Annotated in this window: 51 protein-coding genes and 2 pseudogenes (2 of these 53 only partly in view); 32 read left to right on the forward strand and 21 right to left on the reverse strand. The window is 57.8% G+C overall.

Annotation, left to right across the window (positions count from 1 at the left end):
- The 4 genes and pseudogenes from B8P98_RS07275 to B8P98_RS07290 all read right to left on the reverse strand — a co-directional run.
- Positions 1–450, reverse strand: a pseudogene (locus B8P98_RS07275) (IS3 family transposase); its annotated part reaches 659 nt to the left of the window's first position; the annotation flags it as partial.
- A 180-nt stretch (positions 451–630) separates the two neighbouring features.
- Positions 631–1959, reverse strand: coding sequence for an IS4 family transposase (locus tag B8P98_RS07280; protein WP_080896980.1), 1329 nt, complete (start codon positions 1957–1959; stop codon positions 631–633).
- Positions 1960–2104: 145 nt separating this feature from the next.
- Positions 2105–3973: a sulfatase-like hydrolase/transferase gene (locus B8P98_RS07285; protein ID WP_025711504.1), complete on the reverse strand. Its 1869-nt coding sequence runs from the start codon at positions 3971–3973 to the stop codon at positions 2105–2107.
- Positions 3957–5135, reverse strand: a complete 1179-nt coding sequence (locus B8P98_RS07290) for an anaerobic sulfatase maturase (protein ID WP_025711503.1) — start codon at positions 5133–5135, stop codon at positions 3957–3959. The genes B8P98_RS07285 and B8P98_RS07290 overlap by 17 nt, the downstream gene beginning before the upstream one ends.
- 574 nt (positions 5136–5709) lie before the next feature.
- On the opposite strand from B8P98_RS07290, the pseudogene B8P98_RS31565 reads away from it, so the two are divergent.
- A pseudogene (locus B8P98_RS31565) lies at positions 5710–5793 on the forward strand (LysR substrate-binding domain-containing protein); the annotation flags it as partial.
- Positions 5794–5882: 89 nt separating this feature from the next.
- Here B8P98_RS31565 and B8P98_RS07295 read toward each other — a convergent pair.
- The gene (locus B8P98_RS07295) at positions 5883–6056 is read right to left on the reverse strand and encodes a YfgG family protein (protein WP_025711502.1); all 174 of its coding nucleotides are present in this window, start codon (positions 6054–6056) and stop codon (positions 5883–5885) included.
- Between the two features lie 370 nt (positions 6057–6426).
- Here B8P98_RS07295 and B8P98_RS07300 point away from each other — a divergent pair, with 370 nt between their 5' ends.
- A complete protein-coding gene (locus tag B8P98_RS07300; protein ID WP_025711501.1) occupies positions 6427–8655 on the forward strand; it encodes a sensor domain-containing phosphodiesterase in 2229 nt (742 codons plus the stop codon).
- A gap of 54 nt (positions 8656–8709) precedes the next feature.
- Here the strand turns inward: B8P98_RS07300 and ppx are convergent, their stop codons facing one another.
- The 4 genes from ppx to purM all read right to left on the reverse strand — a co-directional run bounded on the left by ppx (position 8710) and on the right by purM (position 14163).
- Positions 8710–10242 (reverse strand): exopolyphosphatase, encoded by a 1533-nt coding sequence (ppx, locus tag B8P98_RS07305; protein WP_025711500.1) that lies wholly within the window; start codon positions 10240–10242, stop codon positions 8710–8712.
- A gap of 3 nt (positions 10243–10245) precedes the next feature.
- Positions 10246–12306 (reverse strand): polyphosphate kinase 1, encoded by a 2061-nt coding sequence (gene ppk1, locus B8P98_RS07310; RefSeq protein ID WP_002913838.1) that lies wholly within the window; start codon positions 12304–12306, stop codon positions 10246–10248.
- A gap of 181 nt (positions 12307–12487) precedes the next feature.
- Entirely contained in the window at positions 12488–13129 is a 642-nt protein-coding gene (purN, locus tag B8P98_RS07315; RefSeq protein ID WP_087805102.1) for a phosphoribosylglycinamide formyltransferase, read from the reverse strand.
- On the reverse strand, positions 13126–14163 hold the full coding sequence (gene purM, locus B8P98_RS07320) for a phosphoribosylformylglycinamidine cyclo-ligase (RefSeq protein WP_025711497.1): 1038 nt from the start codon (positions 14161–14163) through the stop codon (positions 13126–13128). Before purM ends, purN begins: the two co-directional genes overlap by 4 nt.
- 263 nt (positions 14164–14426) lie before the next feature.
- On the opposite strand from purM, the gene bglK reads away from it, so the two are divergent.
- The 5 genes from bglK (at position 14427) to B8P98_RS07345 (ending at position 19779) form a co-directional block, all read left to right on the forward strand.
- Positions 14427–15320 carry a beta-glucoside kinase BglK gene (gene bglK / locus B8P98_RS07325; protein WP_025711496.1) on the forward strand — a complete coding sequence of 298 codons (894 nt, stop codon included), beginning with the start codon at positions 14427–14429 and terminating at the stop codon, positions 15318–15320.
- Positions 15321–15329: 9 nt separating this feature from the next.
- Positions 15330–16763, forward strand: coding sequence for a 6-phospho-beta-glucosidase (locus B8P98_RS07330; RefSeq protein WP_087805100.1), 1434 nt, complete (start codon positions 15330–15332; stop codon positions 16761–16763).
- Positions 16764–16979: 216 nt separating this feature from the next.
- Positions 16980–17606, forward strand: coding sequence for a uracil phosphoribosyltransferase (gene upp / locus B8P98_RS07335; RefSeq protein WP_025711494.1), 627 nt, complete (start codon positions 16980–16982; stop codon positions 17604–17606).
- Positions 17607–17692: 86 nt separating this feature from the next.
- Positions 17693–18979: a uracil permease gene (gene uraA, locus B8P98_RS07340; protein ID WP_080896860.1), complete on the forward strand. Its 1287-nt coding sequence runs from the start codon at positions 17693–17695 to the stop codon at positions 18977–18979.
- A 98-nt stretch (positions 18980–19077) separates the two neighbouring features.
- Positions 19078–19779 (forward strand): DnaA inactivator Hda, encoded by a 702-nt coding sequence (locus tag B8P98_RS07345; RefSeq protein ID WP_020947395.1) that lies wholly within the window; start codon positions 19078–19080, stop codon positions 19777–19779.
- Here the strand turns inward: B8P98_RS07345 and B8P98_RS07350 are convergent.
- The 3 genes from B8P98_RS07350 to bepA all read right to left on the reverse strand — a co-directional run bounded on the left by B8P98_RS07350 (position 19776) and on the right by bepA (position 22647).
- Positions 19776–20687, reverse strand: a complete 912-nt coding sequence (locus tag B8P98_RS07350) for an Rpn family recombination-promoting nuclease/putative transposase (RefSeq protein WP_087805098.1) — start codon at positions 20685–20687, stop codon at positions 19776–19778. The two genes, B8P98_RS07345 and B8P98_RS07350, sit on opposite strands and share 4 nt — an antisense overlap.
- Before the next feature lie 127 nt (positions 20688–20814).
- Positions 20815–21174 (reverse strand): arsenate reductase (glutaredoxin), encoded by a 360-nt coding sequence (gene arsC / locus B8P98_RS07355; RefSeq protein ID WP_087805096.1) that lies wholly within the window; start codon positions 21172–21174, stop codon positions 20815–20817.
- A 9-nt stretch (positions 21175–21183) separates the two neighbouring features.
- Positions 21184–22647, reverse strand: a complete 1464-nt coding sequence (gene bepA, locus B8P98_RS07360) for a beta-barrel assembly-enhancing protease (protein WP_025711490.1) — start codon at positions 22645–22647, stop codon at positions 21184–21186.
- 51 nt (positions 22648–22698) lie between these two features.
- On the opposite strand from bepA, the gene B8P98_RS30745 reads away from it, so the two are divergent.
- Both B8P98_RS30745 and B8P98_RS07365 read left to right on the forward strand, forming a co-directional pair.
- On the forward strand, positions 22699–22815 hold the full coding sequence (locus B8P98_RS30745) for a hypothetical protein (RefSeq protein ID WP_042929118.1): 117 nt from the start codon (positions 22699–22701) through the stop codon (positions 22813–22815).
- A gap of 54 nt (positions 22816–22869) precedes the next feature.
- The gene (locus tag B8P98_RS07365) at positions 22870–23934 is read left to right on the forward strand and encodes an AI-2E family transporter (protein ID WP_025711489.1); all 1065 of its coding nucleotides are present in this window, start codon (positions 22870–22872) and stop codon (positions 23932–23934) included.
- A 61-nt stretch (positions 23935–23995) separates the two neighbouring features.
- On the opposite strand, the gene bcp is transcribed toward B8P98_RS07365, so the two are convergent.
- Both bcp and B8P98_RS07375 read right to left on the reverse strand, forming a co-directional pair.
- Positions 23996–24466 (reverse strand): thioredoxin-dependent thiol peroxidase, encoded by a 471-nt coding sequence (bcp, locus tag B8P98_RS07370; RefSeq protein ID WP_025711488.1) that lies wholly within the window; start codon positions 24464–24466, stop codon positions 23996–23998.
- A 3-nt stretch (positions 24467–24469) separates the two neighbouring features.
- Entirely contained in the window at positions 24470–25036 is a 567-nt protein-coding gene (locus B8P98_RS07375) for a glycine cleavage system transcriptional repressor (RefSeq protein ID WP_002913804.1), read from the reverse strand.
- Between the two features lie 153 nt (positions 25037–25189).
- Between B8P98_RS07375 and dapA the strand changes: the two genes are divergently transcribed.
- The 6 genes from dapA (at position 25190) to ypfH (ending at position 31842) form a co-directional block, all read left to right on the forward strand.
- Positions 25190–26068, forward strand: coding sequence for a 4-hydroxy-tetrahydrodipicolinate synthase (dapA, locus tag B8P98_RS07380; RefSeq protein ID WP_025711485.1), 879 nt, complete (start codon positions 25190–25192; stop codon positions 26066–26068).
- A 16-nt stretch (positions 26069–26084) separates the two neighbouring features.
- A complete protein-coding gene (gene bamC / locus B8P98_RS07385) occupies positions 26085–27119 on the forward strand; it encodes an outer membrane protein assembly factor BamC (protein ID WP_008803834.1) in 1035 nt (344 codons plus the stop codon).
- Positions 27120–27348: 229 nt separating this feature from the next.
- Positions 27349–28062: a phosphoribosylaminoimidazolesuccinocarboxamide synthase gene (gene purC / locus B8P98_RS07390; protein WP_087805094.1), complete on the forward strand. Its 714-nt coding sequence runs from the start codon at positions 27349–27351 to the stop codon at positions 28060–28062.
- Positions 28063–28181: 119 nt separating this feature from the next.
- A complete protein-coding gene (gene ypfJ, locus B8P98_RS07395; RefSeq protein ID WP_025711483.1) occupies positions 28182–29057 on the forward strand; it encodes a KPN_02809 family neutral zinc metallopeptidase in 876 nt (291 codons plus the stop codon).
- 9 nt (positions 29058–29066) lie between these two features.
- Positions 29067–31070, forward strand: coding sequence for a tRNA(Met) cytidine acetyltransferase TmcA (locus B8P98_RS07400; protein WP_095032853.1), 2004 nt, complete (start codon positions 29067–29069; stop codon positions 31068–31070).
- Between the two features lie 76 nt (positions 31071–31146).
- Positions 31147–31842, forward strand: a complete 696-nt coding sequence (gene ypfH, locus B8P98_RS07405) for an esterase (protein ID WP_025711481.1) — start codon at positions 31147–31149, stop codon at positions 31840–31842.
- Positions 31843–31890: 48 nt separating this feature from the next.
- On the opposite strand, the gene B8P98_RS07410 is transcribed toward ypfH, so the two are convergent.
- From B8P98_RS07410 to B8P98_RS07420, 3 genes are read right to left on the reverse strand one after another with little or no spacing between them, the layout of a single operon-like run.
- Positions 31891–32094 carry a YpfN family protein gene (locus B8P98_RS07410; RefSeq protein WP_025711480.1) on the reverse strand — a complete coding sequence of 68 codons (204 nt, stop codon included), beginning with the start codon at positions 32092–32094 and terminating at the stop codon, positions 31891–31893.
- Between the two features lie 26 nt (positions 32095–32120).
- A complete protein-coding gene (dapE, locus tag B8P98_RS07415; protein ID WP_025711479.1) occupies positions 32121–33248 on the reverse strand; it encodes a succinyl-diaminopimelate desuccinylase in 1128 nt (375 codons plus the stop codon).
- A gap of 3 nt (positions 33249–33251) precedes the next feature.
- Positions 33252–33605 (reverse strand): ArsC family reductase, encoded by a 354-nt coding sequence (locus B8P98_RS07420; protein WP_025711478.1) that lies wholly within the window; start codon positions 33603–33605, stop codon positions 33252–33254.
- A 367-nt stretch (positions 33606–33972) separates the two neighbouring features.
- Here B8P98_RS07420 and ypfM point away from each other — a divergent pair, with 367 nt between their 5' ends.
- Positions 33973–34032 carry a protein YpfM gene (ypfM, locus tag B8P98_RS30395; protein WP_015572204.1) on the forward strand — a complete coding sequence of 20 codons (60 nt, stop codon included), beginning with the start codon at positions 33973–33975 and terminating at the stop codon, positions 34030–34032.
- Between the two features lie 127 nt (positions 34033–34159).
- On the opposite strand, the gene acrD is transcribed toward ypfM, so the two are convergent.
- Complete coding sequence (gene acrD / locus B8P98_RS07425) at positions 34160–37273, reverse strand: multidrug efflux RND transporter permease AcrD (protein WP_025711477.1); 3114 nt, start codon at positions 37271–37273, stop codon at positions 34160–34162.
- Positions 37274–37644: 371 nt separating this feature from the next.
- On the opposite strand from acrD, the gene aegA reads away from it, so the two are divergent.
- The 3 genes from aegA (at position 37645) to B8P98_RS07445 (ending at position 41392) form a co-directional block, all read left to right on the forward strand.
- Positions 37645–39627, forward strand: a complete 1983-nt coding sequence (gene aegA, locus B8P98_RS07435) for a formate-dependent uric acid utilization protein AegA (protein ID WP_095032854.1) — start codon at positions 37645–37647, stop codon at positions 39625–39627.
- A 58-nt stretch (positions 39628–39685) separates the two neighbouring features.
- Positions 39686–40282, forward strand: coding sequence for a GDP-mannose pyrophosphatase NudK (gene nudK / locus B8P98_RS07440; RefSeq protein ID WP_025711475.1), 597 nt, complete (start codon positions 39686–39688; stop codon positions 40280–40282).
- 63 nt (positions 40283–40345) lie between these two features.
- Positions 40346–41392 (forward strand): DUF1176 domain-containing protein, encoded by a 1047-nt coding sequence (locus tag B8P98_RS07445; protein ID WP_095032855.1) that lies wholly within the window; start codon positions 40346–40348, stop codon positions 41390–41392.
- Here B8P98_RS07445 and tkt read toward each other — a convergent pair.
- Together tkt and tal are read right to left on the reverse strand one after the other, a co-directional pair.
- Positions 41382–43376: a transketolase gene (gene tkt / locus B8P98_RS07450; RefSeq protein WP_095032856.1), complete on the reverse strand. Its 1995-nt coding sequence runs from the start codon at positions 43374–43376 to the stop codon at positions 41382–41384. The genes B8P98_RS07445 and tkt overlap by 11 nt on opposite strands.
- A 16-nt stretch (positions 43377–43392) precedes the next feature.
- Entirely contained in the window at positions 43393–44349 is a 957-nt protein-coding gene (gene tal, locus B8P98_RS07455; protein WP_080896868.1) for a transaldolase, read from the reverse strand.
- A 294-nt stretch (positions 44350–44643) separates the two neighbouring features.
- Between tal and maeB the strand changes: the two genes are divergently transcribed.
- The 13 genes from maeB to eutA all read left to right on the forward strand — a co-directional run bounded on the left by maeB (position 44644) and on the right by eutA (position 57481).
- Complete coding sequence (gene maeB / locus B8P98_RS07460; protein ID WP_025711471.1) at positions 44644–46923, forward strand: NADP-dependent oxaloacetate-decarboxylating malate dehydrogenase; 2280 nt, start codon at positions 44644–44646, stop codon at positions 46921–46923.
- Between the two features lie 217 nt (positions 46924–47140).
- On the forward strand, positions 47141–47476 hold the full coding sequence (gene eutS / locus B8P98_RS07465) for an ethanolamine utilization microcompartment protein EutS (RefSeq protein WP_002913729.1): 336 nt from the start codon (positions 47141–47143) through the stop codon (positions 47474–47476).
- 12 nt (positions 47477–47488) lie between these two features.
- Positions 47489–47968, forward strand: a complete 480-nt coding sequence (gene eutP / locus B8P98_RS07470; RefSeq protein ID WP_025711469.1) for an ethanolamine utilization acetate kinase EutP — start codon at positions 47489–47491, stop codon at positions 47966–47968.
- A complete protein-coding gene (gene eutQ / locus B8P98_RS07475; protein ID WP_080896869.1) occupies positions 47946–48635 on the forward strand; it encodes an ethanolamine utilization acetate kinase EutQ in 690 nt (229 codons plus the stop codon). The genes eutP and eutQ overlap by 23 nt, the downstream gene beginning before the upstream one ends.
- Positions 48632–49441 carry an ethanolamine utilization cob(I)yrinic acid a,c-diamide adenosyltransferase EutT gene (gene eutT, locus B8P98_RS07480; RefSeq protein WP_087805088.1) on the forward strand — a complete coding sequence of 270 codons (810 nt, stop codon included), beginning with the start codon at positions 48632–48634 and terminating at the stop codon, positions 49439–49441. The genes eutQ and eutT overlap by 4 nt, the downstream gene beginning before the upstream one ends.
- Entirely contained in the window at positions 49431–50447 is a 1017-nt protein-coding gene (gene pta / locus B8P98_RS07485) for a phosphate acetyltransferase (protein ID WP_087805086.1), read from the forward strand. Before eutT ends, pta begins: the two co-directional genes overlap by 11 nt.
- 38 nt (positions 50448–50485) lie before the next feature.
- The gene (eutM, locus tag B8P98_RS07490; RefSeq protein WP_000387720.1) at positions 50486–50776 is read left to right on the forward strand and encodes an ethanolamine utilization microcompartment protein EutM; all 291 of its coding nucleotides are present in this window, start codon (positions 50486–50488) and stop codon (positions 50774–50776) included.
- 126 nt (positions 50777–50902) lie between these two features.
- Entirely contained in the window at positions 50903–51190 is a 288-nt protein-coding gene (gene eutN / locus B8P98_RS07495; protein ID WP_025711464.1) for an ethanolamine utilization microcompartment protein EutN, read from the forward strand.
- Between the two features lie 11 nt (positions 51191–51201).
- Entirely contained in the window at positions 51202–52605 is a 1404-nt protein-coding gene (locus B8P98_RS07500) for an aldehyde dehydrogenase family protein (RefSeq protein WP_025711463.1), read from the forward strand.
- A gap of 9 nt (positions 52606–52614) precedes the next feature.
- Positions 52615–53454, forward strand: coding sequence for an ethanolamine utilization protein EutJ (gene eutJ, locus B8P98_RS07505; RefSeq protein ID WP_025711462.1), 840 nt, complete (start codon positions 52615–52617; stop codon positions 53452–53454).
- Positions 53444–54631, forward strand: coding sequence for an ethanolamine utilization ethanol dehydrogenase EutG (gene eutG / locus B8P98_RS07510; RefSeq protein ID WP_080896871.1), 1188 nt, complete (start codon positions 53444–53446; stop codon positions 54629–54631). Before eutJ ends, eutG begins: the two co-directional genes overlap by 11 nt.
- A 199-nt stretch (positions 54632–54830) precedes the next feature.
- Positions 54831–56069 (forward strand): ethanolamine utilization protein EutH, encoded by a 1239-nt coding sequence (gene eutH, locus B8P98_RS07515; protein ID WP_095032857.1) that lies wholly within the window; start codon positions 54831–54833, stop codon positions 56067–56069.
- Positions 56066–57481 (forward strand): ethanolamine ammonia-lyase reactivating factor EutA, encoded by a 1416-nt coding sequence (gene eutA / locus B8P98_RS07520; RefSeq protein WP_095032858.1) that lies wholly within the window; start codon positions 56066–56068, stop codon positions 57479–57481. Before eutH ends, eutA begins: the two co-directional genes overlap by 4 nt.
- A 129-nt stretch (positions 57482–57610) precedes the next feature.
- Here eutA and B8P98_RS07525 read toward each other — a convergent pair whose 3' ends face one another.
- Positions 57611–57671, reverse strand: partial view of a Mor transcription activator family protein gene (locus tag B8P98_RS07525; RefSeq protein ID WP_001281697.1) — the 3' portion only. It continues 329 nt past the right edge of the window; 61 of the gene's 390 nt are visible here — the last part of the coding sequence; its start codon lies off the right edge, out of view — the gene reads right to left on this strand; the stop codon is at positions 57611–57613.

A 57671-nucleotide genomic window follows, 5' to 3' on the forward strand; every position in this document is an offset into this window, starting at 1 on the left:
TTGTGATTCCGCGGGTATCCCTGCCGTAGCAGAACCTGGTAAAGCTTCGGAAAACTGTATCGTGGGTATTGCTCAGCCGCTGCCTGCAGGGCGGCAATAATGGGTTCATCACGCGTGGTATCCGGGTGGTAATGGTAAGCCGTTCTGCTTAGATTGAGACTCCGGCAGGCCTGACGAATATTGAGTCCGAACGTCGTTACGAGATGAGTGAACAGCTCACGCTTAAAGGCTGGTTTTAAAGCTTTTTTCGATAACGTCTTTCAGTGCCCGGTTCTCCAGGCTTAGGTCGGCAAATATCTGTTTGAGATGACGATTCTCGTCCTCAAGATCCTTGATTTTTTTAATTTCAGAAGCTTCCATGCCACCGTATCTGGACTTCCAGTTGTACAAGGTGGCTTCAGATATACCGGCCTCTTGGCAGACATGTTTAACGATTCTTCCGACTTCAACCGCTTATCAGGCATTGACGATAGCGATCTCCTTCGTTGGCAGATTGATTATGCCGGATGATCTCTAAATATGAATGGCACGATTATGCGGGATACTTACAAGTTAGTAATAGAATGTGAATAATTCCCGGCGTTAGCTGAATGAAACGAAACCCTCTGTCTCTACAGTAATGCCAGTCAGTTAAGCAACTGACTGGCCCTTTCTCAGGGCGGTGGTGTATTTCTGAGGCCTCTCTTTCACCACCCTTGGGAAGACCCTTTCCCTCCTTATCGGTAACTTGACTAACTGCCCCATACTTTCAAGATCACGCATCAACTCCGGGATACGACCCGGTGAAGCGCCCTGCAACGTCATTAGCATCCGCATCACCATCCCGCAGGACTCTGAGAAGCTCAGCTGATTTGGCCAGTATCCTTTCAGTTGCCCTGCCATTTTAATCATCTGATATCTCACCAGATTATAAGCCAGCAACACGCCCCACAACTCCTGCTCCACAAGCTCCGGCTTTTTACTTCTCAGTGTCAACCTGCTCAGTTGCATCGTCTGCTTTATCTCCCGGTAACCCAGCTCAATTTCCCAGCGATAGCTATACAGATCCGCCATTTCCCCGCCGGGGTAGCGCATGGCGTCCGTCATCGACGTCAGCAGATGGCAGACTTTTCCTTTGCGCGTGATGGTCAGCAGGCGGGCTGTCATCTCATTTCCCAGACCCGGCCACTTTTTTCGTGCCTGCGGGCTGGTTTTCAGCTTCACCAGGTGGTCGCCTTTACCCAGTTTTCTGACCTCTTCGTACTGCGCGCCTTTTTTCAGAGGGATCAGCCAGTGCCGGTGTTCTCCCGCCTGGTTCCATGCGTTCAGCAGACCCAGTGAGTAATAGCCTTTATCCATTAGCGTCAGGGTGTTATCGCCGGTTTGCTCTATAAGTTTCTCCGCGAGCGCATTTTCGCTGTCTTTCATCGTGCCGAAGGCTGCTGCCGTCAGCAGATGGCTGGTCAGCTCCATCTGGCAGACCATTTTAACCTGTGGGTAGAGTGCCGGGTTTCCGCCATGCGTCTGGCGGGGGAAGGCGATATCGTTCTCTGGTGTGTCCGGTGTGCGCCAGAACACACCATCAATGGCCAGCAGGGTCAGGCCGCACCAGTGTGGATGCGGCGTGGCGTTATGCCAGAGCTGTGCTGTCTGCGAGAATACGCGGCGGACGGCTTCGCTTCCCAGACGCTGACGGGCCTGGATCACCGCGCTGGGGGCGACGAAGGGACGACTGCCCGGCAGCATGATGTCCAGACGGTTGACGATCTGATGAAGGGGTTCTTTACGTTCAAGCGCCATGCCGACAATGCACCAGACCATCATTTCCAGCGGCAGGCGACGCTTGCGCAGGGTGACGGTACCGGCTTCGGCCAGACAGCGGGAAATGAGTTCCGGGTCCAGATAGTCGCCCAGAGAAGTCAGTGGGTTACGCAGAGAATCGTAACGGGATACCAGATCAAGAGCCTGTCCAATGTGCATAAAAAAATCCGGAAACGGGTGAGCATTTCCGGATTCTTACACAGCCACTGGATCGATCAACTGATCCTTAACTGATCGGCATTACTGTCTCTACAGAGGGTTTTTTTATCGACTACATCACCTGATTTCTGCTGAGCGGCGTGCGCTAATCGCGCATATATTGATGCATCTGGGCCGCCGTCAGATCCCACTGGCCGCCTTCAAAGGGGGGCATATAGCTGCCATCATCTTCGCCAATCTCTGCGGCAATGAGTTGATTGAGTTTATCGTTCATTCTCATTAACAGATCCCGGTACTTCTCTGGCTCTCTGGCGAGGTTATGATTTTCTTCGGGGTCGTTAACCAGATCGAAAAGTTCAACATCATTATTCTCCAGCAGCTCAGCCAGGGTAGCAGGAATATGATGCTGCTTTAGCGAAAAGTAGCGGGCAAATTTATAGTGTCCATCGTTGATCATCCTGATCCCTGAGCGATGGGAAAAATCAGGATGGAGTGACGCGATCGCTTTTTTAAATTGATCGTGCGGCAGCTTTTCTCCAGCCAGCTTTCTGAATTTTGCCGTGTATTGTGCATCCATATACAGGATCATGCCGTAACAATAAAGCGAACCCGGACGCAGCGCATTTAAGCCCGCTTGCTCAGGATGCGCCAGTAAGGGGCTCATATCCCGGCCTTTTCTGCCCTCCAGCACTTTCTCTCGCAGCGAGCGATCGCGTCCAGTCAGGCCAATCAGTGTCGGTACTAAATCCAGATGATTAGTTAAACTATTGCAGCGGATATTTCCCGGATACGCCGGATGGCGGATGATCATTGGCACATGGATCTGCTCTTTATACACCGAGGAACCTTTACCATGCATCTGATGAGAGCCTCCGAGTTCCCCATGGTCGGCGGTAAAGACGATGATGGTATTTTGCGTCAGTTGAAGATTATCAAGTTCATTGAGGATCGCCTCAAGATGCTGGTCGTTATCGCGAATACAGTTGAAATAATAATCCAGTAATTTGCGCCAGCGCCGGTCTTCATCCGGGAACTGTCCCTCCATCACCGCCCTGGCATTCTGGTACTCTTTATGGGCGGCAGGTCTGCCTGGCTCGTCCAGGGGTTGATGGCGATTCGCAGGCAGCGGATAGTCTGGCCAGCTTTGCTGATAGATTTGGTTGTGTGGGGGTTGGGTTGGCAGCAGGGTGTGGTTTTCTTTATCCATTGGGCCTTTCCACTGCACCTGCTCGCCATGCTCATCGGTGTCGATAAACATCACATCGTGGGGGTTAACCAGGTTTACTGCCGCGAACCAGGGCTTATTTTCATCATTCAGCGGGCGGCCAGTGTTACGTAGCCAACTAATGGTCTGCCCCGTGGTGACTGAGTCAAAGAAATAGCCGCCCTTACTTTTACCAATCACATCGCCAATGCCGTGATAATCAGAGAAACCATACTTTTCCATAATTTGATGCAGTCGCGGCGTCGGGATATCGCCCAGGTCCATTTCTTCTACCGATTGACCGGCGACTGGCTGATCGATCTCCCGGGTAAGATGCCATTTCCCTTTATACGCGGTGTAATAACCCAGCTCACGCATCATGTGGCCCACCGTGCGTAATTCAGGATCCAGATCGTAATTCATCCACGGGAAGCCAAGATTATCGAACATCCTGGTGTGCGGCATATGCAGGCCGGTGTACATGACAGAGCGCGATGGTGTACAAACGTTAGCGGTATTCTGATGGTGGGTAAAGGTTATGCCGGTTTTCATCAAGCGCTCCCGGCCTGGCACCGGAAAGGGATACCGATCGAAATAACGTTCCTGATCGCAGGTTATCAATAAAATATTGTAGCCTTCGGGCATTGTGTCTGGGATCTCGCCGGTGAAAGGAATATCCCATTCCGCTTTCGGGGCGGTATTATTTTGCCTGGCGCTTCCCGTTTCTGGTAACAGGCTAACGACAGCAGCAATCCCCAAACCTTTGAGGAGATCGCGGCGATTTCCATCTATTTTATTTGGTTCTTTCATCTTCAGACTCCGTTAATTTTAATATATTTTGCCGAATCTCCGGGATAAGACTCATAATGAGGTTGGGCGGTTGGCAATTTAATAAAAGCCTTCTCATGACATTCATATAGGGCGTGATATGGCGGAAAAAAGTTAAATAACCGTGACACAGAAAGTTCTGCGCCTCGTCGTCATGCGTCAAAATACGGTGTTTAGGGCATCCCCCGTGACAGGCAAAGCGCCAGTGACAGCCCTGACAGCGGGCAGAGAGTTGGGCTTTTCGCTTCCCGAACTGTTGCTGAAATGGCGAGTTCGCCATCGCCGCCATCGCATCCTGCTTCAGATTACCCAGCTTATATTCCGCAGAAACAAAGTGATCGCAGCTGTACACATCGCCGTTTTGCTCCACCAGTAAACTCTGCCCGCATACAGGTTGCATCGTACAGAGCGTGGCGGGCTGGCCGGCCCACACGCCGAGCAGATTATCGAAATACTGGATAAATACCTTGCCGACATCATTTTCCAGCCAGTCGTCGAAAACACTGCTCAGAAATTTGCCCCAACCCGCAGGGGTAACTGACCAGGGAGCAGAGGGGGCTACGAGAGGAATAAACTGTAGATGATGGAGATGTAGTTCACGACTCAGGCAGCGATAGAGGCTTTTTCCCTGGCTTTCCGACGAACGACTGACCACTACCATGGCATTAATCGGGACGTTATGCCGCTGCAGGCAATCTATGGCCTGCACGACTCTTGTCCAGGAGGGTTTTCCGCAGCGTGTCGTACGCCAGGTGTCGTGGAGAGACGCAGGGCCGTCAATGGATAATCCGACCAGAAATCCGTGGCGGCGCAAAAAGCGAGCCCATTTATCGTTCAGCAAGATGCCGTTTGTTTGCAGGCTATTAGCGATAGTTTTGTTACCGCGATAACGCTGCTGGAGGTTAACCACTTTTTCAAAAAAATCCAGACCGCATAGAGTGGGTTCGCCGCCCTGCCAGCAGAACTCCACGTTTTCTGCTGGGGTTGATAAAATGGTGTTGTGAATGTACGCCTCCAGCGTGCGGTCGTCCATGGCGGTATCCCCGGGACGGGGGACCTCGTTTTCCAGATAGAAACAATACCGACAGGCCAGATTACATCTGTTGCCACCGGGTTTTGCTACGGTATTAAAATTAGCGCCCATTCTTTGCTATGCTCGTACGTTTTCGACGAAGAAAGAGTAAAGCTAATAGTGTTTCCGGAGGTGTGGTTATTGTTACCGATGGCAACTGGCTTTATTTTTGGGTTCATTATGCAAGCGAAAAATACAGTAGGTATCGTTATTTTTCGCGATGCGAGGGTAAATGCTTATATTTCAGCGAATCGATCGCCGTTATTAATGATTATTATGAATATTATCATGGTGAGTAATTTGCATGGTGAATGAATTTATGCCATATCGCTAAACGCGCAGGCGGAGATATCACGGTGCACTGTGAATGTGTCATTTCTTGTTCTGGCAACCCGTTTTTTATTATCGATTGGTCAGTGGCCGTTGTTGACTATTTTTCAACACGTTCGGCCTGCACGTTACTCGCTCCATGCACCCGTGCCAGTCACCGGCAGCCTGCAGGTGCTTCAGCTGGAGCCGTTTTTACAGACCGGCGGTGAACGTGAGGGGGACGACCGGCAATATGCTGGATAGCATCCGGGCGGTGGAGGTGAACCAGCTCTGGCTCGGGTTGGTTACCCTGCCTGTGCCGCGGCGGTTTCGATAGCTGGCGATCGTCATGCGTCAGGACAAAATCGTGACAAAAGGTATCGTGGCATTACTACGCCTGCTGCAGGCCGTTCGCGTATGAATCGCGGGTGGCAAAACAGACCTCAACAGAGATGTTGCATTGAAAATGGGCTCAGTCTGCGGAGGACGCTTTCCGTCTCAGATGAAGGGCTACTCGCGGGCAGTGGGCTCGACGGTAAGCGTTGACTCCTGCGAGGCTTTTTTATCCTGATGATGGTACCAGGCGCCGATGGAGGAGTAGACAAAACGTCCAAAGAAGAAGAGAAAGCTGATAAGCAGTACGATACGGGTCATGCGACGGTTAAATCGATGTCGTTTGCGCATACTGGGTGCCTGACTCACAAAAGGTTCCTTGAAGTATACCCGAAGATGGGCGATGGGGGTATTAAGGCACAGGAACGAGGTGGGGTCAATTGATGCAGATGTAAAAGTGCCGCAGTGAAAACATTAATTAATGTTATATAAGATAATCATCGTATTTACATGCTCACTTTATTAGCCGTGAAACGAGGTAAAAATAAGTTTTATTAATGTTGGTGTCGATATTTGTTGATTTATATCAACTGACTCATTCTCTTGACCACTAAAATCAGCGGACATTACCGTATCGTTATTACTTTTACGGTCAGCATGGGGTGGTTGGATGCCTGCCTGAATATGCCTCGCGGGAGCAGAGGCTCTCTGTAGAGCACCTATGAATTTATTAAAATACTATCAACAATATCGTGACAAATGGTGGGCCTTGCCGCTTATCCTGCCAACGCTGTTATTACCTCTTGCCAGATGGGCGAATACATTTACCATGCTGAATGGTCATATGGTATTCCTGTATTATCTTCCCCTGGCGCTGGTTCTCAGCCTGATGATGTTTTTTGGCTGGGCGGCAATTCCGGGCATTATTATCGGCCTGTTGTTAACTCTGGCCAACGGCATGGCGCCCGAGCAGGCGATAGGCATGTTATTCCATTTTCTCATTCCCTGCGTGCTCTGCTGGGGCGGATACCGTATTTTTGTACCGCGACGCCAGCAGGTTTCGCATGGTAACGTCAAACTGATGCCGCATCGTCTGTTCTGGCAAATGCTACTCCCCTCGGTCATTTTTCTGATTCTGTCCCAGATCGCCGAATATCTGGGCCTTCATCCGCGCACGACGGAGATGACCGGCATTACGCCGTTTAGTTTACGGTCGTTAATTACCTTTCAGGCGCTGATGGTGGGATGTCTGACGGGGGTACCGTTGTGTTATTTGCTGCTGCGGATCATTCGTAATCCTTTTCATGTTCGCGGCTTTATTTCGCAAATTCGGTTACAAATTGATCCAAAAATAAAAAAGCTGGAAATCTTTTGCTGGGTGGCAATATTAATTTTGTTGCTCGGGTTATTATTGATGCCATTAAATAATACCAGCACAATATTTAGCACGAATTATACATTGTCATTGCTTATGCCTGTGATGCTCTGGGGGGCGATGCGTTTTGGCTATCGCTTTATCTCGCTGATCTGGACGCCAGTGCTGATCACCGTAATTCATTTTCATTACCGCTATTTACCGGTGTATCCGAGCTATAACACACAGCTGGCAATCACCTCCTCAAGCTATCTGGTATTTTCGTTTATTGTTGCCTATACGGCGATGCTGGCGACACAGCAGCGGTTGATCTACGCTCGCGTCCGGCAGATGGCATTCCTTGACCCGGTCGTACACATGCCTAATCTGCGGGCGTTGAGCCGGGCGCTCAACAGTACGAGCTGGTCGACGTTGTGTTTTCTACGTATTCCTGAACTGGAGCTGCTGGGGCGCCATTACGGCGTATTGTTACGCATTCAGTATAAGCAAATGCTGGCGAACCACCTGAGCGCGCTGCTGCAGCCTAATGAGGCGGTTTATCACCTTGCCGGCCATGATTTAGTTTTTCGCCTCAACAGTGAGGGGCACCAGGCACGCATTCACTTAATTGACCGTTCCCTGCGGCAGTTTCGTTTTCACTGGGATGGGGTTCCCCTGCAGCCGCGGATTGGCATGAGCTACTGCAACGTTCGTTCGCCGGTCAAGCATCTGTATCTGCTGCTTGGTGAGCTGAACACCATTGCCGACATGTCGCTGGCCAGCGGTCATCCGGAAAATATGCAGCGCCGTGGCGCCGGTCATGTTCAGCAGGATCTGAAAGATAAAGTCGTGATGATGAACCGCATCCTCAAGGCGCTGGAACAAGACCATTTTGTCCTGATGGCGCAGCCTATTCAGGGCATTCGTGGCGATCGCTACCACGAAGTTTTGCTGCGAATGCAAGGAGAGTCGGGTGAACTGATCGGGCCAAACGCGTTCCTGCCGGTGGCGCACGAATTTGGCCTTTCCTCACGAGTGGATCAGTGGGTCATCAAGCACACGCTGGACTTTATGGATACCAACCGGCAGGCGCTGCCTGGCCTGCGGCTTGCGGTCAATCTCTCTCCTGTTTCTCTGAGCCGCAGCCAGTTTCCCCGGGAGGTGGAAGATCTGCTGCAGACTTACAACATAGAGCCCTGGCAGATTATTTTCGAGCTAACCGAGAACTATGCGCTCAGTAACCCGGAACTGGTCTGTCAGACATTAGAGCATCTGCGGGCGTTGGGCTGCCGGGTGGCGATTGATGATTTCGGTACTGGCTACGCCAGCTATGCTCGCCTGAAAACCATGAACGTCGACATCCTGAAGATTGACGGCAGCTTTATTCGCAATCTGCTTGCCAGCAGTCTCGATTACCAGGTGGTGGACTCTATTTGTCGTCTGGCGCGCATGAAGAACATGCAGGTGGTGGCCGAATATGTGGAGTCGCCGGAGATACGCCAGGCGGTAATCGAGTTGGGGATCGATTATATGCAGGGTTATGATATCGGCGTACCGGTTCCCCTGGCGCAACTGGCGGAGGGGATGACCGCCTGAAGTAATAAAAAGCCGGGCGCGATGGCCCGGCTCTGATGATATCCACCGATTTGGTCAGGCGTCTGGCTCTTCTTCAGCGATCTTCAGCAGCCACTCAGGCACGCCTTCCCAGTACTGCTGCTCTTTTTCCAGATCCAGCAGCACCAGCGCGTTCTGGCTAAACCAGTCGTGCGGAAACGTCAGCGTCCAGTGGTGAGCTTCCGTTTGCAGCCGCAGGGTTGGCGGTGTCGTGGTGGCCTGACGCTGGTTATTCAGCAGCACGCCCAGGCGCAGCAGCTGGATCAGCGGCAGAAACTGCTTTTTCCTGAACAACGTAAAGCGCGGCAGGTCGTCGAGTTTTATCGCTTTGCGATGATAGCGCACCAGGGTGGCCATCAGCATCTGCTGCTCCTGGTTGAAACCCGGCAGGTCGCTGTTCTGCAAAATATAGGCCGAGTGGCGATGCATGCCGCTGTGGTTGATATTCAGTCCCACCTCATGGAGCATCACCGCCCACTTCAGCAGCGCCGCGAGGTGCGGATTGGCCAGCTTGGGATTCTGCTCCTGCCACTGCTCGAGCATATGGGTGGTGGTTTCCAGCACCCGGCGCGCCTGTTCGCGATCGATATTGTACTGATTCGCCAGGCTCTGTGCTGTACGGCTGCGAATATCCTGATGGCGGAAGCGGCCTTCCATTTCGTACAGCACGCCTTCGCGCAGCGCCCCATCGGACAGACGAAGCTCTTTAATGGCCAGCGCGTCAAACACGCCGCACAGAATCGCCAGCCCGGGGGCAAAGACCGCTTTGCGATCTTCAGAGAGACCGGGCAGACTGAGCGCGTCGAAGTTTTTATGCTTTAACAGCTCACTGACCAGCATTTCGAGGCGCTCTGGCGTTATAAATCCGTCCTTCTCACCCATGGCCACCAGTACTTCCTGCGCGGCTTTGATGGTGCCGGAGGCGCCCAGCGCCACGGTCCAGCCCTGAATACGGAACTGCCAGGCCAGCGTCTCCAGCTTCTGGACCGCCGCCAGGCGAGCACGCTGGAAATTCTCTTTGTTGATGGTTCCGCCGGGGAAGTAGGCCTGCGAGAAGCTCACGCAGCCCATGCGGCGGCTTTCTACCAGCCGGGGCTCGAAATCTTCACCGATAACCAGCTCGGTTGAACCACCGCCGATGTCAATCACCAGTTTGCGTCCGCGTTCCGGCTGCGTATGCTCAACGCCCATAAAAATCAGGCGCGCTTCTTCATTACCGGAGATGATCTCGATCGGGTAGGGGATCACTTTTTCAGCGCGTTTAAGAAACTCTGCCGCGTTGGTCGCCTGACGCAGCGTATGCGTTCCGACGATGCAAACGCTGGAGGGGGAGAACCCCTGCAGACGTTCGGCAAACAGCGACAGGCAGTTCAGCCCGCGGGTCATGGCTTCTTCGCTCAACACCGAGTTTTCATCGAGGCCATCGGCCAGATGTACGCGTTGTTTCAGGCGTCCAATGATCTGCATGGCGCCATCGACGACACGGGCGATCACCATATGAAAACTGTTCGAACCAAGGTCGACCGCAGCGAATTCCTGCGGCCGAGGGGTTTTTTCGTTTAGTGGCATAGGTTAGTCGGGTTGTTCGAGTGATTTGAGATAATCGTAAATCGCCATTTGTGCGCGTACTTTACGGCGATTGCCGCGCGGCACATAGCGATTACTCAGTTCTTTATCAAGATAGCGCGCTTTTACCGTATCGTTGAACAAGATATCAAAAATATCCAGTACCCGCTGCTTCAGACGTGGATCAAGCAGGGGAGCGGCAACTTCAATACGATAATCAATATTACGCGTCATCCAGTCGGCAGAGGAGAGCCAGACCTGTTTATCGCCACCATTTTCAAAACAGTAGACCCGGTCGTGCTCCAGGAAACGGTCGACAATGCTGATGACGCGAATATTTTCACTGATACCTTCCAGTCCAGGGATCAGCGAGCACATGCCGCGGATCAACAGATTGACCGGCACGCCGGAGCTGGAGGCGGCGTACAGTCTGTCCACCAGCCCTTTATCCACCAGGTTGTTCAGCTTCAGCGTAATCCCGGACGGTTGCCCGTTCTGCGCATTGGCGATCTCGCGGTCGATCATCTCATACAGCAGACGGCGCGAGTTCTGCGGCGACACCAGCAGGTAATCGAAGCTTACCGGGCGGTAGGGGTTTTCGATAAAGTTAAACACGCGGCGGACTTCATTGGTAATGCGCGCATCGGCGGTTAACAGTGAATAGTCGGTGTAGATCCGCGCGGTCTTTTCGTTGAAGTTTCCGGTGCCGATGTGGGCGTAGCGCACCACTTCATCGCCTTCCTTACGTGAGATAAGGAACAGCTTGGCGTGGATCTTCAGCCCCGGCGCGGAGAAGATCACGTGGACCCCCGCTTCCGTCAGGCGTTTCGCCCAGTGAATGTTGGCTTCTTCATCGAAGCGCGCCTGCAGCTCCACCACCACGGTCACTTTTTTACCGTTGTGGGCGGCGTGGATCATCGCGTCGATGATGCGCGAATCCTTGGCCACCCGGTAGATGTTGATTTTGATCGCCAGTACGCTGGGGTCGAACGAGGCCTGGCGCAGCAGCTCCAGCACGTGCTCAAAAGTGTGATAGGGGTAGTAGAGCAGCACATCGCGTTCGCGAATGGCGTCGAAGCCGTTGCGGAATTTATCAAACCACAGATGACGCAAACGCGGCATGGGTTTATTCACCAGATTGGCCTTACCGACATTCGGGAAACCGATAAAGTCTTTAAAGTTGTGGTAGCGACCACCCGGCAGCATTGAGTCATAGTTGGAAATGGAGAGCTTATCACGCAGCATTTCGACCATCGCGTCCGGCATATCGCGCTGGTAGACGAAGCGAACCGGCTCGGCGGTCAGGCGCTGCTTGAGGCTGGAAGACATCAGCTCCATCAGGCTCGACTCCATTTCATGCACCAGATCGTACTCGGCGTCACGGGTCATCTTCATCGAGTAGGCGTTCAGCGCATCGTAATCGAAGAAGCCTTTAAAAATATCATCCAGGCAATAGCGCAGGATGTTATCCAGTAAAATCATCGGTTTGCGACGGCGCGGCGCTTCCGGCGGCAGATTCACGAAGCGCGGCACTTTATCTGACGGGATTTCCAGCAGGGCATAGTTGATGTTTTCCCCGCGGATAATCTCCACCGCCAGATAGGTGTAATCATCTTTCAGAAACTGCACGAGGTCGGTTTCACGGTTAATCAGGATCGGCGAGATGTGCTGGCGTAAATACTGCTTGAAGTAGTTGCGCAGCCAGGCCTGCTGATTGACGGACAGCTGACGTTCGTTGATGAGGAAAATCTGGTTACGCGCCATCTCCAGCAGCAGTTCGTTGTACAGACTATCAAATTCCTGGTCGGCCTTCAGAACCCGGGCCTGAATTTTGCCTAACAGGTGGCGAGAATGGGCGGTACTGCCTTGTTCTTCACTGATAATAATCCGCCGCTTAAGCTCGGCGAAGCGTACTTTGTAAAATTCATCAAGGTTGTTGGAGTAGATCCCTAAGAAGCGCATGCGCTCAATCAGCGGGTTACTCTTGTCCGCCGCTTCCTGCAGCACGCGCTCGTTAAAAGACAACCAGCTGAGTTCTTTTTCGATGTATAGCTTTTCCTGGCCCATTACCGCTCACACTCCGTTTTACTCACAGGACGTAGACTATTATGACGAATTTTTCTGCATAGCGATTTACTGTGTCACAACAATATGACAGTAAGAAGAAATATTTCTGTGAGATGATTGATTAATAAACAATTTTAATGAAAAAAAAAAGCCCCGCGGTGTGGAAACGCAGGGCTGGGGTTTATTCTTCGGCGGCATAACCCTGGGGGGGAAGCTGTCGCTCATCCAGCCAGGCGTGGTTGCCTTCCATACGCAGACGCCCATCGACGAACCAGCTAATGACCAGCGGATAAATGGCATGTTCCTGGGTCTGAACCCGCGCCGTGACCTCATCTTCGCTATCGCCGGCGAAGACCGGCACTTTGGCCTGCAGGATAACTGGCCCACCGTCGAGCTCATCGGTGACGAAATGCACCGAGGTGCCGTGCTCCTCGTCACCGTTCTCCAGCACCTGGCGATGGGTGTGCAGGCCAGGGTACTTCGGCAGTAACGAAGGATGAATATTGAGCAGGCGTCCCTGATAGTGGCTGACGAATGCCGGGCTGAGGATACGCATATAGCCCGCCAGTACCACCAGATCCGGGGCGTAGGCGTCGATTTCATGCATCAGCTGACGATCGAACGCTTCCCGGTCGGCAAACTGACTTTGCGCCAGTGCATGGGCTGGAATGCCGGCCGCGCGCGCGCGCTCAAGGCCGAACGCATCGGCCTTGTTACTGAATACCGCACGCAGGGTGCCGTTTATCTGTTTCCGGCCGCAGGCGTCGATGATCGCCTGCAAATTGCTGCCGCTACCGGAAATCAGCACCACGATGTTTTTCATGCAATGACCACACGCTGTTCGGAATCGGAGGCTTTGATATACCCGATTTTCCACGCGCTTTCACCTTTCTCGTTCAGCAGAGCAATCGCTTTGTCCGCTTCCGCTGCCGGCAGGGCAATAACCATCCCCACGCCGCAGTTAAAGGTGCGGTACATCTCATGCTGGCTGACGTTACCCGCGGTTTGCAGCCAGTTGAAGACGGATGGCCACTGCCAGGAGGACTCATCAATCACCGCCTGGGTGTTGTCCGGCAGCACACGCGGGATGTTTTCCCAGAAGCCGCCGCCGGTCAGGTGGGCGATAGCGTGGACGTCGACGCTGGCGATCAGATCGAGCACCGATTTCACATAGATGCGGGTCGGCGCCAGCAGATGGTCGGCCAGCGGTTTGCCGTCAAGGTCGGTGGTCTGCGGGTCGACGCCGCTGACTTCGATAATTTTACGTACCAGCGAGTAGCCGTTGGAATGCGGGCCGCTGGAGGCCAGCGCCACCAGCACGTCGCCGTCGGCCACTTTGCTGCCGTCGATGATTTCTGATTTTTCCACCACCCCGACGCAGAAACCCGCTACGTCGTAATCGTCACCGTGATACATCCCTGGCATCTCAGCGGTTTCACCCCCTACCAGCGCGCAACCGGACTGCAGGCAGCCTTCGGCGATGCCGTTAATGACGCTGGCCGCGGTATCGACGTCCAGTTTACCGGTCGCGTAATAATCCAGGAAAAACAGCGGCTCAGCACCCTGAACCACCAGGTCGTTCACACACATAGCGACCAGATCGATGCCGATAGTGTCGTGACGCTTCAGATCCATTGCCAGACGCAGCTTGGTACCGACGCCGTCGGTGCCGGAGACCAGTACCGGCTCGCGGTATTTCTGCGGCAGTGCGCACAGCGCGCCGAATCCGCCCAGTCCCCCCATCACTTCCGGGCGACGGGTTTTCTTCACCACGCCCTTAATACGGTCGACGAGAGCGTTGCCTGCATCAATATCCACGCCGGCATCTTTATAGCTGAGAGAGGTTTTATCGGTCACTGCGAAGTCTCCACGCGTTTGCGGTAAGCAAGAAAAATCGGCGCAATTCTAACAGGGAAAGCAAACGTTTGCGAGCCTGCTTTACAGTTGGCGTAAAACCGCTGATGAATGGTTAAATTTGATACTGCTCACGAAAATGAAACCGGGTACAGTCTTGTGCTTGCCTCAGCGTAAAGGAATCCTCATCATACGACTGAAACCGGTTTCTGTGGTGATTCGCCGCGCGTTAGATCGGTTATTTATGCACGCCAGGGGAGGGATGAATGGAGATTGCGGCATTTGATATTGGTGGCACCGCGTTAAAGATGGGCGTGATGGCTCAGGACGGCAGGCTGCTGGAAACCGCGAAGCAGTCAATCAATGACAGCGATGGTGAGCACATCTTACAGACGATGCTGTCGTGGCTGGCGGCTCATCCCTCTTGCGGCGGTATCGCCGTTAGCGCGCCAGGCTATGTCGACCCGCATAGCGGCTTTATCACCATGGGCGGCGCTATTCGTCGATTTGATAACTTCGCCATGAAAGCGTGGCTCGAGGCCCGAACAGGGCTGCCGGTCGCGGTGGAAAATGACGCTAACTGTGTGCTGCTGGCCGAGCGCTGGCAGGGCAAAGCGGCAGAGATGGCCAATTTTCTGGTACTCACCATTGGCACCGGCATTGGTGGGGCGATTTATTGCCAACACCAGCTGATCCACGGGGCGCGTTTTCGTGCCGGCGAATTCGGCTATATGCTCACCGACCGTCCCGGCGGACGCGATCCTCGTCGCTATTCGATGAATGAGAACTGCACCCTGCGGGTGCTGCGCCATCGCTATGCGGAACATATTGGCGCGCCGCTGGACAGTGTGACTGGCGAAATGATTTTCGACCGTTATGACGCCGGCGACCCGGCCTGCCAGCGACTGGTCGCCGAGTTCTTCAATGGCCTCGGTCAGGGCCTCTATAACCTCGTCAATATCTTCGATCCGCAGACCATATTTATCGGCGGCGGCATTGTGGAACGTCCAGGGTTTCTGGCGCTGCTAAAGGAGCATCTGGCCTGGTTCGGCATTGCCGACTATCTCGATACCGTCAGTCACGGCAACGATGCCGGCCTGATTGGCGCGGTTTACCATTTCAATCAGCACTATCGTTCGCCTGGCGACGATCGACATTAGGGAGAGACTATGTCCGGATTTAAAGAAGGTTTTCTGTGGGGCGGCGCGGTTGCGGCGCATCAGTTAGAGGGCGGCTGGCAGGAAGGTGGCAAGGGGATCAGCGTCGCGGACGTGATGACCGCTGGCGCTCACGGCGTGCCGCGGGAAATCACTGACGGGGTGGTGGCGGGGAAAAACTACCCGAACCATGAGGCGATCGATTTTTATCATCGTTACCCGGAGGACCTGGCGCTGTTTGCCGAGATGGGCTTCAAATGTTTCCGCACCTCGATTGCCTGGACGCGTATTTTCCCGCAGGGCGATGAGCTGGAGCCGAACGAGGCTGGCCTGCAGTTTTACGATGATCTGTTCGATGAGTGTCTGAAACACGGTATTGAGCCAGTCATTACGTTGTCGCATTTTGAAATGCCTTATCACCTGGTCACCGAGTACGGCGGCTGGCGCAACCGCAAGCTGATCGACTTTTTCGTGCGTTTCGCCAGGGTCGTCTTCACCCGCTATCAGCATAAAGTGAAGTACTGGATGACCTTTAACGAGATCAACAACCAGGCCAACTTCCATGAGGACTTTGCCCCCTTCACCAACTCCGGCCTGAAGTATTTACCGGGTGAAGACCGGGAGCCGGTGATGTACCAGGCTGCCCATTATGAGCTGGTAGCCAGCGCCCTGGCGGTAAAAGCGGCGCGTGAGATCAATCCGGCGCTGCAGATTGGCTGCATGATCGCTATGTGTCCGATCTACCCGCTGACCTGCGCGCCGGACGATATGATGATGGCGATGAACGCCATGCACCGTCGTTACTGGTTCACCGACGTCCACGTGCGTGGCCGCTACCCGCAGCATCTGCTCAACTATTTTGCCCGCCGCGGCTTTACCCTCGATATCACCGAGGCCGATCGCCAGGCGCTAACCGAGGGCTGTGTCGACTACATTGGTTTTAGCTACTATATGTCGTTCGCCACCAAAGCCACCGAAGATAACCCCTTGCTCGACTATGATGAAACCACCAGCCTGGTCTCCAACCCGTATGTGAAAAAGTCGGACTGGGGATGGCAGATTGATCCGGTTGGCCTGCGCTATTCGCTGAACTGGTTCTGGGATCACTACCAGTTGCCGCTGTTTATTGTCGAAAATGGTTTTGGCGCGATCGATGTCCGTGAAGCGGACGGCAGCGTCAATGACCAGTATCGTATCGATTATCTCTCCGCCCATATCGCGGAGATGAAAAAGGCGGTGGTCGAGGATGGTGTCGACCTGATGGGTTACACTCCGTGGGGCTGCATCGATCTGGTTTCCGCCGGGACGGGGGAAATGAAAAAACGCTACGGCTTCATTTATGTCGATAAAGATAATGAAGGGAACGGCACGCTGGCCCGTAGCCGGAAAAAGTCGTTTGCCTGGTATCAGCAGGTGATTGCCAGCAACGGGGAGAACCTGTCGTAGTCGGGTGGCGCTAACGCTTAACCGACCTACAATACACGTAGGCCCGCGTAAGCGTATGGACTGCACCCGCAGCTAAGCCGGAGCCTCGCCTCCGGTTTTTTTGTCTCTAAATCACTTTGCTTGATATACGTCAAGCAAGATGGGTATGGCCTAATCCGAAAAAAGCGGTATAATCCCGCGATTTTTTTTGTGGCTGCCCCTCAGAGGAGAAAGAGAATGAAGATTGTGGAAGTCAAACACCCACTCGTCAAACACAAGCTGGGCCTGATGCGCGAGCACGACATCAGCACCAAACGCTTCCGTGAACTCGCCTCAGAAGTGGGCAGCTTACTGACTTATGAAGCCACCGCCGATCTGGAGACTGAGAAAGTCACTATTGAAGGCTGGAACGGTCCGGTGGAAGTCGAGCAGATCAAGGGCAAGAAAATTACCGTTGTGCCTATCCTGCGCGCCGGCCTCGGCATGATGGAAGGGGTGCTGGAGCACGTGCCGAGCGCGCGTATTAGCGTGGTCGGTATCTATCGCAACGAAGAAACCCTCGAGCCGGTGCCTTACTTCCAGAAGCTGGTGTCCAACATTGATGAGCGTATGGCGCTGGTGGTTGACCCGATGCTGGCCACCGGTGGGTCGATGATCGCCACAATCGATCTGCTGAAAAACGCCGGCTGCTCCAGCATCAAGGTGCTGGTACTGGTGGCGGCACCGGAAGGGATTGCCGCGCTGGAGAAAGCGCACCCGGACGTTGAACTGTACACCGCCTCTGTCGATAAGGGGCTGAATGAACATGGATACATCATTCCCGGCCTCGGCGATGCCGGCGACAAGATTTTTGGAACGAAATAATCGAATAACGATAAATAAGCCGACTTTGAGAGTCGGCTTTTTTTTGAATAAAACACACATAACTAACCATCTCAGAGGAAAACATTATGACGCGCCGTGCTATCGGGGTTAGTGAAAGACCGCCGCTTTTACAGACTATCCCGCTTAGTTTGCAGCACCTGTTCGCCATGTTTGGCGCAACGGTGCTGGTGCCAATCCTGTTCCACATTAACCCGGCCACCGTCCTGCTGTTCAACGGCATCGGTACGCTGTTGTACCTCTTTATCTGTAAAGGAAAAATTCCCGCCTATCTCGGATCGAGTTTCGCCTTTATCTCCCCGGTGCTGCTGCTGTTGCCGCTGGGCTACGAAGTGGCGCTGGGCGGCTTTATTATGTGCGGCGTCCTGTTCTGCATCGTCTCCTTTATTGTCAAAAAAGCGGGTACCGGCTGGCTGGATGTGATGTTCCCGCCGGCGGCGATGGGCGCCATCGTGGCGGTTATCGGCCTCGAACTGGCGGGCGTGGCGGCTAATATGGCTGGGCTGCTGCCAGCCGACGGCCAGTCACCGGACAGTAAAACCATTATTATCTCGATGGTGACGCTGGCGGTGACGGTGTTCGGCTCCGTGCTGTTCCGCGGCTTCCTGGCAATTATCCCGATCCTGATCGGCGTGCTGGTGGGCTATGCGCTGTCGTTTGTGATGGGCGTGGTCGATACCACCCCGATCGCCGAGGCGCACTGGTTCGCGCTGCCGACTTTCTACACCCCGCGCTTTGAGTGGTTTGCTATCTTCACCATTCTGCCTGCCGCGCTGGTGGTGATTGCCGAGCACGTGGGGCATCTGGTGGTGACCGCCAATATCGTTAAGCGCGATCTGATCCGCGACCCGGGCCTGCATCGTTCGATGTTTGCCAACGGCCTGTCGACGATCGTTTCCGGCTTCTTCGGTTCGACGCCCAACACCACCTACGGGGAAAATATCGGTGTGATGGCGATTACCCGGGTCTACAGCACCTGGGTAATCGGCGGCGCGGCGATCATTGCGATTCTGCTCTCCTGCGTCGGCAAACTGGCGGCGGCTATCCAGATCATCCCGGTGCCGGTGATGGGCGGCGTGTCCCTGCTGCTGTACGGGGTGATTGGCGCCTCGGGGATCCGCGTACTGATTGAATCGAAGGTGGATTACAGTAAAGCGCAGAATCTGATCCTCACCTCCGTGATCCTGATCATCGGCGTTAGCGGCGCTAAAGTGCACATTGGCGCCGCCGAGCTGAAAGGGATGGCGCTGGCGACCATCGTGGGCATCGCACTCAGCCTGATTTTCAAGCTTATCAGTGTCCTGCGTCCGGAAGAGGTGGTCCTCGACGCGGCGGATAGCGAAGAGGTTAAATAACGATCTCCTGACCGGGCGGCGATCCCGCCCGGTTCTCTCCGGACCTAAATCTGTGGTAAACTCTTCGCGTTTTTCTGTAAGCCTATGTTGAGGTCCATCTGAACGCACCGGCACAGCTCTCTTTGCCACTGTATCTTCCTGACGACGAAACCTTCGCGAGTTTCTGGCCGGGTGATAATCCTTCCCTACTTGCTGCCCTCCAGAACGTACTACGCCAGGAACACAGCGGGTACATTTATATCTGGTCACGTGAAGGGGCAGGTCGCAGCCACCTGTTACACGCCGCCTGCGCGGAGCTTTCCCAGCGCGGGGATGCGGTGGGCTATGTGCCGCTGGATAAACGGACGTGGTTTGTGCCGGAGGTGCTGGAGGGGATGGAACAGCTGGCGCTGGTCTGCATCGATAACATCGAGTGCGTCGCCGGCGATGAGCCCTGGGAGATGGCTATCTTTAATCTCTACAACCGGATCCTGGAATCAGGCAAAACCCGGCTGCTGATCACCGGCGATCGGCCGCCGCGGCAACTGAATCTTGGTCTGCCGGATCTCGCCTCACGGCTGGACTGGGGGCAAATCTACAAGCTGCAGCCGCTGTCCGATGAAGACAAACTGCAGGCGCTGCAGCTGCGCGCCAGACTTCGCGGCTTCGAAATGCCGGAAGACGTGTGCCGCTTCTTGCTAAAGCGACTGGATCGCGAGATGCGCTCGCTGTTTATGACCCTCGACCAGCTGGATCATGCGTCAATTACCGCTCAGCGTAAGCTGACCATCCCCTTCGTGAAAGAGATCCTTAAGCTTTAGTCCGTCAGCGGGGGCAGCTCCAGCTCCGTCAGCCCGGTTAACCGGGCGACCAGGTCGCGCGGAAGGCCGCTGTGTAGCATGGCGGCGGCGATACGTTGCGCCTCTTCTTTTCGGCCTTCCTGACGGCCTTGCGCCAGCCCCCGCTCCAGCCCTTGTTGTTCCAGATATTCCGCAATCGTCATCAACGTCTCCTTGTGCTGCGGCGTACGTAACGCCAGTTCGCGAATGAACTTGATTGGCTCGCGCGTATTGCCTGCCTGTACCAGATAGTGCATCAGGGCTTGTACCTGCGATTGCGTCGCCAGTCCAGTCAATAATAATTCGCTGAGCTTGTCGAGGAGCTGCGCCAGATCGCGTTGTCGAATATGTTTTTGCAGTAACTCCAGCGTCGCCATGCGCTGGTGGGTGGCAATATCGTCATCCGGAATAACGGTAATGTCCGCCAGCGGAAACGCTTCGTGATAAAGGCGGCTGGCCAGTTCCGGGGCGGCGAATTCATCGAGCCAGCGAAGAGAGAATGGATAAGGGCTTACCAGGCCATGGTAGAAGAGGACAGGGATCACCAGCGGCAGGCGATCGTGGCCGGCATCGAGATGGCGCTGCATGGCGGCAATGGCGTAGCGCATTAGACGAAAGGCCATATGCCGGTCGGGCGTGCTCTGGTGTTCGATCAGCGCATAAATATAGCCATCTCCCGCCGTGGTTTTCAGGGAATACAAAATGTCGGCATAAAAAGGACGCAGATCGTCTTCGACAAAATGTCCTGACTCGAGATGCAGCGTACGCAGATCGCACACCTCAAGCAGCGTCTTGGGCAGATACAGTTGCAGGAAATCACGGGCGGTTTCGGGATGGGAGAGGTAGGTCTTAAATACGGCGTCATGGGGCGTGGGGGTCGGTTTTTTCATGTTCATCCGTCCAGTGGATTGCGTGATGGATGAACACTAACACCGCCCGGCGGGCGCGCGGGATTGGCGTGGAAGATCTGGAATCAGCCACGTAAAAAAAGCGCCGCGAAAGTGCGGCGCGGGTGGGTTAGCTCACGATCTCGAGGACCTGCTCCGGCGGCCGGCCAATACGCGCCTGGCCGCGGCTGACGACGATCGGGCGTTCGATGAGCTTCGGATTATCGACCATGGCCTGAATCAGCGCTGCGTCGCTAAGCGCCTGGTCGGCAAGATTGAGCGATTTGTACAGATCCTCCTTCTGACGCATGAGCTCGCGAGGGCTCTCCATACCCAGCAGCTGCAGCAGCTGACGTAGCGTATCGGCATTCGGCGGGGTGTCAAGATAGAGCACCACCTCGGGATCGATGCCGTGACTCTGCAGCAGGCTTAGCGTTTCGCGGCTCTTGGAGCAGCGTGGGTTATGGTAAATTTTTACCACGTCGGTCATGGGGTCTCCTTACATTTTTTGATAGGGACGGAAGCGAGCCTGCAGATCGCGTAGCTGATCGATACGGGCATCGTAACGCGCCTGCTGCAGGCTACCGAGTTTCACCTGCGAGCTGGCGCTGCTGAGCAGGGAAATCGCCTGCTCCAGCTGGCCGACCAGCGCCATGCTTTCTGCCCGCGCCGCCAGCTCCTGGTCACGATTGCCCAGCGCGCCTTCCGCCTGGGCAAGCAGATCCCAGCCGTTGCCATCCTCTTTATAGGTAAAGGTATACCGATTCAGGATGGTCGCCGCTTCCCCGGGCTGTCCGCCCTGCAGTAAGGCGTTGGCCAGGTTCAGCTGCAGCACCGGATTCGTGCGTAGCTCGCGAGCATTTTTAAGGCGATTGATGGCGTCGCTGGTTTTCTTCTGCCCGAGGTCGATATCGGTGGCCAGGTCGAGATACCAGGCGTTTTGCGGGTCGGCGCTGAGCAGCGGCTGCAGCGCTTTGCGTGCCTGGTCAAAGTTATTGCTTTCCATCGCCAGCAGGGCGCGGCCATACTGCGCAGCATGCTGCTGACGGATATTGCCTTTATCCCAGGCGCTCAGCAGATCGGTGCCCAGTTTATTGTCACCGTTGGTGTACATCCCGAGGGTGCGCGCTTTCGCCAGATAGAAGTCTGCGGAGGATTGCACTACCACCGGGCGCATCTGGTTGGCGCGGTTACGGGCATCGGCAAGCCGGCTTTCCGGCAGGGGGTGAGTGAGCAGCATTTCCGGCGGCCGCGTCGAATAGCGCGACTCATCAAGCAGTTTGCCCATAAACATCGGCATGGCCTGCGGGTCAAATCCGGAACGCTGCAGAACCTGAATACCAATCCGGTCGGCTTCTTCTTCATTTTGTCGGGTGAAGCTGATCATGCCCTGCTGAGTACCGGCCAGCGTGCCGGTCAGCGCCGCCATCCCGGCCTGCGGGCTGGCCATCGCCAGCAGAATTGAACCCAGCGCGCCGACCCAGGTCAGCGGCGCATTGCGTTTCTGATCTTCCATTGCGCGGGCGAGATGCCGCTGGGTCACGTGGGAGATTTCGTGCGCCATGACAGAGGCCAGTTCGCTCTCATTATCAGAGTAGCGGAACAGGGCAGAGTGGAGGACCACGTTGCCGCCGAAGAAGGCGAAGGCGTTGATCTGGTCGTTATTAATCAAATAGAAATGGAACGGGGTGCGTACCGAGTTGGCGTGTGCCACCAGACGCATACCCAGTCCGTTGATATATTGCACCAGCAGAGGGTCGTTGATCAGCGGCGCGCTGCCGCGCAGCTGGCGGACGTAGTAGTCTCCCATCTGCATTTCCTGACCAATTGACAACGTGCTTCCTGCGGAGGTCCCCATGTCCGGCAGGGTATCTGCGGAGTCAGCAAAAGCAGGGCCTATCGAACCCAGCGTCAGCGACGCGATCACGGTCGCCACCAGCGTTTTCTTCAACTGCCTGAACATAACCTCTGTCCTGTAATGTGGGTGTGCCAGTTTGACCGATTGTGCGGCGTAATGTTCCCTGGCCGCATCCCAGCGAGTTTAGCTGGCGTTGGGCGCATTGAAAATATGTTCTTAATGGCGGAGAAAGGTTTGTCTGCGGCGCATCAAAAAGCGAAGTCTTTTTTGTGACATTTCGATACAATTCCCCGGATTGTCGCCGCGTTGCCCTTCAGGGAAGGTTTTATGCTTGAGATGTTAATGCAGTGGTACCGCCGTCGCTTCAGCGACCCTGAGGCGATAGCGCTGCTGGTTATTCTGCTTGCCGGTTTCGGCATCATGTTCTTTTTTAGCGGCCTGCTGGCTCCGTTACTGGTCTCTATCGTGCTGGCCTATCTGCTGGAGTGGCCGACCGTACGTCTGGAGCGCATCGGCCTGTCGCGCACCTGGGCGACTTCGCTGGTGCTCATCCTTTTTGTCGGCATTTTGCTGCTGCTGGCCTTTGTGGTGCTGCCGGTGGCCTGGCAGCAGGGGATCTATCTCATCCGCGATATGCCGGGCATGCTCAACAAGCTTTCTGATTTCGCCGCCACGCTGCCGCGGCGCTATCCGGCGTTAATGGATGCCGGCATTATCGATGCGATGGCGGAAAATATGCGCACCCGGATGCTGACGGTGGGCGACTCGGTAGTGAAGTACTCTCTGGCCTCGCTGGTGGGGCTGCTCACCCTGGCGGTCTATCTGGTGCTGGTGCCGCTGATGGTCTTTTTCCTGCTGAAGGATAAAGAGCAGATGCTCAACGCGGTGCGTCGCGTGCTGCCGCGTAATCGCGGGCTCGCCGGGCAGGTGTGGAAGGAGATGAATCAGCAGATCACCAACTACATTCGCGGCAAGGTGCTGGAGATGATTGTCGTCAGCGTCGCCACCTGGATAGGCTTTATCCTCTTTGGCCTCAACTACTCGCTGCTGCTGGCGGTGCTGGTGGGCTTCTCGGTTTTGATCCCCTATATCGGCGCGTTTGTGGTGACCATTCCGGTGGTGGGGGTGGCGCTGTTCCAGTTTGGCGCTGGCACCGAGTTCTGGAGCCTGTTCGCGGTCTATCTGATTATCCAGGGGCTGGATGGTAACCTGCTGGTCCCGGTACTGTTCTCGGAAGCGGTCAATTTACACCCGCTGGTGATTATCCTGTCAGTGGTGATCTTTGGCGGGCTGTGGGGATTCTGGGGCGTCTTCTTTGCTATTCCGCTGGCCACGCTGATTAAAGCGGTGGTGCATGCCTGGCCGGACGGTCTGGTGGTCGACGACGACTGAGGTATTCAGGAACAAAAAAGACGCCGGGCGAGGACTTCCTCTCCCGGCGTTTTGCTTTGCATCAGGCGTTTTCTTTCAGCCAGTTCAGCACTACGTCGTGGTGATTGCTGGTTTTGAAGTCATCAAAAACGTGTTCGATTTTGCCATCGGCATCAACGAGGAAACTAATCCGGTGAATACCGTCGTAGGTTTTCCCCATAAAAGTTTTTTCGCCCCAGACGCCAAACTGCTCGCAAACCTGATGATCTTCATCAGACAGCAGCGTGAAGTTCAGCAGTTCTTTTTCCGCAAAACGGGAGAGCTTTTCCGGTTTATCGGTGCTGATGCCCAACACTTCGACTCCGGCTTTTTTCAACTCGTCCATATTATCGCGCAAGCCGCACGCCTGGACGGTGCAGCCCGGGGTCATGGCTTTTGGGTAAAAATAAACCAGGACACGCTGTCCCTGGAAGTCGGTTAAATTTACTTCCTCGCCGTCCTGGTCCGGTAAGCTAAATTTCGGTGCGATATCACCGGCTTTCAGTGGGGTCATGGGTTAAACTCCATCCTGTTCATCATGCTGTGAATAATTAACGATGTTAATACTGCCTTGTGCATTCAGTTCTGTACATAGGGCTTTGAACGCTTGTTCGATATTTGCGGCATTTTGCGTCGCAGGACTGTGGGCAGTTATCTGGATAAAAAGCTGCGCGGAATCACCATCTCCCGGCTGCGTGCGGGACACCAGTTCCGCGATATTCATATTCCATGTATCGCACAGGGCAGTAAAACGCTCGATGATATGCGGTGAGTCCGGCACCTCAACCTGGACCCAGACGGTGTTTGGCATGGCCTGCGGCGGGCGGGCGGTGGTGCGCTTCATCACGATCAACAACTCCAGTTCCGCGCCTTTCAGCGGCAGGGTTGATTCGATCAGGTTAATTGCATTCCACGACCCGGAAAGCAGCATGATAAACGTAAACTCATCACCGAGCATGGCCAGCCGGCTGTCTTCGATATTACAACCGCAGCTGCTGACGTGGCGAGTGATCGTATTCACGATGCCGGGACGGTCAGCCCCCAGGGCGGTAATAACCAGATAGTGTTGTAATGAGGCTGTCAAACCTGTTCTTCCTTTAAAAAGGTGAGGTAACATTAGGAAAGCATAAAAAAAACCGCCATACAACATCCCTGATGGCGTCGGGTCTCTTGCTTTTATTACAGCTCCAAACGTAACATTGAGAATCTTGTCGCACTTCTGCTCTGAGGATGGCCCATGTTCACGGGAAGTATTGTAGCGCTTGTCACGCCGATGGATGAAAACGGTAATGTCTGCCGGACAAGCCTGAAAAAACTGATTGATTACCATGTCGCCAACGGAACCTCGGCGATCGTTTCGGTAGGGACTACCGGTGAATCCGCAACGCTGAGCCATGAAGAGCATGGCGACGTGGTGATGATGACGCTGGAACTGGCTGACGGACGTATCCCGGTGATTGCCGGAACGGGAGCCAATGCAACCGCAGAGGCGATTAGCCTGACCAGGCGTTTTAATGACAGTGGGGTTGTCGGCTGCCTGACGGTCACTCCTTATTATAACCGCCCGACCCAGGAAGGCCTGTTCCAGCACTTTAAAGCTATCTCCGAACATACTGACCTGCCGCAAATTCTGTATAATGTGCCGTCCCGTACCGGGTGCGATATGCTGCCGGAAACCGTTGGTCGTCTGGCGCAAATTAAAAATATTGTTGGTATTAAGGAAGCAACAGGGAACTTAAGTCGCGTTCACCAGATCAAAGAGCTGGTTTCAGACGACTTTATTCTGCTGAGCGGTGACGATGCGACCGGTATGGACTTCATGCAGCTCGGCGGCGTGGGCGTGATTTCCGTCACCGCCAACGTGGCGGCGCGCGAAATGGCCGACATGTGCCGTCTGGCGCTGGCGGGTCAATTTGCCGAAGCGCGTGCGATTAACCAGCGTCTGATGCCACTGCATACAAAATTATTTGTCGAACCCAATCCTATCCCGGTGAAATGGGGATGTAAGGCGTTGGGTCTTGTGGCGACCGATACGCTGCGCTTGCCGATGACGCCTATCACCGACCATGGTCGTGAAGCCGTCACCGCCGCGCTGAAGCATGCCGGTTTGCTGTAAAGTTTAGGGAGATTTGATGGCTTACTCAGTACAGAAGTCGCGCCTGGCGAAGGTTGCGGGTGTTTCGCTGGTTCTACTCCTCGCGGCCTGTAGTTCCGACTCGCGCTATAAGCGTCAGGTGAGCGGTGATGAGGCCTATTTACAGGCGTCACCGTTGAGCGAACTTCACGCGCCGGCGGGGATGATCCTGCCGATTCAGGTGGGCGATTACAACATTCCGGTGGCCAACAGCACCGGCGCGGTGGGCAAGGCGCTGGACATTCGTCCGCCGGCACAGCCGCTGGCGTTGGTTAGCGGTGCCCGAACCCAGTTTAATGGCGATACCGCGACGCTGATGGTTGAGAACGGTCGTAGCGGTTCGCTGTGGGCGCAGGTCACCAGTATCCTTCAGTCGAAGAACTACGTTATCGCGAAACGCGATGATGCGAGCCAGACGCTGAACACCGACTGGGTTGAGTGGAACCGCCTTGATGAAGATCAGCAGTATCGCGGTCGTTATCAAATCTCCGTCAAACCGCAAGGGTATCAGCAAGCGGTGGTGGTTAAGCTGGTGAATCTGGAGCAGGCGGGTAAACCGGTTGCCGATCCGGCGTCACTGCAGCGTTATAGCACCGCCATGCTGAACGTCATTTCGGAAGGCCTTGATGCGAGCGCCACCAGCGCTCAGAACGCGGCTCAGCGCAGCGCGGGTGCTACCTTTGACGTGCAGAGCGCTGCCGATGATACCGGTCTGCCGATGCTCGTCGTTCGCGCGCCGTTTAACATGGTGTGGCAACGTCTGCCGGGCGCCCTCGAGAAAGTGGGGATGAAAGTGACCGACAGCACGCGCTCGCAGGGCAGCATGGCGCTGACCTATAAGCCGCTGTCTGATAGCAGCTGGCAGGAGCTGGGCGCTCGCGACCCGCAGCTGGCCTCCGGTGACTATAAGCTTCAGGTCGGCGACCTCGATAACCGCAGTAGCCTGCAGTTCATCGACCCGAAAGGACACACGCTGACGCAGTCGCAAAATGACGCCCTGGTAGCCGTATTCCAGGCCGCATTTAATAAGTAATCGAAAGGGCTGGAGCAATCCGGCCCTTTTTAATGTATAGTGACGCAAACGTGTGCGTATACAGATTATCCTTCAAATCGCCTCTTTGTTGGCTGCTTTCGTTCCCCCAGTCCCTTACTTTTGTAAGCTCCCGGGGATTCGCTTAGTTGCCGCCTCGATGCACTTTGAATGCTTTTGTGTATAGGCCGCGACGTATTTTTTTGGCTTAATATCACTGGAGTGGTGAAAGATGAAGAAGCTAGCTGAGTTGTATCGTGGTAAAGCGAAGACCGTTTACAGCACCGAGAACCCGGACCTGCTGGTACTGGAATTCCGTAACGATACGTCAGCAGGTGATGGCGCGCGCATCGAGCAGTTTGATCGTAAAGGTATGGTGAATAACAAGTTCAACCACTTCATTATGAGCAAACTGGCAGAAGCGGGCATCCCTACCCAGATGGAAGCGCTGCTCTCCGATACCGAATGTCTGGTGAAAAAACTGGATATGGTGCCGGTAGAGTGCGTGGTGCGTAACCGTGCGGCAGGCTCGCTGGTAAAACGTTTAGGTATTGAAGAAGGGATCGAGCTGAATCCGCCGCTGTTCGACCTGTTCCTGAAAAACGATGCCATGCACGATCCGATGGTCAACGACTCCTACTGCGAAACCTTCGGCTGGGTCAGCAAAGACAATCTGGCGCGGATGCGCGAGCTGACCTACAAAGCGAACGACGTGCTGAAAAAACTGTTCGATGACGCCGGTCTCATCCTGGTGGACTTTAAGCTGGAGTTTGGTCTGTTCAAAGGCGAAGTGGTGCTGGGCGACGAGTTTTCGCCGGATGGCAGCCGCCTGTGGGACAAAAACACCCTCGATAAAATGGACAAAGACCGCTTCCGCCAGAGCCTTGGCGGCCTGATCGAAGCCTACGAAGAAGTGGCTCACCGCCTGGGCGTTAAGCTCGACTAACCCGCCCGCCGCCAGAAGATGGCCTCATCTTCTGGCGTCTCTTGCTGTTTACTGTGGTAATCCTGCGCTGAACCGCCTACGATCTCTGCTATTGATACATAACAGGGAATGAGGTGCTTATGCGCTGGCAAGGGCGTCGCGAAAGCGACAATGTTGAAGATCGACGTGGTCAATCAGGCTCTCCGTTTGGCGGCGGCGGGGGCGGTGGCTTCCGTCTGCCGAGCGGGAAGGGCGGTATTGTACTGCTGATTATTGTGCTGGTGGCGGGCTACTACGGCGTGGATTTGACCGGCATGCTGACCGGGGAGCCGATGCCGCAGCAGCAGACCTCCACCCAGCGCTCCATCAGTCCGAAAGACGATGAAGCGGCGAAGTTTACTTCCGTCATTCTGGCTACCACCGAAGATACCTGGGGACCGATCTTTGAAAAGATGGGCCGCCAGTACCCCCAGCCGAAGCTGGTGCTCTACCGCGGCGCGACCCGTACCGGCTGCGGCACCGGCCAGTCGGTGATGGGGCCGTTCTACTGTCCTGCCGACAGCACGGTCTATATCGACCTGTCCTTCTACGATGAGATGAAAAATAAACTGGGCGCCGGTGGCGACTTTGCCCAGGGGTACGTTATTGCCCATGAGGTGGGCCATCACGTGCAAAAATTGCTGGGCATTGAGCCGAAAGTTCGCCAGCAACAGCAGCATGCCACTCAGGCCGAAGCCAACCGCCTGTCGGTTAAGATGGAGCTGCAGGCAGACTGCTTCGCCGGCGTCTGGGGTCATAATATGCAGCAGCAGGATATTCTGGAAACCGGCGATTTACAGGAGGCGCTGAACGCCGCCGAAGCCATCGGTGACGACCGTCTGCAGCAGCAGAGCCAGGGACGGGTGGTGCCGGACAGCTTTACCCACGGCACCTCGAAACAACGTTATACCTGGTTCAAACGCGGTTTCGATAGCGGCGACCCGGCGCAGTGCAATACCTTCGGCAGCGCGCTGTAATCGCCGCTCATGATGGACGCGCTGCTTAACCTCTCCGCGCAGATGGCGCGGGAGGGGATCCGTCGCCTGCTGGTGCTTAGCGGCGATGAAGACTGGACGCTGCAGCAGGCGCAGGCGCTGCGGGAGCGGCTCGGCGGCGATGGCCTGTGGGTAGGTCCCGACCCGGTTTCAGCGCCCTGCGTGGCGCCTGGCGCCCTGAAGACGCTGCTGGGGCGGGAAGTGATGCACGCCTTTTTCGATGCCCGGCGCGGGTTTGATGTGGCCGCCCTGGCGGCCCTGAGCGGTACGCTGCGGGCGGGAAGCTGGCTGGTGCTGCTGACCCCGTCCTTCGCCAGCTGGCCGACCCGCACCGATGAGGACTCCCTGCGCTGGAGCGATACTCCCGAGCCTGTCGCCACCCCCCATTTTGTGCACCGCTGTTGCCGCCAGTTTATCGCCGATCAGGAGGTGCTGCTCTGGCAGCAGTCGGAGCGGCCGCGCTTCCCGCTGGCCGCCACACGCCCTGACTGGCATCCCGCCGATGGCCACCCACAGGCAGAACAGGCGGCGATCCTTGAACAACTGGTACGCCTGCCGCCCGGTATTGCGGCGGTGACGGCAGAGCGTGGCCGAGGAAAATCCGCCCTCGCAGGTATGCTGCTGCGCCAGCTTGAGGGCGAGGCCATCGTCACCGCCCCAACGCGTAGCGCCGTCGAGGTGCTGGCGAGCTTTGCCGGCGAGGCGTTACGCTTTATGGCGCCCGATGCGCTGTTGTCGTCGAAAGAAAAGGCGGCATGGTTGATTGTTGATGAGGCCGCGGCGATCCCGGCTCCGCTTCTCCGGCAGCTGGTAAGCCGTTTCCCGCGCACGTTGCTCACCACCACCGTGCAAGGTTATGAGGGGACAGGGCGCGGATTCCTGCTGAAATTTTGCGCCAGCTTGCCCCATCTGCAAATGTTCAGCCTGCGCGCGCCGATCCGCTGGGCCACGGGTTGCCCGCTGGAGTCGGCCATCAGTCAGCTGCTGATCTTCAGCGATGAAGCATTTCGCGACGCGCCGACAGGGGCGGTGATGCTGGAGGCGGTCAATCAGTCCTGCTGGCAAACGCAGCCGGCGCTGCCGGAAGCAATGTACCAACTATTGTCCGGAGCGCATTACCGCACGTCGCCTCTCGACCTGCGGCGAATGATGGATGCCCCGGGCCAGGTATTCCGCTGCGCTCGCGCTGGCGATGCGGTGGTGGGGGCGCTGTGGCTGGTGGCAGAAGGCGGGTTGTCGCCCGAACTCAGCCAGGCGGTGTGGGCAGGATTTCGCCGACCGCGCGGTAACCTGGTTGCTCAGTCGCTGGCGGCGCATGGCGGCAGTCCGCTGGCGGCGACGCTGCGCGGGCTGCGGATCAGTCGGATCGCCGTCCATCCCGCCCGTCAGCGCGAAGGCCTGGGACAGAAGATGATCGCCAGTATCGCCGCCGATGCCGCAGGCTATGACTATCTGTCCGTCAGCTTCGGTTACACCGCCGAGCTGTGGCGCTTCTGGCAACGCTGCGGGTTTATCCTCGTGCGGCTGGGTACCCATCGCGAGGCCAGCAGCGGGTGCTACACCGCGATGGCCCTCTTTCCGTTGACAGCGGCAGGGCGCCGGCTGGCGCAGCAGGAGGCGCAGCGGCTGCTGCGCGATGAATACTGGTTACGCCAGTGGCGGGAGGGATCTGCGCCGCTGTCCGCCGCCGCAGACGCTATGCTTAGTGATGAGGACTGGCTGGAAGCGGCGAGCTTTGCCTTCGCCCAGCGCCCGCTGGCCGCGGCGCTGGGGTGTCTCAACCGCCTACTGATGCAGGTCGACATGCCTTTGCCGGCCCTGCGGGGACGACTGCAGGGGGAAGAGGAGGCCGTGCTCTGCGCCACTCTGCGGCTGACAGGGCGTAAAGCTCTGCTGGCGAGATGGCGCCAGGAGGCCGCTGACGCTATGCATTTTCTTGATGCCGCGCGCGCAGAGGCGCTGCGTCAGCAGGTGAAGCACCTGCAATTTTTTTAACTAACTCATTCAGTTAAATGGCATGGTCATATCTGGCGAGCGGCGTAAACTGCCCGCATTCACTAAGGAGACAGCCATGAAACACGATCATTTTATTGTTCAAAGCCCTGCGACGCCTGCGCAACAGCTGTTGCTGCTGTTTCATGGTGTGGGGGATAACCCGGTCTCTATGGGGCAAATCGGCAGCTGGTTCGCGCCGCAGTTTCCCGAAGCGCTGATCGTCAGTATCGGCGGGGTGGAACCTTGTGGCCCCAACGGTCGTCAGTGGTTTTCGGTGCAGGGGGTGACGGAAGAGAATCGTCAGCAGCGCATCGATGCCATTATGCCGACGTTCATTGAAATTGTGCGCTACTGGCAGGAGAAAAGCGGCGTCAGCCCGCTGGCCACCGCGCTGATCGGTTTCTCTCAGGGGGCGATTATGTCGCTGGAGAGTATCAAAGCGGCGCCGGATCTGGCTTCACGAGTGATCGCCTTCAATGGCCGCTATGCGACGCTGCCGGTGACGGCAACGACGGCCACTACCATTCACCTGATCCACGGGGGTGAAGATCGGGTTATCGATCTGGCGTGGGCGGTGTCGGCCCAGGAGGCGCTGCAGCAGGCTGGCGGTGATGTGACGCTGGATATTGTCGACGATCTGGGGCATGCCATTGACGATCGCAGCATGCAGTTCGCGATCGAACGGCTGCGCTATACCGTGCCGAAGCACTATTTTGATGAGGCGCTGAGCGGCAGTACGCCAAAAGGGGATGATATCATCGAAATGCTGTAACCCCGACGAGCGGGGTTACAGGCGGTCTGCACTGCGTTACGGGCGGATTTACGGTTTCTTCGACTGGTCGTGCTTCGGCCAGTCGTCGTCATCGTCCCATTTATCGTTAAAATCACGGTGTGGTGGCAGATCGGGTTTGTCATTGAGGAATTTTTTGTGGTCAACGCGGTTCAGATCTTTGATCACGTTGATTATGACCCCCACCAAAAAAACCAGCACCAGAATCCACCAGTGTTTAATAAGCCATTCCATGCGCGCTTCCTCTTTACGTCAATTCGTCAGGCGACCAGCTGTTCCATGACGCGTTGATACATCCGCGCCAGCAGCTGCAGGTCGGCGGCGTTCACACATTCATTAATTTTGTGAATCGTTGCGTTCACGGGACCCAGCTCAACCACTTGCGCCCCCATGCGCGCGATAAACCGTCCGTCTGAGGTGCCGCCGTTGGTCAACAGCTGCGGTTTGATCTCATTATAGTGCTCAATCGCATTGACGACCGCATCCACCAGTTTGCCGCGCCCGGTGAGGAACGGCTGGCCGGAGAGCCACCACTCCACGCTGTAACGCAGCTGGTATTTTTCCAGCAGGGCGACCACCCGGGCTTTGATCATCTCGTCCGTCAGTTCCGTACTGAAGCGGAAGTTGAACTGAACGAACATATCGCCAGGGATCACGTTGTTGCTGCCGGTGCCGGACTGCACGTTGGCAATCTGCATGCTGGTCGGCGGGAAAAATTCATTGCCTTTATCCCATTCGATATTCACCAGCTCCGCCAGCATCGGCGCCGCGCGGTGGACGGGGTTATCGGCAAGGTGCGGATAGGCGACATGGCCCTGCACGCCGTGAATCGTCAGATTGCAGGTCAGGGAGCCGCGGCGGCCGTTTTTGACTACATCGCCAACCACTTCGGTACTGGAGGGCTCGCCGACCAGGCAGTAGTCCAGGCGCTCATTGCGCGCCATCAGTGTCTCCACCACTTTGACGGTACCGTTTTTCGCGCTGGCCTCTTCATCAGAGGTGATCAAAAACGCCAGTCGGCCCCGATGGTTCGGGTACTGCGCGACAAAACGCTCTGCGGCAACCACCATCGCCGCCAGCGAGCCTTTCATATCCGCTGCGCCACGGCCAAACAGCATGCCGTCGCGGATGGTCGGTTCGAAGGGCGGATTGATCCAGCGGTCGGCGTCGCCTGCCGGAACCACGTCGGTGTGGCCGGCGAAGGCCAGCGTCTCACCGTGGCCGCGCCAGGCCCAGAAATTCTGTGTATCGCCGAAATCCATCGGTTCAACGGTAAAGCCGATCGCACGCAGGCGTTCAATCATTAACGCCTGACATCCCGCATCATCGGGGCTAAGGGAAGGGCGGCGAATAAGCTGCTGAGCCAGCTCAATGACCGGGCAAGACATAGACTATACCTCGTTAAACTGCTGATAACTTGCTTCACTAAAACCCAGCAGCATAGGACGACCGGGCGCACAGAGCAATGGGCGTTTGATAATAGCCGGCATTTCCAGCATCAGTGCGGCGGCGGCATCGGCATTATCGATGCTGTTGCGCAGCGACTCGTCCAGCTTGCGCCAGGTGGTGCCGCGGGTATTCAGCAGCGCCTGCCAGCCAAGCTCAGCAATAAAGGTATCCAGTTGCGCGCGGTCGAGGCCATCAGCGCGGTAGTCATGAAAGCGATACGCAATCTGGTGCGCTTCCAGCCAGCGGCGGGCTTTTTTAATGGTATCGCAGTTTTTAATTCCATACATGGTAAGCATCGATAAACCTTTTACATTCAATTAAGCGGCTAACTCAGATATTTCCGAATATATAAGTCTTACTGAAATAATACGTGATTCAGATGAATAAATATAACTTTTTACCTGACGACCCTTTTTCAGGAAAAGGCGTGGTTAAATTTTGCGCAGATTCGGGTGTGATGTGAGGCTATTAACACTAGCGTAAAAATGTTTCTGGATGTTGCTCTGAGTCACATTATGTTTACATACGAAGCGGCATAGTAGCAGCAAGCAGAGGTTTTATCTCTGTCAGGAGTCCACAAGGCAATCAGAGCAATAGGGGAGCACAACTTCCCACCGGCAATGAAGTTATATAGAATCGACCATAATAATAAGAGAGGCTATTATGATTGAACGTGAACTGGGGAACTGGAAAGATTTTATTGAAGGCATGCTTCGTAAATAAATTTCCGCAATGTGAGCAGGGGAATAACGCGACGTAAATAAGCGCGTCATGGTTCTGAACACATAAAGAAGGCGACCTTAATGGTCGCCTTTTCTGTTATTACGGCGCAATGCCGAGGCCCGACGGTTTATTGCGGACGCTCCTTCAGCGGAAAGCGGCGGCGCACCAGCACAAAGAACAGCGGCACGAAAAAGATCGCCAGCACGGTGGCGGAGATCATCCCGCCCATCACCCCGGTGCCGACCGCATGCTGGCTGCCGGAACCGGCCCCGGTGCTGGTCGCCATCGGCAGCACGCCGAAGATAAACGCCAGTGAGGTCATCAGGATAGGGCGGAGACGCTGTCGGCAGGCCGACAGCGTGGCGCTGAGCAGATCCTGGCCTTTCTCGTTGAGCTCGTTAGCGAATTCAACGATCAGAATGGCGTTTTTCGCCGACAGGCCGATCACCGTTAACAGACCTACCTGGAAGTAGACATCATTCTCCAGGCCGCGCATCCAGGTGGCCAGCAGGGCACCGATGACCCCGAGCGGAACTACCAGCATCACCGAGAACGGCACCGACCAGCTCTCGTACAGCGCCGCCAGGCACAGGAACACCACCAGCAGAGAAATCGCGTACAGCGCTGGCGCCTGCGCGCCGGAGAGGCGTTCCTGGTAGGACATGGCGGTCCATTCAAGGCCGAAACCGGTGGGCAACTGGGCGGCCAGCTTCTCCATCATGTCCATCGCGGTGCCGGTACTGATGCCCGGCGCCGCCTCACCGACGATCTCCACCGCCGAGTAGCCATTGTAGCGCTCCAGACGCGGGGAGCCGGTCTCCCAGCGCGAAGTGGCGAAGGCCGAGAATGGCACCATCGTGCCGCTGCTGTTGCGGACGTACCAGAGATTAATATCGTCAGGCAGCATCCGATATTTCGCCGCTGCCTGGACGTAGACTTTCTTCACCCGGCCGCGATCCATAAAGTCGTTGACGTAGCTCGACCCCCACGCGGTTTGCAGCGTATCGTTGATGTCGTCAATGGAGACGCCCAGCGCCTGCGCTTTACGCTGATCGATATCGACCTGCAGCTGCGGACTGTCGTCGAGCCCGTTGTGACGAACGCGCGTCAACAGCGGGTTTTTGCCGGCCAGCTCAAGCAGCGTATCGCGTGCCGCCATCAGCGCATCATGCCCCTTCCCGGCGTGATCTTCGAGCTCCATATCGAAGCCTGCCGAACTGCCGAGGCCGCTGATTGCCGGCGGGCTGCTGGCGATGACCCGCGCTTCGTTAATCTGATTAAACGCTTTGGTGGCGCGCTCAATAATGGCGAAGGAGGAGCCAGTTTTCGGGTCTCGCTGGTCCCAGTCTTTCAGGCGCACAAACATACGGGCCACGTTTTGTCCGTTGCCGCCGGGGCCGGAGCCAACGGTGGCGAACACTGACTCGACGTTCTGCTTCTCGTTATTGAGGAAATAATCTTCCGCTTTCTGTACCACTTTCAGCGTCTGTTGCTGAGTGGCACCGCTCGGCAGCTGTACCGAGGTGGTGAACATTCCCCGATCTTCCAGCGGCAGAAACGAGGTCGGCAGATGCAGGAACAGGAACACCATCCCGCCGAGCAGCACGACGTAGATCAGCATCCAGCGCAGCGAGCGGTGAAGGATTTTACCGACGAAGGTTTCATAGCGGCTGGCGCTGCGGTTAAAGGTACGGTTGAACCAGCCGAAGAAGCCTTTTCTTTCATGGGATTCCCCCGGCTTAACCGGCTTGAGCAGTGTCGCGCAGAGGGCCGGAGTGAGGATCATGGCCACCAGCACCGAGAGGACCATCGCCGCGACGATTGTGATGGAGAACTGGCGATAGATAGCCCCGGTGGTACCGCCGAAGAAGGCCATCGGCACAAACACCGCCGACAGCACCATGGCGATCCCCACCAGGGCGCCCTGAATTTGCCCCATCGATTTGCGGGTCGCCTCGCGCGGCGACAGCCCTTCCTCGCTCATGATGCGCTCGACGTTCTCCACCACCACGATGGCGTCATCCACCAGCAGGCCGATAGCCAGCACCATCGCGAACATCGTCAGGGTATTGATGCTGTAGCCGCAGGCATATAGCACCGCGAAGGTTCCCATCAGCACCACCGGCACGGCGATGGTCGGGATCAGGGTGGCGCGGAAGTTCTGCAGGAACAGATACATCACGAGGAACACCAGCAGGATCGCCTCCAGCAGGGTTTTCACCACGTCAGTGATGGAGGCCTTCACGAAGGAGGTCGTCTCGTAGGCGACTTTATATTCCAGACCGTGGGGGAAAAACTGCGACAGCTCATTGAGGCGATTGATCACACGTTCCGCCGTGGCCATTTCATTGGCGCCGGACGCGAGTTTGATCCCGAGCCCGGAGGCCGCCTGACGGTTATAGCGGCTAAGATAGTCGTACTTTTCCGCCCCCATCTCGACGGTGGCGACATCGCCCAGCGTGACCTCTGAACCATCCTGATTGACGCGCAGGGTGATATTGCGGAACTGATCCGGGGTTTGCAGCAGAGATTGCGAGTTGATGGTGGCGTTCAGCGCCTGCTTATCGACCGAAGGCGTCCCACCAAGCTGGCCGACGGCAATCTGGGCGTTCTGTGAACTGATGGCGTCGGTAACATCTTTGGTGGTCAGCTGGTAACTGTTGAGCTTTGCCGGGTCGAGCCAGATACGCATTGAATATTGCGAGCCGTAGGCGTCGATATCCCCCACGCCGTTGACGCGGCTGAGTGGGTCCTGGATGTTACTGGCAACGTAGTCGGCGATATCTTGTTTATCCATGCTGCCGTCGGTGGAGACGAAGGCGAGGGTCAGGATATTGGTATCGCCGGTCTTACGTACCGTCACCCCCTGGTTTTGTACCGCCTGCGGCAGTTTACGCATCGCCGACTGCAGCTGGTTCTGAACCTGCTGTACGGCTTCGTCCGGGTCGGTACCGGCGGTAAAGCTGAGGGTGATTGTCGCCTGGCCGGTGGCGCTGCTCTGGGATGACATATACATCAGGTTGTCGAGACCGGTCATATTTTGCTCAACAACCTGGGTGACGGTATTTTCCAGGGTTTGCGCGGAGGCGCCCGGATAGTTGGCGGTGATCCGCACATTCGGCGGCGCCAGGTCGGGATACTGTTCAACCGGAAGCGACAAAATGGCAAGGGTGCCCGTCAGGCATAACAGAATTGCCAGCACCCACGCGAAAATGGGGCGATCGATAAAGAAATTCGCCATCAGAATTAAGACCTCATATGCACATTTTTTTGTTATTGCACAGCCTGTGCCACTGTAGCGCCAGCGCCGCCGGCAATCGTGGAGAAATTAAGGAGATAGTGTAATTTATCATGTTGCTTTTGCCGTATCGTAAAGAAACACCGAACTTTCCTGCCTACAGGCGCCATTCTGCTGCGCCAGCGCGTCCGGAGGCCTTATCCCTCGCCGGTATGAAACCTCATTTCAGTTAAGTCAAAAAAATTGATCCAAAACGGATTCTCTCCAGAAAAACGTTATCCTGGGCAATTGAACATTGTTCCGGCCGCCGCTTGTCGGGTAATAAGTAGGCATGCGCATTAAGGGGTTATTCACCAATAAGACAAAAGGAAGCCATGAACCACTTTATTCTAAGCGATAGCCGAAAATGTATCGGCTGCCAGGCCTGCGAAGTGGCCTGCGTAATGGCGCATAACGAGGAGCAACACGTGCTGACCCCGCAGCGCTTTTTGCCTCGTATCACCGTCATCAAAGCGGAGGGCCAGCGTAACGCTATCACCTGTCGCCACTGTGAAGACGCCCCCTGCGTCCGCAGTTGTCCCAACGACGCCATTGCCCAGTCCGGCGACAGCGTCCAGGTGTGCCAGGAAAAATGCATTGGCTGCAAATCCTGCGTGGTGGCCTGTCCGTTCGGCGTGATGCAGGTGGTGGTGACGCCGCAGGCTGCGGGCCAGGTAAAGGCCAGCGCACAGAAATGCGATTTATGCCAGGATCGCGAAGCGGGGCCAGCCTGTGTGGAAAACTGCCCCGCACAGGCGTTGACCCTTGCCGACGATGAGACCTTGACCGGGCTGGCGAAGCAGCGGCGTCTGCGCTCGGCGTGTCAGGAAGTCCAGCCCTGGCAGCGTAATCCGTCGCCATGTGGCTCCCCGGTTGCGGGCGAGAAGGTCCGGCAAATGGCGGCAACCCCGCCGCGCGGGGAGCCGGATAAGCTGGCGGCGGAGGTGCGTAAGAGCCACTTTGAGGAAATCTATCAGCCGTTCACCCCGACGCAGGCGCAGCAGCAGGCCGCCCGCTGCCTCACATGTGGGGAACACAGCATTTGCGAATGGACCTGCCCGCTGCATAACCATATTCCGCAGTGGGTCGAGCTGGTTAAGGCGGGGGATATCGCCGCCGCGGTCGCGCTTTCCCATCAGACCAACTGCCTGCCGGAGATCACCGGTCGCGTCTGCCCCCAGGACCGGCTGTGTGAAGGTGCCTGCACCCTGCGCGATGAAAGCGGCGCAGTCACCATCGGCAACATTGAGCGCTATATTTCCGACCAGGCGCTGGCCAGCGGCTGGCGTCCGGACCTCTCGCAGGTTAAGCCGAGCGGTAAGCGGGTGGCGATTATCGGCGCCGGGCCGGCCGGGCTGGCCTGCGCCGATGTGCTGGTGCGTCACGGCGTCCAGCCGGTGGTCTTTGACCGTCATCCGGAGATCGGCGGTCTGCTGACCTTCGGCATTCCGGCCTTCAAGCTGGATAAGTCTCTGCTGGCCCGGCGGCGGGGGATTTTCAGCGAAATGGGTATCCACTTCGAGCTCAATTGCGAGGTGGGGAAAGATATCCCCATGGCGACGCTGCTGGCCGATTATGACGCGGTGTTTGTCGGCGCCGGAACCTATCGCTCGATGAAGGCGGGGCTGCCGAATGAAGAGGCCCCCGGCGTCTACGATGCGCTGCCGTTCCTCATTGCCAACACCAAACAGGTGATGGGGCTGGCGGCATCGGCGCAGGAGCCTTATATCAACACCGCCGGGCTGAACGTTGTTGTGCTGGGCGGCGGCGATACGGCGATGGACTGCGTGCGCACCGCGCTGCGTCACGGTGCCCGCCAGGTGACCTGTGCCTATCGGCGGGATGAAGCCAACATGCCGGGCTCGAAGAAAGAGGTTAAAAACGCCCGTGAAGAGGGGGCGGTTTTTGAGTTTAACGTCCAGCCTGTGACCCTGGAGCTGGATGAGACTGGCCGGGTGAACGGGGTGCGTTTTCTGCGCACCGAACTGGGCGCCCCGGATGCCGGGGGAAGACGTCGTCCGACGCCGATCCCCGGCAGTGAGTTTGTCATGCCGGCGGATGCGGTGATCATGGCCTTTGGTTTCCATCCGCACCAGATGCCCTGGCTGGAGGCGGCGGGTGTGGCGCTGGACAGCCAGAGACGCATCAGGGCCGGAGTGGAGAGCCGTTACCGTTACCAGACCAACCAGGAGAAAATCTTTGCCGGCGGCGATGCCGTGCGTGGCGCCGATCTGGTGGTGACGGCGATGGCGGAAGGCCGCCACGCGGCGCAGGGGATCCTTGACTATCTGGCGGTGAAAACGACGCCGCTTCACTGACGACAAACCCGGCCCCGCAGCGTAGTATGTGGACGTCCTTTTACGCTGTGGGGTCGGTATGTCACTCAATATTCACGTCATTAAAGATAAAATCCTCTCTGAGAACTGGTTCGTGTTACGCAACATGACCTATGAGCTGACGCGCGCGGATGGCAGCGTTGTGCGCCATAAGCGCGAGGTCTACGATCGCGGCAACGGCGCCACCGTGCTGCTGTACAACCGCCGTAAGCAGACGGTGGTGCTGGTGCGCCAGTTCCGGGTCGCTACCTGGGTCAATGGTAATCATGACGGCATGCTGATTGAAACCTGCGCCGGGCTGCTGGACAACGACGAGCCAGAGGCCTGCATTCGTAAAGAGGCGGTGGAAGAGACCGGTTATGAAGTGGGCGAGGTGAAGAAGCTGTTTGAGCTGTTTATGTCGCCAGGGGGCGTCACCGAAGTGGTGCACTTCTTTATCGCTGAGTACAGCGACGCGCATCGAACCACCAGTGGCGGCGGGGTGGATGACGAAGCCATTGAGGTGCTGGAGCTGCCCTTTAGCCAGGCGCTGCAGATGGTGGCCAACGGCGAGATCCGTGACGGTAAGGCAGTCATTCTGCTGCAGTATCTGCAAACCTCCGGCCTGATGTCCGGGAACTCTGATAAATCCGATTGAGTAAGCGGCTGCCGTTGTCCAGGATAGGCGCCGTGGTGGGGTTTATCTGGGGTCGGGCGGTTCATGCTTTTTCGCGTCATCTTTTTTCTCTTTCTGGCGGTGCTGCCTTGCTCGCAGGCATGGTCGGCACCGACGCAGCAGCGCTTCAACGACTGGCAGGTCACCTGTAACAATCAAAATTTCTGCGTCACCCGCAACGTGGGGCTGCATTATGGGCTGGTGATGACCCTCAGCCGCAGCGCCGGGGCGGTCACTGACGCCAGTTTGCGTATCGAGCTTGGCGGCGCCGGCAATCCGGTGGCAACGCTCGCGCCGATAGCGCCGCGTCTCTTATTAGATGGCAAGCCGCTGTCCCTGACCGACAAGCACTGGCACATTGAAGATAAACTCCTCAAAACCGACGACAGCGTAACCATTGACGCGTTTCTCCAGCAGGTTCAGGAAGGAAAAACCCTTTCGCTGGCCAGCGGCCTGCAGAACGTCTCCCTGCAGGGGCTGAAAGCGGCCCTGTTTTTTATCGACGATCGGCAAAAGCGGGTAGGCAGCGAAACGGCCTGGGTCGGCAAAGGGGAAGAGCCGCCGCTCAGCGTACCGCCGGCCCCGGCGCTGCGCGCAGTGGCGAGCGCGGAAACGGCGCAGTCGCCGCTGGGGCGTGAAGAGCTCAACGATCTGATGGACTACGGCAATGAGCGGATGACCAACAGCAACTGCTCCCTCGATCCCTTCCGTCGCGAAATTCGCGTCACTGCGCTGACGGATGACAAAGTGCTGCTAATGACCAGCTGCGAATCCGGGGCGTACAACACCGTCTGGCTGGCCTGGCTGGTCTCCCGCCAGCGGCCGTATGTCGCCCGTCAGGTGCGGCTAACGCTGCCGTTTCAGCCGCCGGGCGAGGCGCTGCGGGAGATTGATCTGATCAACGCCAGCTATGATGACCGCCGCCATGAACTGGTGACCCTGGACAAAGGTCGCGGGGCGGGCGATTGCGGGATCCAGACCCGCTGGCGTTTTGACGGCCAGCGGTTCAGCCTCTCCCGCTACGCGCAGCAACCGACGTGCGATAACTGGCAGGGGCCAGACGCCTGGCCCACGCTGTGGATCACCCGTTAAGCACCTGTTCGGCGGTGGCGACGATATGGTCGACCGTAAAGCCGAAGAACGGGAACAGCTGCTCCGCCGGGGCGGATTCGCCATAGCCGGTCATACCGACGATCTTGCCTTTTAAGCCGACATACTTATACCAGTAGTCCGCTATCCCGGCTTCGACCGCTACCCGCGCGCTGACGTCCGACGGCAGCACCGACTCGCGCCAGGCGTCGTCCTGGGCGTCAAACACATCGGTGGAGGGGAGCGAGACCACCCGCACATTCACCCCTTTGGCCAACAGTTTTTCCGCAGCCAGGACGGTGATCTCCACTTCCGAGCCGGTGGCGATGAGGATCAGATCGGGTTTGCCGCCGGCATCCTTCAGCACGTAGCCTCCCCGGGCGATATCCTGCACCTGTTCCGGGGTGCGTGGCATCTGCGCCAGGTTTTGTCGCGACAGGATCAGCGCCGTCGGCCCGGTCTGGCGCGCAATGGCCGCCTGCCAGGCCACGGCGGTCTCCACCTGGTCGCAAGGGCGCCAGGTGCTGAAGTTGGGCGTCAGACGCAGACTGGCCAGCTGTTCCACCGCCTGGTGGGTCGGGCCATCTTCCCCGAGCCCGATCGAGTCATGGGTATAGACCATGATCTGCCGGGCCTTCATCAGGGCCGCCATGCGCGCGGCGTTGCGGGCGTACTCCACAAACATCAGGAAGGTCGAGGTATAAGGAATGAAGCCCCCGTGCAGGGCGATGCCGTTGGCCACCGCGGTCATGCCAAATTCGCGCACGCCGTAGTGGATATAGTTACCCGCAGGATCGTCTTTAATCGATGTCGAGCCTGACCAGATGGTCAGGTTACTTGGCGCAAGGTCCGCTGAACCGCCCAGCAGTTCCGGGAGGTGTGGGCCGTAAGCGTTCAAGGCGTTTTGCGAGGCCTTGCGGCTGGCGATTTTCGCCGGCTCGGCCTGCAGTTTCGCCACGTAGTCGCGGGCGATTGCGGCAAAGTCTTCCGGCAGGGCGCCATCCATACGTCGCGTCAGCTCAGCGGCCAGCTCCGGGAACTGCTGCTGGTAGGCGGCGAATTTCTCATTCCAGGCATGCTCGGCTTTTTCCCCGCGCGGTCGCGCATCCCATCCCAGGTAGATCTCTTTCGGGATCTCAAAGGGCGGATATTTCCAGCCCAGCTGCTGGCGGGCCAGGGCCACCTCTTTTTCACCCAGCGCCGCGCCGTGAGACTCCTCCGACCCCGCTTTGTTGGGCGAACCGAAGCCGATGATGGTCCGGCAGATAATCAGCGACGGCTTATCTTTCACCGCCTGCGCTTCCGTTATCGCCTGTTTGATCGCCTGCGGATCGTGGCCGTCGATATCGCCTATGACGTGCCAGTGGTAGGCACGGAAGCGTTCCGCCGTATCATCGGAAAACCAGCCTTCGGTTTTGCCGTCGATGGAGATGCCGTTGTGATCGTAAAAACCGATCAGCTTACCCAACCCGAGCGTGCCGGCCAGGGAACAGGCCTCGTGGGAGATCCCCTCCATCAGGCAGCCATCGCCCATGAAAACCCAGGTGTGATGGTCGATGATCTCATGCCCGGGGCGGTTAAACTGCGCCGCCAGGGTGCGTTCGGCGATGGCCATCCCGACGGCGTTCGCCAGCCCCTGGCCCAGCGGGCCGGTGGTGGTCTCCACCCCGGGGGTATAACCATGCTCCGGGTGGCCCGGCGTTTTAGAGTGCAGCTGGCGGAACTGCTTGAGTTCTGACAGCGGCAGATCGTAGCCGGTCAGATGCAGCAGACTGTAGAGCAGCATCGACGCGTGGCCGTTGGACAAGATAAAGCGGTCGCGGTCCACCCAGCCGGGGTTCTGCGGATTGTGCTTGAGAAAATCGTTCCACAGCACTTCGGCAATGTCTGCCATCCCCATTGGCGCACCGGGGTGGCCGGAATTGGCTTTCTGCACGGCGTCCATACTCAGGGCGCGGATGGCGTTGGCAAGCTCTCTTCGGGACATAGTTTTCTCCGTGAGACTAAAGTGACAGTTTGGCGGCAAGCAGATCTTCCAGTTTGCGCTGATCGACGGCGAACAGGCGGATCCCCTCCGCCAGCTTTTCGACTGCCATCGGGTCCTGATTATGTTCCCAGCGGAACTCTGCTTCGCTGAGCGGCACCGGACGCGGCAGGATCTGGCTGGCTGGGATCAGTTTGCGCACCACCGGGGCGTCGCTGGCCTGCAGCTCTTTTAATAAGGGCGGGGCGATGGTCAGCCGGTCGCAGCCGACCAGCGCCAGGATCTGTTCGGTGCGGCGGAAGCTGGCGCCCATCACGATGGTGTTGTATTTATGCTGCTTGAAATAGTCATAGATATTGCGTACGGATTTGACCCCTGGATCTTCATCCACCACGTAAGGCTCCAGCGGTTTGCGCGCCTGATACCAGTCATAAATACGCCCGACGAACGGGGAGATCAGATAGACGCCGGCCTCGGCACAGGCCCGGGCCTGAGCGAAGGAAAACAGCAGCGTCAGGTTACAGTGGATCCCCTCTTTCTCCAGCGCCTCCGCGGCGCGGATCCCCTCCCAGGTGGAGGCCAGTTTGATCAGGATCCGCGACTTATCAATGCCCATCTCCTGATACAGCGCCACCAGGTGGCGAGCCTTCTCGATACTTTTCTCCCGATTGAAGGAGAGGCGGGCGTCAACCTCGGTGGAGACACGACCAGGAATACTTTTGAGGATCTCGGCACCAAAATTGACAGCCAGCTTGTCGCAGGCGTGAGCCACCAGCGCTTCGCGTCCGCCACCTTGCTTTTTGGCCCAGGCGATGGCGTCGTCGATGAGCCCGCTATAGGCATCCAGCCCGGCGGCCTTCAGCAGCAGCGAGGGATTGGTGGTGGCATCTTCCGGCTGATAGTGGCGAATGGATTCGATATCGCCACTGTCGGCGACCACGGTGGTGAATTGCTTAATGCTGTCTAGCTGAGTCATGGATAAGTCCTCCTGGAACAAGGTGTTACATGAGTGCTTGCCGGTATACGGTATAAACATTGATGAGGTACATAACCAAAAAGCATAGCAGACAGGGCTATTATTGGCGGCGAATCCAGGTAACATAACCGCTATAAATTGATAACAACTAAATCATAACGATGACCAGAGTTTGGCGGTGTTCAAAGTTTATCGCCCCGCCAGGAGGGATACTGTCTGCCACTGAAAGGTGAACGACAGGATGGTCATTACGCTTTTTCCCTACGAACGATACGTGAAAGAAAGGAATAGAAAATGGATGAGCAGTTAAAACAGAGTGCCCTCGACTTCCACGAATTTCCGGTGCCCGGAAAAATCCAGGTCTCGCCGACCAAACCTCTCGCCACCCAGCGCGATCTGGCGCTGGCCTACTCGCCGGGCGTCGCGGCCCCCTGTCTGGAAATCGAAAAAGATCCGCTGGCGGCCTACAAATATACCGCCCGCGGCAACCTGGTGGCGGTGGTCTCCAACGGCACCGCGGTGCTGGGGCTGGGGAATATCGGCGCGCTGGCCGGCAAGCCGGTGATGGAGGGCAAAGGCGTCCTGTTTAAGAAATTCGCCGGTATCGATGTGTTTGATATTGAAGTCGATGAGCTGGACCCGGACAAATTTATTAACGTCGTCGCCGCCCTCGAGCCGACCTTCGGCGGTATCAACCTGGAAGATATTAAAGCGCCGGAGTGTTTCTACATCGAACAGCAGCTGCGCGAGCGGATGAATATTCCGGTATTCCACGACGACCAGCACGGCACGGCGATTATCAGCACCGCGGCGATCCTCAACGGTCTGCGCGTCGTCGAGAAGAATCTCTCCGACGTGCGGATGGTGGTTTCCGGCGCGGGGGCGGCGGCGATCGCCTGTATGAACCTGCTGGTGGCGCTGGGGATGCAAAAGCACAACATCGTGGTCTGCGATTCGAAAGGCGTTATCTATAAAGACCGTGAGCCGAACATGGCGGAAACCAAAGCCGCCTACGCGGTGGAAGACGACGGCAAACGCACCCTGGATGACGTGATCGACGGCGCCGACATTTTCCTCGGCTGCTCTGGCCCGAAAGTGCTGACCCCGGAGATGGTGAAGAAGATGGCGCGCGCGCCGCTGATCCTTGCCCTGGCCAACCCGGAGCCGGAAATTCTGCCGCCGCTGGCGAAGCAGGTCCGCGATGACGCCATCATCTGCACCGGCCGCTCCGACTACCCTAACCAGGTCAACAACGTGCTCTGCTTCCCGTTCATCTTCCGCGGCGCGCTGGACGTCGGCGCGACGGCGATTAACGAAGAGATGAAGCTGGCGGCGGTGCATGCGATTGCCGAGCTGGCCCATGCCGAGCAGAGCGAAGTGGTGGCTTCCGCCTATGGCGATCAGGATCTCAGCTTTGGTCCGGAGTACATCATTCCGAAACCGTTCGACCCGCGGCTGATCGTCAAGATCGCCCCCGCGGTGGCGAAGGCGGCGATGGACTCCGGCGTGGCGACGCGCCCGATCGCCGATTTTGACGCCTATATCGAGAAGCTGAGCGAGTTCGTCTATAAAACCAACTTGTTTATGAAACCTATCTTCTCCCAGGCGCGCAAAGAGCCGAAGCGCGTAGTGCTAGCGGAAGGGGAAGAGACCCGGGTGCTACATGCCACCCAGGAGCTGGTATCGCTGGGGCTGGCCAAACCGATTCTGGTGGGGCGCCCGAGCGTGATCGAAATGCGTATCCAGAAGCTGGGCCTGCAGATCAAGGCCGGCGTTGACTTTGAGATCGTCAATAATGAATCCGACCCGCGGTTTAAAGAGTACTGGAGCGAGTACTACCAGCTGATGAAGCGCCGCGGCATTACCCAGGAGCAGGCGCAGCGGGCGGTGATTAGCAATACCACGGTGATTGGGGCCATCATGGTTCATCGCGGTGAAGCGGATGCGATGATCTGCGGGACTATAGGCGAGTACCATGACCACTACCGTGTGGTGCAGCCGCTGTTTGGCTATCGCGACGGCGTCAGCACCGCCGGGGCGATGAATGCGCTGTTGCTGCCGAGTGGCAACACCTTTATCGCCGACACCTATGTCAATCACGATCCCTCACCGGAAGAGCTGGCGGAGATCACCCTGATGGCGGCGGAAAGCGTGCGTCGCTTTGGTATCGAACCGCGGGTGGCATTGCTGTCGCACTCCAACTTCGGTTCTGCCGACTGCCCGTCAGCCAGCAAAATGCGCAAAACCCTTGAGCTGGTGAAGGCGAGCGCCCCGGAGCTGATGATCGATGGCGAAATGCATGGCGACGCCGCGCTGGTGGAAAGCATCCGCAACGATCGCATGCCGGACAGCCCGCTGAAGGGGTCGGCCAATATTCTGGTGATGCCGAATATGGAAGCCGCCCGGATCAGCTATAACCTGCTGCGCGTCTCCAGTTCAGAAGGGGTCACCGTTGGGCCGGTGCTGATGGGGGTAGCGAAGCCGGTGCATATCCTGACGCCGATCGCCTCTGTGCGCCGGATCGTGAATATGGTGGCGTTAGCGGTTGTCGAAGCACAAACCGAACCGCTGTAATCTCCTTTTTTCCCGTTAACGCGCGGAGAGTTTTCCGCGCACAATATCAGGCAGGCCGGCAGGTAAAAACGCTGAGCCTGCCTTTTTAATTCACCCGCTCTGTTATTTTCTCTCCTTAGTGATCCACTTCACCTTTTAAACCCACTTGCCGAAATTTGTTATTTGCCACGCTGAAATACCTTCACCATAAGGACAGATTTCAGGGGGGCAATTAGCCATGGATAAAGAACGCATTATTCAGGAATTCGTACCAGGCAAACAGGTCACGCTGGCGCACCTGATTGCTCACCCGGGGGCGGAACTGGCGAAAAAGATCGGCGTTCCCGAATCCGGCGCCATCGGCATTATGACGCTGACGCCGGGGGAAACGGCGATGATTGCCGGCGATCTGGCGATGAAGGCCGCCGATGTTCATATCGGTTTTCTCGACCGGTTTAGCGGCGCGCTGGTGATCTACGGCTCGGTCGGCGCAGTGGAGGAGGCGCTCCTGCAGACCATCGGCGGATTAGGAAGATTATTAAATTATACCTTGTGCGAATTAACGAAAAGTTAATTGAGAGCGGCCATGAAGCGTATTGCGATTGTCGGCGCCGTCGGCGCAGGAAAAACCACGCTATTTAATGCCCTGCAGGGAAATTATTCCCTCGCCAGAAAAACGCAGGCGCTGGAATTTAACGATCGTGGTGACATTGATACGCCAGGGGAATATTTCAGCCATCCCCGCTGGTATCACGCCTTAATTACCACGCTACAGGATGTGGACACCCTGATTTATGTCCATGCGGCCAATGATACCGAGAGTCGCCTGCCTCCCGGGTTACTGGATATTGGCAGCCGAAAGCACCTTATCGTCGCGATCAGCAAAACGGACCTCCCGGATGCCAACGTCGCCGCGGTGCGGCAACTGCTGGAGGGGATGGGGTTCCAGGCGCCGGTTTTCGCCCTCAACGGTTGCGATCCGCAAAGCGTCGCACCTCTGGAAAATTACTTGAGTGAGCTCAGCCAAAAGGAGGAAGGGCCAGGTGAAGAAACTCATTACCGCTAACGATATTCGTGCCGCCCATGCGCGCGGCGAACAGACGATGTCGGTCGTACTGCGTGCCAGCATCATTACCCCGGAAGCGCGTGAAGTCGCCGAGCTGCTGGGATTCACTATCACCGAGGACGATGGCGCCGCGCCGGCGGCGACAGCGGCGGACAGCGACAAAACGGAAAGCCAGCGGATCCGCGAAACCATTCTGGCGCAGCTACCGGAAGGCCAGTTTACCGAAAGCCTGGTGGCTCAGCTGATGGAAAAGGTGATGAAGGAGAAGCAGTCCCTGGAGCAGGAGGCGATGCAGCCGGGATTTGACGCGGTAACCGGCAAAGGCGGCATCAAAGTGATCGACGGCAGCAGCGTGAAGTTTGGCCGCTTCGACGGCGCCCAGCCGCACTGCGTTGGTTTAACGGACCTGGTGACCGACCAGGATGGCAGCAGCATGGCGGCCGGATTTATGCAGTGGGAAAACGCCTTCTTCCCGTGGACGCTGAACTACGACGAAATCGATATGGTGCTGGAGGGCGAGCTGCATGTGCGCCATCAGGGGGAAACGCTGGTCGCCAAAGCGGGGGACGTTATGTTCATCCCGAAAGGCTCCAGCATCGAATTCGGTACCCCGTCGACGGTGCGCTTCCTGTACGTCGCCTGGCCGGCAAACTGGCAATCGCTATGAACGATTTTATTACCGAAGCGTGGCTCAGGGCGAACCATACGCTCAGCGAAGGCGGTGAAATCCATCTTCCTGCCGACGCTCGCCTGACGCCCTCGGCGAGGGAGCTGCTGGAAAGCCGCCACCTGCGGGTCAAATTTCTCGACAGCCAGGGACGCTTGTTTGTCGAAGATGACGAGCAGACGCCGCAGCCGGTGCATGTCCTGACCAGCAGCGACCATCCGCCCCAGGCCTGCTGTGAGCTCTGTCATCAGCCGGTGGGCAAAAAGCCGGACACCTTAACTCACCTGACGGCCGAGATCCTGGTGGCGAAAAACGATCCGCGACTGGCCTTCCGCGCGGTGCTGGACAGCACCATCGCCCTGACGGTGTGGCTGCAAATTGAGCTGGCGGAGCCCTGGCAACCGTGGCTGACGGATATCCGTTCGCGGCTGGGCAACATCATGCGCGCCGACGCGCTTGAGGAGCCGCTGGCGGCGCAGTCGATCGCCGGGTTCAGTGAAGCGCAATTGCATCGTCTGTCCCATCAGCCGCTGCGCTATCTGGGGCACGATCACCTGGTACCGGAGGCCCGCCATGGGCGCGATGTCGCGCTGCTCAATCTGCTGCGCGGCAAAGTGCGCGAGGCGGAGGTCACCGCGGCGCAGGTGTTTATTACGCCGCAATTTACGGTGCGGCGCGCCGATATTATGCAGGCGCTCAACCGTCTCTCCAGCGCCGTCTACGTGATGATGGTGCTGGACGCGACGGACTCGCCGCCGGCGCTCAGTCAACTGCAGCAGCAGCTGGGAGGGGAAGATGATCATTGACCAGTGCCGCAAACTGGCCCTGCGCGCCCCCGCCAGGGTGGTGTTCCCGGATGCGCTGGACGTTCGGGTGCTGAAGGCCGCGCATTATCTGCAGCAGCAGGGCCTCGCGCATCCGATCCTCGTCGCCAGCCCCTTCGCGCTGCGGCAGTTCGCCCTCAGCAAGCGCCTGCCGCTGACCGGAGTGCAGGTTATCGATCCGCACAGCAACCTGGCGATGCGCGAGGCGTTTGCCGCCGCCTGGCAGGCGCGCGCCGGCGATAAAACGCCCGCTGACGCCGTCGACAAGCTGGCCGACCCGCTGATGTTCGCCGCGGCGATGGTCAGTGCCGGGCAGGCCGCGGTCTGTATCGCCGGGAATCTCTCGTCAACCGCCAGCGTGCTGCGCGCCGGTCTGCGCCTGATCGGCCTGCAGCCGGGGTGTAAAACGCTCTCTTCACTGTTTCTGATGCTGCCGCAGTATGCCGGCCAGCCGCTGGGGTTTGCCGACTGCAGCGTGGTACCGCAGCCGACGGCGGCGCAGCTGGCGGATATCGCTATCGCCAGCGCTGAGACCTGGCAAGCGATCACCGGCGAAGCGCCGCGGGTGGCAATGCTGTCTTTCTCGACGCACGGCAGCGCCCGCCATCCCTGTGTGGCTAATGTTCAGCAGGCCACGGAGATGGTGCGTCAACGGGCACCACAGCTGATGGTCGATGGCGAGCTGCAGTTTGACGCCGCCTTCGTACCGGACGTCGCTGCGCAAAAAGCGCCCGCCAGCCCCCTGCAGGGCCGGGCCAATGTGCTGGTCTTCCCGTCGCTGGAGGCGGGCAACATCGGCTACAAAATCGCCCAGCGGTTGGGCGGGTATCGCGCCATCGGGCCGCTGATTCAGGGCCTGGCCGCACCGCTTCACGACCTCTCGCGAGGCTGTAGCGTAGAGGAAATTATCGAACTGGCGCTGGTGGCGGCAGTACCGCGCCAGGCGGATGCGAGCCGGATCCCCGACTCGTCCACGCTGGTTGAATGAATGGTCCCGTTCAGGACCCCTTATGAGAGGAAAACACAATGGAAGCATTAGGAATGATTGAAACCCGGGGCCTGGTTGCACTGATTGAGGCCTCTGACGCCATGGTCAAAGCCGCCCGCGTCAAGCTGGTCGGCGTGAAACAGATTGGCGGCGGCCTGGTGACCGCTATGGTGCGCGGTGATGTCGCGGCGTGCAAAGCCGCGACGGATGCCGGGGCAGCGGCGGCTCAGCGTATCGGTGAGCTGGTGTCTGTACATGTCATCCCGCGTCCGCATGGCGATCTGGAAGAGGTTTTCCCGATCAGCTTTAAGGGCGATAGCAACATCTAAAGGGTAGCTGAGCCGAACAGTCCTGGCCGCATAAGAGGCAAACGGCGCGCCATCCGGCAATGACAAGGCATGAATGCCGGATGGCGCTGGGCTTATGCGGCCTGGACATCACACGCGGAGACGGAAATGAAGCTGGCTGTCGTTACCGGATATGTGGTCTGCACCGTACGTCATGAAGGGCTGGCCCACGACAAACTGCTGATGGTGGAGATGCTCAATGCCCGCGGCGAGCCGGACGGGCAGAGCGCGGTCGCCATCGACAACATTGGCGCGGGATGCGGAGAGTGGGTGCTGCTGGTCAGCGGCAGCTCGGCGCGACAGGCGCACGCACAGGGAGCCTCTCCGGTCGATTTGTGCGTGATTGGCATCGTGGATGAGGCCGCGGCCGGTGGTCAGGTGCTCTTCCATAAGTAGGGTGGAAAATCATGAATCAACAGGACATTGAACAGGTGGTGAAAGCGGTACTGCTGAAAATGAAAGACAGCAGTCAGCCTGCCGACACCGTTCATGGCATGGGCGTTTTTGCCTCTCTGGATGACGCCGTCGCGGCGGCAAAGGTGGCCCAGCAGGGATTGAAGCGGGTGGCGATGCGCCAGCAGGTGATTCAGGCCATTCGTGAGGCGGGTGAAAAGCATGCCCGGGAACTGGCGGAACTGGCGGTGACCGAGACCGGCATGGGACGCGTGGAGGATAAGTTTGCTAAAAACGTGGCGCAGGCGCGCGGCACACCGGGCGTGGAGTGTCTGACTCCGCAGGTGTTGACCGGTGATAACGGCCTGACGCTGATTGAAAACGCGCCCTGGGGCGTGGTGGCCTCGGTTACGCCGTCCACCAACCCGGCGGCGACGGTGATTAACAATGCTATCAGCCTGATTGCCGCTGGCAACAGCGTGGTGTTTGCCCCTCATCCGGCGGCGAAGAAGGTCTCGCAGCGGGCAATTACCCTGCTTAACCAGGCGGTAGTGGCCGCCGGTGGCCCGGCTAACCTGCTGGTGACCGTGGCGAATCCGGATATCGACACCGCCCAGCGGCTGTTTAAGTACCCTGGCATCGGCCTGCTGGTGGTGACCGGCGGCGAAGCGGTGGTCGAGGCGGCGCGCAAACATACCAATAAACGTCTGATTGCCGCCGGAGCCGGCAACCCACCGGTGGTGGTGGACGAAACCGCCGATCTGCCGCGCGCCGCAGAGGCAATCGTCAGGGGCGCCTCTTTCGATAACAACATCATCTGCGCCGACGAGAAGGTGCTGATCGTGGTCGATAGCGTCGCCGACGAGCTGATGCGCCTGATGGAAGACCAGCAGGCGGTGAAACTCACCGCGGCACAGGCCGAACAGCTTCAGCCGCTGCTGCTGAAAAATATCGATGAGCGCGGCAAAGGCACGGTCAGCCGCGACTGGGTCGGCCGCGATGCGGGCAAAATCGCCGCGGCGATTGGCCTGCAGGTGCCGGCGCAAACCCGTCTGCTGTTCGTTGAAACCTCCGCCACCCATCCGTTCGCAGTGACTGAACTGATGATGCCGGTGCTGCCGGTGGTGCGGGTGGCGAACGTCGACGAGGCGATCGCCCTGGCGGTCACGCTGGAAGGCGGTTGCCACCATACGGCGGCGATGCACTCACGCAATATCGACAACATGAACCAGATGGCGAATGCCATCGACACCAGCATCTTCGTCAAAAATGGGCCGTGCATCGCCGGGCTTGGGCTGGGCGGCGAGGGCTGGACCACCATGACCATCACCACCCCGACCGGCGAGGGCGTGACCAGCGCGCGCACCTTCGTTCGTCTGCGTCGCTGTGTGCTGGTGGATGCGTTTCGAATTGTATAAGGGATGAACATGGCGCACGACGAACAACGCTGGCTTTCGCCGCGACTGCAAACGGCGGCGGCCCTGTGTAACCAGACGCCCGCCGCCAGCGACTCACCGCTGTGGCTGGGCATCGATTTGGGCACCTGCGACGTGGTGTCAATGGTGGTCGATAGCGACGGCCAGCCGGTTGCGGTGTGTCTTGACTGGGCCGACGTGGTGCGCGACGGCATCGTCTGGGACTTCTTTGGCGCTGTCACCCTCGTGCGCCGTCATCTCGATACCCTCGAACAACAGCTGGGCTGTCGCTTCACCCATGCGGCGACCTCGTTTCCGCCGGGGACCGATCCGCGCATTTCGATCAATGTCCTGGAATCCGCCGGGCTGGAGGTCAGTCATGTCCTGGATGAGCCGACCGCGGTGGCGGATCTGCTGCAGCTCGATAACGCCGGGGTGGTGGATATCGGCGGCGGCACCACCGGGATCGCCATCGTTAAACAGGGCAAGGTGACGTATTCGGCGGATGAAGCCACCGGCGGCCACCATATCTCCCTGACGCTGGCCGGGAATCGCGGCATTGGGCTTGAGGAGGCGGAGCAGTACAAGCGCCGCCATGCCGGGGAGATCTGGCCGGTGGTTAAGCCGGTGTACGAGAAGATGGCCGAGATTGTCGCCCGGCACATTGCCGGACAAGGGATTGATGATTTGTGGCTGGCGGGCGGCGCCTGTATGCAGCCGGGCGTGCATGCGCTGTTTCGTCAGCGCTTCCCGGCATTACCGGTGCATTTGCCGCAGCACAGCCTGTTTATGACCCCGCTGGCAATCGCCAACAGCGGGAAGGAAAAAGCGGAGGGGATCTATGCAAGCTGAACTGCAGACGGCGCTGTTCCAGGCCTTCGACAGCCTGAATCTCCAGCAGGTAAAAAGCTTCAACGTTCCGCCGGTGACGCTGCACGGCGTCGGCGCGCTGGCGGCCTGTGGACTGCAAGCCCACGCCCGTGGCCTGAAGCATCTGTTTGTTATGGTCGACAGTTTTCTCCATCAGGCGGGAATGACCGCCGGGCTGGAACGTAGCCTGGCGATGAAAGGGATAGCCATAACCCTCTGGCCCTGTCCCGCCGGCGAACCCTGCGTCACCGATGTCTGCGCCGCGGTCGCCCAGCTGCGGGACGCGGGTTGCGACGGGGTGGTGGCTTTCGGCGGTGGGTCGGTGCTGGATGCGGCGAAGGCGGTGGCGCTGCTGGTCACCAATCCTGAGCAGACGCTGAGCGGTATCACGGAACACAGCGCATTACATTCGCGTCTGCCGCTGATCGCGGTGCCGACCACCGCCGGCACCGGGTCAGAAACCACCAACGTGACGGTGATTATCGATGCGGTGAGCGGACGCAAACAGGTGCTGGCGCATGCCTCGCTGATGCCGGATGTGGCGATCCTCGACGCCGCGCTGACCGAAGGCGTTCCCCCGCCTGTCACGGCGATGACCGGGATCGATGCGCTGACCCACGCGATCGAGGCCTACAGCGCCCGCCACGCCACACCGTTTACCGACAGTCTGGCGATGGGAGCCATCGCCATGATCGGCGAAGCGCTGCCGAAAGCGGTGGGCTTCGGCCAGGATCTGGCGGCGCGGGAGAACATGCTGCTGGCCTCCTGCATGGCGGGGATGGCGTTCTCCAGCGCCGGGCTGGGGCTATGCCATGCCATGGCGCATCAGCCGGGGGCGGCGCTGCATATTCCGCACGGGCTGGCCAACGCCATGCTGCTGCCGACGGTGATGGAGTTTAACCGCATGGTGTGCCGAGCGCGCTTCAGCCAGATCGGCAGGGCGCTGACCGGCAGGAAAACCGATGACTACCAGGCGATTGCCGCCGTACGCGACCTGATCGCCGATGTGGGCCTGACGATGGGGCTGGCGGATGCTGGCGCGACGCCCGCGCACTTCGCCACCTGGGCGCAGGCGGCGCAGGACGATATCTGTCTGCGCACCAATCCACGCACCGCCAGCCGGGAACAGATTATTGAGCTGTACGCGGCGGCGCAATAAATGCGGATTTTCCCGGGGGCGTGTAGTGGTGTCTTTCCCGGCAAGCGCTGCGCTTAGCCGGGCTACAGGATCACAGCCGTCTGCTATGCCGTAGCCCGGGAAAGGCGTTCACGCCGCGACCCGGGAAAGTTCCCCGAGTGCGGCTAATGTCCCGGTATTCACAGTATCTACAAATCATAAATGACAGGGAGTAAGGGCTATGGGAATTAACGAAATCATCATGTACATCATGATGTTCTTTATGCTGATTGCCGCCGTGGACAGGATCCTGTCGCAGTTCGGCGGCTCGGCACGCTTCCTCGGCAGGCTGGGGAAAAGCATTGAAGGGTCGGGCAGTCAGTTTGAAGAAGGGTTTATGGCGATGGGGGCGCTGGGTCTGGCAATGGTCGGGATGACCGCCCTGGCGCCGGTGCTGGCCCATCTGCTCGGCCCGGTGATTATTCCGCTGTATGAGATGCTCGGCGCCAACCCGTCAATGTTCGCCGGCACGCTGTTGGCGTGCGACATGGGCGGTTTCTTCCTCGCTAAAGAACTCGCGGGCGGCGACGTGGCGGCCTGGATGTACTCAGGCCTGATCCTCGGGTCCATGATGGGCCCGACCATTGTGTTCTCCATTCCGGTGGCGCTCGGCATTATTGAACCAACCGATCGCCGCTGGCTGGCGCTCGGCGTGCTGGCGGGCATTGTCACCATTCCCATCGGCTGTATCGCCGGCGGTCTGGTGGCGATGTATTCCGGGGTGGAGATCAACGGCCAGCCGGTAGAGTTTACCTTCGCGCTGATCCTGATGAATATGATCCCGGTGATCATCGTCGCCGTACTGGTGGCGCTGGGGCTGAAGTTTATTCCGGAAAAAATGATCAACGGCTTCCAGATCTTCGCCAAATTCCTCGTGGCGCTGATCACCATCGGCCTGGCGGCGGCGGTGATCAAGTTTCTGCTCGGCTGGGAGCTGATCCCGGGACTCGACCCGATCTTTATGGCGCCTGGCGACCAGCCCGGCGAGGTGATGCGCGCCATCGAAGTCATTGGCTCCATCTCCTGCGTGCTGCTCGGCGCTTACCCGATGGTGCTCCTGCTGACCCGCTGGTTTGAAAAGCCGCTAATGCGCATCGGTAACCTGCTGAAAATCAACAATATGGCTGCTGGCGGTATGGTCGCCACCCTGGCGAATAACATCCCGATGTTCGGCATGATGAAGCAGATGGATACCCGCGGCAAAGTGATCAACTGCGCTTTCTCGGTGTCGGCGGCATTCGCGCTGGGCGACCATCTCGGTTTTGCGGCAGCCAACATGCACGCCATGATCTTCCCGATGATTGTCGGCAAGCTGGTCGGCGGCGTTACCGCGATTGGCGTGGCGATGCTGCTGGTGCCGAAAGAGAAAACGATCCCGACGGCAGCGAAAAGCGACGCCGAAGTGGAGGCACACTCGTGAACACGCGCCAGCTGCTCAGCGTCGGTATTGATATCGGCACCACCACCACGCAGGTGATCTTCTCGCGTCTCGAGCTGGTTAACCGCGCCGCGGTCTCCCAGGTGCCACGCTATGAATTCATCAAACGCGAGATCAGCTGGCAAAGCCCGGTGTGCTTTACACCGGTCGATAAGCAGGGCGACCTGCAAGAAGCTGAACTGAAGGCGCTGATCCTCGCCCAGTACCAGGCCGCGGGTATCGCCCCGGAAGCGGTGGACTCCGGGGCGATCATCATCACCGGCGAAAGCGCGAAAACCCGTAATGCCCGCCCGGCCGTGATGGCACTCTCGCAGTCGCTGGGCGATTTCGTTGTCGCCAGCGCCGGGCCGCACCTTGAATCGGTCATTGCCGGCCACGGTGCCGGGGCGCAAACCTTGTCCCAGCAGCGGATGTGCCGGGTGCTCAATATCGATATCGGCGGCGGCACGTCGAACTATGCCCTGTTTGCATCCGGTAAAGCGATCGGCACCGCCTGCCTTAACGTCGGCGGCCGGCTGCTGGAGACCGACGGTCAGGGCCGGGTGATTTACGCCCATCAGCCGGGCCAGCGCATTGTCGATGCGGTATTGGGCCCGGGAACCGATGCTTTAGCCTTGACTGCGGGGCAGCTGGCGCAGGTGGCGCGCCGGATGGCGGCGCTGATCGTCGAGGTGATCGAGGGCACCCTCTCACCGCTGGCGCAGGCGCTGATGCAAACGGGTTTACTGCCGGCGGGTGTTCAGCCTGAGGTGATTACGCTTTCCGGTGGGGTGGGGGAGTGCTATCGCCATCAGCCCGCCGATCCTTTCTGCTTTTCCGATATTGGGCCGCTGCTTGCCACGGCCCTGCATGAGCACCCGCGACTGCAGGCGATGAACGTGCAGTTCCCGGCGCAAACCGTGCGCGCCACGGTGATTGGCGCCGGGGCGCATACCCTGTCGCTGTCCGGGAGCACCATCTGGCTGGAGGGGGTACAGCTGCCGCTGCGCAATCTACCGGTGGCCATCGCGCAGGACGTCGGCGATCTGCCGAATGCCTGGCTGCAGGCGTTGACGCAGCTCGACCTGGCCCCCGACGCGGACGCTTACGTGCTGGCGCTTCCCGCTTCACTTCCGGTGCGCTACGCCACCTTACTGGCGGTGATTGACGCCCTGCTGGCGTTTGTCGCCCGCTTTCCTAATCCCCACCCGCTGCTGGTGGTGGCTGAGCAGGATTTTGGTAAAGCGCTGGGCATGCTGCTGCGGCCTCAGCTACCACACCTTCCGCTGGCGGTCATCGATGAGGTGAGCGTGCGGGCGGGAGACTATATCGACATTGGTACGCCTCTTTTTGGCGGATCGGTTGTGCCGGTGACGGTGAAATTGATTAGACTTGAGATAAATGACAGGGGATAAGTGAGATAATTATGGGAAGTACTGGGTCAACATGGGAAGAGACTGGATGGAATATGCAATAACCTTACAGTATGTGAAAATCAGACCGGCCCGAAAAAAACAGAACTCGCACCAGCCTGATTGCAGATATTACTCCTTTTTCCCTGTATCGGCATCAGGTTCGCCATCAAACAGTTTGCCCTGCATCCGA

Source organism: Klebsiella quasivariicola (assembly GCF_002269255.1).
Classification (GTDB): domain Bacteria; phylum Pseudomonadota; class Gammaproteobacteria; order Enterobacterales; family Enterobacteriaceae; genus Klebsiella; species Klebsiella quasivariicola.

What these genes read in the sequence shown, in the direction of transcription:
- acrD (WP_025711477.1), bottom strand. Translation starts at nt 37,273, where the DNA reads ATGGCGAATTTCTTTATCGATCGCCCCATTTTCGCGTGGGTGCTGGCA.
- bepA (WP_025711490.1), bottom strand. Translation starts at nt 22,647, where the DNA reads ATGTTCAGGCAGTTGAAGAAAACGCTGGTGGCGACCGTGATCGCGTCG.
- B8P98_RS07400 (WP_095032853.1), top strand. Translation starts at nt 29,067, where the DNA reads ATGATGGACGCGCTGCTTAACCTCTCCGCGCAGATGGCGCGGGAGGGG.
- ypfJ (WP_025711483.1), top strand. Translation starts at nt 28,182, where the DNA reads ATGCGCTGGCAAGGGCGTCGCGAAAGCGACAATGTTGAAGATCGACGT.
- arsC (WP_087805096.1), bottom strand. Translation starts at nt 21,174, where the DNA reads ATGACCGACGTGGTAAAAATTTACCATAACCCACGCTGCTCCAAGAGC.
- maeB (WP_025711471.1), top strand. Translation starts at nt 44,644, where the DNA reads ATGGATGAGCAGTTAAAACAGAGTGCCCTCGACTTCCACGAATTTCCG.
- B8P98_RS07295 (WP_025711502.1), bottom strand. Translation starts at nt 6,056, where the DNA reads ATGCGCAAACGACATCGATTTAACCGTCGCATGACCCGTATCGTACTG.
- B8P98_RS07285 (WP_025711504.1), bottom strand. Translation starts at nt 3,973, where the DNA reads ATGAAAGAACCAAATAAAATAGATGGAAATCGCCGCGATCTCCTCAAA.
- upp (WP_025711494.1), top strand. Translation starts at nt 16,980, where the DNA reads ATGAAGATTGTGGAAGTCAAACACCCACTCGTCAAACACAAGCTGGGC.
- pta (WP_087805086.1), top strand. Translation starts at nt 49,431, where the DNA reads ATGATCATTGACCAGTGCCGCAAACTGGCCCTGCGCGCCCCCGCCAGG.
- eutT (WP_087805088.1), top strand. Translation starts at nt 48,632, where the DNA reads ATGAACGATTTTATTACCGAAGCGTGGCTCAGGGCGAACCATACGCTC.
- bglK (WP_025711496.1), top strand. Translation starts at nt 14,427, where the DNA reads ATGGAGATTGCGGCATTTGATATTGGTGGCACCGCGTTAAAGATGGGC.
- eutP (WP_025711469.1), top strand. Translation starts at nt 47,489, where the DNA reads ATGAAGCGTATTGCGATTGTCGGCGCCGTCGGCGCAGGAAAAACCACG.
- eutN (WP_025711464.1), top strand. Translation starts at nt 50,903, where the DNA reads ATGAAGCTGGCTGTCGTTACCGGATATGTGGTCTGCACCGTACGTCAT.
- B8P98_RS07350 (WP_087805098.1), bottom strand. Translation starts at nt 20,687, where the DNA reads ATGAAAAAACCGACCCCCACGCCCCATGACGCCGTATTTAAGACCTAC.
- B8P98_RS07300 (WP_025711501.1), top strand. Translation starts at nt 6,427, where the DNA reads ATGAATTTATTAAAATACTATCAACAATATCGTGACAAATGGTGGGCC.
- eutJ (WP_025711462.1), top strand. Translation starts at nt 52,615, where the DNA reads ATGGCGCACGACGAACAACGCTGGCTTTCGCCGCGACTGCAAACGGCG.
- purC (WP_087805094.1), top strand. Translation starts at nt 27,349, where the DNA reads ATGAAGAAGCTAGCTGAGTTGTATCGTGGTAAAGCGAAGACCGTTTAC.
- eutM (WP_000387720.1), top strand. Translation starts at nt 50,486, where the DNA reads ATGGAAGCATTAGGAATGATTGAAACCCGGGGCCTGGTTGCACTGATT.
- B8P98_RS07420 (WP_025711478.1), bottom strand. Translation starts at nt 33,605, where the DNA reads ATGCTTACCATGTATGGAATTAAAAACTGCGATACCATTAAAAAAGCC.
- bcp (WP_025711488.1), bottom strand. Translation starts at nt 24,466, where the DNA reads ATGACCCCACTGAAAGCCGGTGATATCGCACCGAAATTTAGCTTACCG.
- bamC (WP_008803834.1), top strand. Translation starts at nt 26,085, where the DNA reads ATGGCTTACTCAGTACAGAAGTCGCGCCTGGCGAAGGTTGCGGGTGTT.
- eutH (WP_095032857.1), top strand. Translation starts at nt 54,831, where the DNA reads ATGGGAATTAACGAAATCATCATGTACATCATGATGTTCTTTATGCTG.
- B8P98_RS30745 (WP_042929118.1), top strand. Translation starts at nt 22,699, where the DNA reads ATGTTCCCTGGCCGCATCCCAGCGAGTTTAGCTGGCGTTGGGCGCATT.
- B8P98_RS07290 (WP_025711503.1), bottom strand. Translation starts at nt 5,135, where the DNA reads ATGGGCGCTAATTTTAATACCGTAGCAAAACCCGGTGGCAACAGATGT.
- purN (WP_087805102.1), bottom strand. Translation starts at nt 13,129, where the DNA reads ATGAAAAACATCGTGGTGCTGATTTCCGGTAGCGGCAGCAATTTGCAG.
- eutS (WP_002913729.1), top strand. Translation starts at nt 47,141, where the DNA reads ATGGATAAAGAACGCATTATTCAGGAATTCGTACCAGGCAAACAGGTC.
- B8P98_RS07410 (WP_025711480.1), bottom strand. Translation starts at nt 32,094, where the DNA reads ATGGAATGGCTTATTAAACACTGGTGGATTCTGGTGCTGGTTTTTTTG.
- dapE (WP_025711479.1), bottom strand. Translation starts at nt 33,248, where the DNA reads ATGTCTTGCCCGGTCATTGAGCTGGCTCAGCAGCTTATTCGCCGCCCT.
- tal (WP_080896868.1), bottom strand. Translation starts at nt 44,349, where the DNA reads ATGACTCAGCTAGACAGCATTAAGCAATTCACCACCGTGGTCGCCGAC.
- nudK (WP_025711475.1), top strand. Translation starts at nt 39,686, where the DNA reads ATGTCACTCAATATTCACGTCATTAAAGATAAAATCCTCTCTGAGAAC.
- ppx (WP_025711500.1), bottom strand. Translation starts at nt 10,242, where the DNA reads ATGCCACTAAACGAAAAAACCCCTCGGCCGCAGGAATTCGCTGCGGTC.
- B8P98_RS07280 (WP_080896980.1), bottom strand. Translation starts at nt 1,959, where the DNA reads ATGCACATTGGACAGGCTCTTGATCTGGTATCCCGTTACGATTCTCTG.
- dapA (WP_025711485.1), top strand. Translation starts at nt 25,190, where the DNA reads ATGTTCACGGGAAGTATTGTAGCGCTTGTCACGCCGATGGATGAAAAC.
- ypfH (WP_025711481.1), top strand. Translation starts at nt 31,147, where the DNA reads ATGAAACACGATCATTTTATTGTTCAAAGCCCTGCGACGCCTGCGCAA.
- aegA (WP_095032854.1), top strand. Translation starts at nt 37,645, where the DNA reads ATGAACCACTTTATTCTAAGCGATAGCCGAAAATGTATCGGCTGCCAG.
- B8P98_RS07445 (WP_095032855.1), top strand. Translation starts at nt 40,346, where the DNA reads ATGCTTTTTCGCGTCATCTTTTTTCTCTTTCTGGCGGTGCTGCCTTGC.
- tkt (WP_095032856.1), bottom strand. Translation starts at nt 43,376, where the DNA reads ATGTCCCGAAGAGAGCTTGCCAACGCCATCCGCGCCCTGAGTATGGAC.
- B8P98_RS07330 (WP_087805100.1), top strand. Translation starts at nt 15,330, where the DNA reads ATGTCCGGATTTAAAGAAGGTTTTCTGTGGGGCGGCGCGGTTGCGGCG.
- eutG (WP_080896871.1), top strand. Translation starts at nt 53,444, where the DNA reads ATGCAAGCTGAACTGCAGACGGCGCTGTTCCAGGCCTTCGACAGCCTG.
- ppk1 (WP_002913838.1), bottom strand. Translation starts at nt 12,306, where the DNA reads ATGGGCCAGGAAAAGCTATACATCGAAAAAGAACTCAGCTGGTTGTCT.
- B8P98_RS07500 (WP_025711463.1), top strand. Translation starts at nt 51,202, where the DNA reads ATGAATCAACAGGACATTGAACAGGTGGTGAAAGCGGTACTGCTGAAA.
- B8P98_RS07365 (WP_025711489.1), top strand. Translation starts at nt 22,870, where the DNA reads ATGCTTGAGATGTTAATGCAGTGGTACCGCCGTCGCTTCAGCGACCCT.
- uraA (WP_080896860.1), top strand. Translation starts at nt 17,693, where the DNA reads ATGACGCGCCGTGCTATCGGGGTTAGTGAAAGACCGCCGCTTTTACAG.